We start from the raw sequence: 55873 nt of genomic DNA on the forward strand, positions 1-55873 counted from the left end.
GGGCGCGCTCGGGCCGATGCAGTTCATGCCCGCGACGTGGAGGGCGTACGGGGTGGACGGCGACCGCGACGGCAAGGCCGACATCATGAACCCCTACGACGCCATCCCCGGAGCAGCGAAATACCTGTGCGCGAACGGTGCGGGCAGGGGCGGCAAGCAGCTCTACAACGCGGTGTACCAGTACAACCACGCCCACTGGTACGTCCAGAAGGTCCTCAGCCTCGCCCGCGCGTACGCCGCGAGGTTCAGCTGATCGGAGAGCTGATTGGATAGAAGCATGACGTCGTATGACGCGTTGCTTCTGCTGTCGTTCGGCGGGCCGGAGGGGCCCGAGGACGTGATCCCGTTCCTGGAGAACGTGACTCGTGGCCGGAACATCCCACGGGAACGCCTGGAAGCGGTGGGGGAGCACTACCACCTGTTCGGCGGGGTCAGCCCCATCAATCAGCAGTGCCGCGACCTCAAGGCCGCGATCGAGGCCGATTTCGCCGCGCACGGCGTGGATCTGCCCGTCTACTGGGGCAACCGGAACTGGACCCCGTATCTGGCCGACACCGTCCGGCAGATGCGGGTGGACGGTGTGCGCCGGGCGGCCGCTTTCGTCACGTCCGCCTACAGCGGATACTCCACCAACGACCAGTACCTCAACGACATTGCGCGCGCGCGCCAAGAGGTGCCGGACGCGCCTGAGATCGACAAGCTCCCCGTCTACTGCGAAAGGCCCGGCTTCATAGAACCGTTCGTGGACGCCGCGAAAGACGCTCTGAGCCGTCTACCAGAAGACGCGCGGCTGGTCTTCACCGCGCACAGCGTGCCGCTGTCCCAGCCCAACCGGGACCTGTACGTCGAAGAGCTGGAGACCGCCGCGCGGACGGTTGCGCAGAAGGCCGCCCCTGGAACGCCGTGGGATCTCGTCTACCAGAGCCGCAGCGGCCCGCCCACGCAGCCCTGGCTGGAACCGCAGATCACCGACCATCTGGAGAAACTGCACGGCGAAGGCGTCCGCGCCGTAGCGGTCGTGCCGATCGGGTTCGTGTCCGACCACATGGAGGTCAAGTTCGACCTCGACGTCGAGGGCGCGGAACGGGCCGCCGACCTCGGCATCGCGTACGCGCGGGCCGCCACCCCCGGCACCGACCCGAGGTTCGCCGCCCTGCCCCGCCACCTGCTGGCCGCGAAATGAGCGAAGCGGACCGGGGGGTGCGGGGGGTCGTCCCCCCACGAGGAGCATGAGCGCGATGAGCCTGGCCGACGACCTCCTGGAGCTGGCCGCCGAGACCGCGCGGGAGGCGGGCCGGATGCTGGTCGACAAGCGTCCCGCGGGCGGCCCGGACGTCGTGCAGACCAAGTCGTCCCCGACCGACGTCGTCACCCGCATGGACCGCGCCGCCGAGCAGCTGGTCATCGAGCGGATCCGGGCCGCCCGCCCCGACGACGCGTTCCTCGGCGAGGAGGGCGGCGACCGGTCTGGCGGCAGCGGCGTCCGCTGGGTGGTCGACCCGATCGACGGGACCGTCAACTACCTCTACGACCTGCCCGACTGGGCGGTCAGCATCGCCGCCGAGGTGGACGGCACGGCCGTCGCCGGGGTCGTGGAGATCCCGCGCCGGGGCGAGTCGTACACGGCCGTGCGCGGCGCGGGCGCCCTCCAGCACACGGCGTCCGGCACGCGCGAACTCCGCGTGAACTCCCGGGTGCCGCTCGACAAGGCGCTGGTGGCCACGGGGTTCGGCTACGCGGCCGGACGGCGCGCCAGGCAGGCGCAGGTCCTCACGGGCGTGCTGCCGAACGTCCGCGACATCCGGCGCGCCGGCTCCTGCTGCGTCGACCTTTGCTCGCTCGCGGCCGGACGGGTCGACGCCTACTACGAGCGCGGCGTCCAGGCGTGGGACATCGCCGCCGGTGGGCTGATCGTCCGGGAGGCGGGCGGACGCGTCGAGGGCCTGCACGGCGCCGCGCCCGGCCCGGAACTGACCATCGCCGCGGGCCCGGGCACCTTCGAGGCCCTGCACGACCTCCTGGCGCCACTGGACCCGCTGGGCGACTGAGCCAGGACGTGAAACGACCGATGCGGGACGTGGAACGGGGAGCCCGGGACCGCACATGTCCCGGGCTCCCCGTGTCGCTCGCGCGTTCTCAGTCGCAGCGGGGCGGCTCTACACCGATGTCATTGTTCGCTGCGATCCGGCGCAGGTCGTTGATCTCCTCCTGGCGAATGTCCGCCAGGTAGGTGTCACCCTCTGCATGGGCGCTTCGCAGCGACGCGTACGCGTCATCGAGTCGCTGGTGGATCATTCGTGACAACTCGCCCATAGGCCTCCTCCCGGATCGTGCCCATGCCTACCCAGCCCTAGGCTGAAGGTAAACCTGAACCCTGATGCAATTTTCGCGGATTCTTGCGCCCCTGCCACCACGGCGCTGACAACGATCATCTGAACAGGTGTTTACGGGCGTCTTACGGCTCCCGTGGCATATCTGGAGGCCGGGACGGGCCTCGTCCCGGCCCACGGAGGGGGACCACGTGCGTGTTCTAGTCGTCGAGGACGAGCGGGTGCTCGCCGACGCGATCGCCACCGGCCTGCGCAGGGAGACGCTGGCGGTGGACGTGGCCTACGACGGCGCGGGCGCGCTGGAGCGGGCGGGCGTCAACGAGTACGACGTGATCGTCCTCGACCGCGACCTGCCCAAGATCCACGGCGACGACGTCTGCAAGCAGCTCGTCGCGCAGCGCTACCCGGCGCGGATCATCATGCTGACCGCGGCGGGCGAGCTGGACGACCGCGTCGAGGGCCTGTCCATCGGCGCCGACGACTACCTGGCCAAGCCGTTCGCGTTCGCCGAGCTGATCGCCCGGGTGCGGGCCCTCGGCCGCCGCGCCGCCGCGCCGCTGCCGCCCGTCCTGGAGCGCGCCGGGATCAGCCTCGACCCGGCCCGCCGCGAGGTCGCGCGGGACGGCCGCCCCGTCGAGCTGACCCGCAAGGAGTTCGCCGTCCTGGAGGTCCTGCTCAGCGCGGAGGGCGCCGTCGTCAGCTCCGAGCAGCTCCTGGAGAAGGCCTGGGACGAGCACATCGACCCGTTCACCAACGTCGTCCGCGTCACGATGATGACGCTGCGCAAGAAGCTCGGCGACCCCCCGGTGATCGAGACCGTGCCCGGCGTGGGGTACCGGCTGTGACCACCGAACCCGCACCCCGCAACGGCCCGGAGACGTCCGGCGGCGGCCCGTGGCGGCGGCCCGGCCCGCAGCAGGTCCCGCAGCCGGCCCAGGCGCCCAAGGGCATGTGGCGCGGCGACGGCGGCGGGACCGGCGGGACGTTCGGCGACATGAAGGCGCTGCCCCGGATGAGCGTCCGGCTGCGCCTCACCCTCCTGTACGGGCTGCTGTTCTTCATGGCGGGCGCGCTGCTGCTGTTCGTGATGTCGGTGCTGATGGCCGACATCCTCGGCGGCGTCAAGGTGATCGGCTTCAACATCTCCGACGAGGAGGCCGCCGCGCTGCAGCGCCAGTTCGTCGAGCAGACGATGCGGCAGCTGGTCGGACGGTCGCTGCTGGCGCTCGGCGGCGTCGGGGTCATCACGCTGGTGCTCGGCTGGTTCGTCGCCGACCGGGCGCTCAGCCCGCTGCAGCGGGTCACCACCACCGCGCGCCGCCTGTCGGAGAGCACGCTGCACGAGCGGATCGCGCTGGAGGGCCCGGACGACGAGATCAAGGAGCTGGCCGACACCTTCGACGCGATGCTCGAACGGCTCGGGATGGCGTTCGACTCGCAGCGCCGGTTCGTCGCGAACGCCTCTCACGAGCTGCGCACCCCGCTCGCGATCAACCGGACGCTGCTGGAGGTCGCGCTCGGCGACCCGGACGTGTCCGACGACCTGCGCGCCGTCGGCCGGACGCTCCTCGCCACCAACGCCAGGCACGAGCGCCTCATCGAGGGCCTGCTGCTGCTCGCCCGCAGCGAGCGGGAACTCGCGACACGCACCCCGGTCGACCTGGCCGAGGTGGCGACGACGGTGCTGGAGCACTCGGCGCGCGGCGACCACGACCTCGACGTGGCCGTCCATCCGGAGCTGACGTCCGGGACGGCGCTCGGCGACCCGGTGCTGCTGGAGCACCTGGTGTCCAACCTCGTCGAGAACGCGATCAAGCACAACGTCGAGGACGGCGGCGAGCTGTGGATCCGCACCGGCATGCTGGAGGGGTTCGCCACCATCCAGGTCGAGAACACCGGCCCGGCGGTGCCCGCCTACGAGGTGGAGCGGCTGTTCGAGCCGTTCCGGCGGCTGAACGCCGACCGCGTCGAGTCGGCCAAGGGCGCGGGGCTCGGGCTGTCGATCGTCCGGTCGGTGGTGCTCGCGCACCGGGGCGCCGTGTACGCGGCGCCGCGTCCCGGCGGCGGACTGATCGTCACGGTCCGGCTCCCGCCGGGCTGATCCTCTGAGCGCCGGGCCCTACTTGAGCGCGGCCGACGCCACGGTCGGGTCGCCGTCGTAGTCCATCTCCAGGCCGACGAACTTGCCGCCCCTGCGCACCGCGGCCGCGCCGTTGTTGACCAGGGGGATGAGGGCCATGTCGTCCAGCGCCAGCTTCTCGGCCTGCCGGAACAGGTTCGCGCGGGTGCCGGGGGGCTGCGTCCGCAGGGCGCTGGAGATCAGGTCGTCGAAGTTCCCGTTCTTCCAGCCGGACAGGTTGTAGTGGGTGTTCTCGGCGGTCGCCACCAGCGTGCCGCCGAGGAGCGGCCACAGCATGGAGTAGGCGCTCGGGTAGTCGGGCCCCCAGGAGAAGAACGCCAGGCCGGACGCGTCGTCCGCGACGAGCTCCTTGCGGAACCGCTCGAACTCGCTGAGCGGGATCACCCGCAGGTCGATCTTCCAGCCGAGGACCGACTGCAGCATGCTCCGCACGGCGTGGACCAGCTTCTCGTCGGCGGTCGAGGCACGGTGGTAGAGCCGGACCTCCGACCCCGGCCCGAGCCCCGCCCGCTCCGCGAGCGCCTTGGCCTTCGCCGGGTCCGTCCCGTCGCACGACGGGCAGGCGCCGGGTCTGCCGAAGCCGGGGATCCCCGGCGGGACGAGGCCGTGCGCCGGCTTGTAGGCGTTGCCGAACAGCGCGCCGAGCCCCTCGCGGTCGACGGCGTAGGACACCGCCTCCCTGGCCTCCCTGGACCTCATCGGCCCGCGCGCGGTGATCGGGACGAGCATCCGGGTGAACGGCGCGGGCCGCGAGATCATGTCGGCCGTGGGGGTGGTGCCGAGCTGATCGGTGCCGACGGTGTACCAGTCGACCTCGCCCGCGGCGTAGGCCGTGCGTCCGAGGACCGGTTCGGCGCTGAGGCGGACGTCCACGCCGTCGAACTTCGCCTTGCCGAACGCCCAGGCGTCGTTGCGCACCAGCGAGACCCGCCTGTTCTGCTGATACTCCTGCAGCCTGAACGGCCCATTCCCGACGGGCCGGGTGTTGTACGCGGTGTTGTCGGGCTTGCCCGCATCCTCGGGGACGGGCATGAAAGCGGGCTCGGACAGCCGTGCGGCGAAGTCGCAGTTGGGGGAGGTGAGCGTGACGTCGAGGGCGGTGCCGGACACCACCTTGACACCGGACAGCGTCGCGGTCTTCCCACCGGCGACCGCGGAGAAGCCTTCGATGTCGTTCATCAGAAAGGAGCCGCCGCCGGCGTCCGCCGCCGCGCTGCGGGACCAGCCGCGGGCGAACGCCTGCGCGTCGACGGGCCTGCCGTCGCTGAACCTCGTCCCGTCCTTGATGAGGATCTTCCACCGCCGGCAGGACGCGTCCGGCGTGATCTGCGTGGCGAGGCGGTTGCGCGCGACGCCGTCCGGGCCCAGCTCGGTCAGGCCGGTGAACAGCTGCTTGGTCAGGAACCGCTCCGTCCCGCCGTAGGCGTGCGACGGGTCGATCTCGTCGGCGCCCGTGCCGGGGGCCCTCGCCGCCATCGGGAACGTGCCGCCGGTCCGTCCGGCCGCCGTCGTCGTGGTCGGGTCGGGCCCGCCGTCACCGGCGAGCTTGACGGCGATCACCGTGCCGGCGACCACCAGGGCGACCAGCGCGGCGCCGCCCGCGCTCGCCAGCACCCCCATGCCGCGCCTGCCGCGCCTCCCCGGGGGAGGCGTGGCGCCGGACCCCGGGGACGGGGCCGCGGAGGACGGCCATGCCCCGGCGTATCCCTGCCCGTTGTGCGGCGGAGGCGGAGGCGGCCACGGCGCCGCGCTCGGCGGCGGCTGGTGGGGCGGCGGCTGGTGGGGCGGCTGCGCCGGGATGATCTGCAGCCGCGCCGACTCCGTCGCCGCGGTCGCCGCCCCCTGCGTGAGGATCACCGAGTCGTCGCCAGGGGCGTCCGGCCGGGCGGCCGGTCGCGGCAGGCTCCCCGCGAGGTCCAGCAGATGCGCCAGGACGCGCTGGGACGCGGGCCGCAGCGCCGGGTCCTTGCTGAGGCAGTCCGCCACGATCTGGCGCAGCGGCGCGTGCAGGTCGCCGAGGTCGGGCGGCAGGTTGAGGATGCGGTGCATGACCGCCGGAATGGAGTCGTGCCCGAACGCGGGACGCGCCGTCGCCGCGTGGACCATCGTGGCGCCCCACGCGAACACGTCCGCCGCGGGCCCGACCCGCGCCCCCGAGATCTGCTCGGGGGCCATGTAGGCGGGCGTGCCGACGGCCGTGCTCGACATCGTGCCGGTCGCGTCCAGCGCCCGCGCGATGCCGAAGTCGATCACCCGCGGGCCGTCCGGCGCGAGCAGCACGTTGGCGGGCTTGAAGTCGCGGTGCACGACGCCCGCCTGGTGGATGGCGGCGAGGGCCGTCATCGTCCCGATCGCCAGCCGGTCCAGGTCGGTGCCCTTCCGCGGGCCCTCCGCGGACAGCACCTGCGACAGCGGCGGGCCGTCGATGTACTCGCTGACGATGTAGGGCCGGTCGCCCTCGACGTCGGAGTCGAGGACGCGGGCCGTGCAGAACGCCGAGACCCGCTTCGCGACCGCCACCTCGGCCGCGAACCGCGCCCTCGCCTTCGGGTCGCCGCTGAACCGGGCGTGCAGCAGCTTCACGGCGACCCGGTGGCCCGGCTCGTCCTCCCCGAGGTAGACCGTCCCCTGGCCGCCCTCCCCGAGGAGGCCGGTCAGGCGGTACGCGCCGAGCCGGGACGGGTCACCCGCGCGAAGCGGCGTGACCTCGTGCGTCACTTGCTCACGGTTCCGAAGGCCTGGGCGGACGAGGCCGAGCGGGTCTGCCGCCACTCCCATCGCATGGTGGTGCCGGACCCGGACGGGATGAACGTGATGTAGCCGGACGCGCACTCCGACGGGTCCATCCCCGTGTACGGGGTCTCCCGGTACTCGATCCGCGTGCTGCTGCTGTCACCGGACAGGTGCGTGAGCCGCGTCCGGCACTCGACCTGCGAGCCGGACGGGTAGGTGTACGTCCCGATGCCGCTGGAGTAAACCAGCGTGAACCGGACGTCGAAGCTCGTGTGCCCCGAGCTGGCGCCCGGCTGGGACCCGTTGCCGCGCCACACGCCGATGAGGCCGCCGCGGGTCGTGGACGGCGTCGGGAAGTCGGTCCGCGGCGAGTAGGTCGTCGGCGGCGTGTACGGATCCGGGTCCGGGTCGTCGCTGTTGGCGGCGACGACCACGATCGCCACGATCACGATGACGACGATCAGCGCGAGCACCCCGCAGCCGATCGCGAGGATCGGCCCGGCGCCGCCGGACTGCTTCGGCTGCCCGTACCCGGGCCCGGGCGGGACCGGCTGCCCCATCGGCATCCGCGGCTGCGTCGGCGGCGGGGGCGGCATCGCCCCGCCCTGGTACATCGGCATCGGCGGCGGCGTGATCGGCTGCGGCGGCGGCGTGTTCGGGCCCTGCGGCATCCCGGCCTGATGCATCGGCATCGGCGGCGGGGTGATCTGCTGCTGCGGCGGGTGCTGCGGGCGCGGCGCGGCCGGCACCGGGGGCGGCGGCGCGAGCTGCGACGCGATCCGGGTGCCCTGGTTGAGCAGGTCGCCCTGCCCGCCCGCCTGGGAGCCCGGCGCGACGCCGACGTGCCCAAGCAGGTTCAGCAGCAGCTGCGCCGCCGGCGGGCGCAGGCCCGCGTCCTTGGACAGGCAGCGTCCGACCAGGTCGCGCAGCGGCCCGGCGGGCAGCGCGGACAGGTCGGGGTCCTCGTTGAGGATCCGGTTGATGATGACCGGCAGCGTGTCCGCCTCGAACGGCGACTGCCCGGTCGCGGCGAACACCATCGTCGCGGCCCAGGCGAAGATGTCCACGGCCGGGGTGAGCGGTGCGCCGGTGAGCTGCTCGGGCGCCAGGTAGCCGGGGGTGCCGACCACCATCCCGGTGGCGGTCACCGCGCTCTCCTGCGAATTGACCGTCCGGGCGATGCCGAAGTCGACGACGCGCGGGCCGTCGGACGCCAGCATGACGTTGTTCGGCTTGAAGTCGCGGTGGACGATCCCGGCCTCGTGGATGGCGGCGAGCGCCGTCACCGTGCCGATCGCGAGGCGCTCCAGCTCCTCGGCGCTGCGCGGGCCGTCGTGCGCGACGACGTCGTGCAGGGACGGCCCGTCGATGAACTCGCTGACGACGTACGGCTGGTCGCCGTGGACGTCGGCCTCCAGGACGCGGGCCGTGCAGAACGGCTCGACCTTCTGCGCCGCCGCCACCTCGCGCGTGAACCGGGCCCGCGCGGCCGGGTCGTTCGCCATCTGGGCGTGCAGCAGCTTGACGGCGACGTACTCGCCTCCCGGCGTCCTGCCCAGGAAGACGGCGCCCTGACCCCCGGCGCCGAGCCGTCCGACGACCTCGTACTGCCCGAGTGCCCTAGGATCGCCCGGCTCCAGCGGAGCGGCATCCGGCATCTGACCCTCCAGTGACCCGCAGTGATGTCCCGCGATAGTGCAGTGATGTCCCGCGATAGTGTGCGCCGGACCCCGTTGCGAGGGCCTTCCGCCGGCGATCGCCGGGCAGGCCCCGCAGGGGACCCGCCCCCAACCTCAAGCGGGCACGATATCGCGTTAGTTCAGACGTTTCACTGAAGAGTCTGGTTCGATGTCCGACCTGCCCGATCGGCCGTCCCGCCGCGCCGGGCAGGTCGGCGCGCACAACGCCCCCCGGACCGATATGATCCCCGACCGCCGCGCGAACCGCGGCGGGAGCCCTGGTTACGGCGCCATACCGCGACATCCGTTCGATATGTGACAGAAGACACATTTCTCGGAAGAGATGCGGGTGATGGGTGTCACTCGTGGGGACGGTCGCGCCTTGTGTGTCGCAGGTCACCAACCGTGACAGAATTTCCCGCCCGGATCGGGCACAAGAACGGTCCCCCGAGCGTTAGTTCCGCGCGACGGGGCGCATAAAGCACTGAGGGGGATGGAGATAGAAGATGGCGACCGACTACGACAGCCCACGCAAGACAGACGACGACCTCAGCGAGGACAGCCTCCAGGAGCTCCAGGCCCGGCGCGCCGACAAGGCCGCCAGCATCATCGACGAGGACCTGGACGCCGGTGAGGTCGCCGAGCTGCCCGGGGCCGACCTGTCGAACGAGGAGCTCACCTTCCGGGTGGTTCCGCGGCAGGCCGACGAGTTCACCTGCACGCGCTGCTTCCTGGTGCACCACCGCAGCCAGCTGGCCACCGAGAAGAACGGCCAGCCGATCTGCCGCGAGTGCGCCGCCTGACCGGGAGTGGCCGCAGGGTGCCGGGAGAGATCGAACGTCAGGAGGACATGGAGCCGTCCCGCCGGAACGGTTCCGCCGAACTCGGTGAGCTGGTCGGACGGCTCACCGCCGACGAGGACATGGACCGCGAGACCCGCGGGCGCCTGCTCGGCCGTCTGGCCGCACTGCTCGGCCAGAAGGCCCGCAGAGCAGGCGCCGCGGGCGTCGCGCGGGGCCGGTGGCTCGGCGACGTGCTCGTCGAGACCGCCCCGCACATCCCGATCCGCGACCTTGAGACGCTCCAGGCCCACCACCGCGGCCTGATGGGCGAGGAACTCGCCGACAGGATCGTGAAGGTGGCCGGGAACGGCACGACCGCCGTCGGCGCCGCCGGCGGCGCGCTCGCCGCCGTGGAGTTCGCCGCCCCGCCGCTGCTGCTGACCGCCCCCGCTCAGCTCGCGGCCGAGACCCTTATCGTCGCCGCCATCGAGGTCAAGATGATCGCCGAACTGCACGAGGTGTACGGGGTCACCGTCCACGGCACCGGCACGACCCGCGGCGCCGCGTTCGTCACGTCCTGGGCCCGGCAGCGCGGCATCAACCCCCTGGAGACCGGCTCGCTCACCAGCGCCCTCGGCACGGCGGCGAAGTCGGCCCTGCGCAAACGCATGCTGCGCACCTTCGGCCGCACCCTGGGCACGATGGGCCCGTTCCTCACCGGCGCCGCCGCGGGCGCCGCCCTCAACCGCTCCGCCACCAGGGCCCTGGCCGCCAAGATCCGCCATGATCTCCGCCAGTCCATGGGAGCCCCGCCCCCGCTCCCGCGCGACCACCGTCGGCTGAAGTCGGCGGACTGACCTCCGGCGCTCGCGTTCCTAGGCCTCGGTCTTGAGGTTGGACGGGAGCTGGCCGGTGCCCTTGGCCCACTGCTTCGCGGCGGCGCGGGTGGCGAGGAGGCGGGCGAGCTCCATGCCGACGCCCATCACGACGGCCCAGCCGATCGCCTCGGTCAGCGCGACCTCAGGGGACTCGGGGTTGGTCGGCGGCTCCTTCCCGGTGCTCTTCTTCCAGGCCAGCGTGATGGCCTTCTTCGCGACGAAGCCGCCCGCGAAGGCCGCGGCGCCGGCCATCACCCGCCAGCCGAGGTCGCCCTTGTCCGCCATGATCGTCCTCCAGTCGTCCGGTGGTTCCGACGCTACCGGAACCGTCCGCCGGTGATCGTCGCGTTGGCGCCGGTAATTGGCATGCGATGCGGGGCTCGGTCAATACGATTGGTCCATGACAGAGCAGCCGCGTACTCCGAGCGTCCCGCCCAAGCCCTCCCTGGACGGCCTGGAGGACAAGTGGGTACGCGGCTGGGACGAGGCCGGCGTCTACCGCTTCGACCGCACGCGGCCGCGCGGCGAGGTCTTCTCGATCGACACCCCGCCGCCCACCGTGAGCGGTTCCCTCCACGTCGGCCACGTCTTCTCCTACACCCACACCGACACCGTCGCGCGGTATCACCGCATGCGCGGTCGGGCGGTCTTCTACCCCATGGGCTGGGACGATAACGGCCTGCCCACGGAGCGGCGCGTCCAGAACCACTTCGGGGTGCGGTGCGATCCGTCCCTTCCGTACGATCCGGACTTCGAGCCGCCCGCCAAGCCCGACCCCAAGCGCCAGCTGCCCGTCTCGCGGCGCAACTTCATCGAGCTGTGCGAGCGGCTCACCGCCGTGGACGAGAAGGCGTTCGAGGAGATGTGGCGCCGCGTCGGCCTCTCGGTCGACTGGGGGCACCTCTACACGACGATCGGTGGCGTGTCCCGCAGGGCGTCCCAGCGCGCCTTCCTGCGCAACCTCGCGCGGGGCGAGGCCTACCTGTCCGAGGCGCCGACGCTCTGGGACGTCACGTTCCGCACGGCCGTCGCCCAGGCCGAGCTGGAGGACCGCGAGCAGCCCGGCGCGTTCCACCGGATCCGGTTCCACGGCGACGAGCGGCCCGTCTACATCGAGACGACGCGTCCCGAGCTGCTGCCCGCGTGCGTCGCGCTGGTCGCGCATCCGGACGACGAGCGGTACCGGGAGCTGTTCGGGACGACCGTCCGCACGCCGCTGTTCGGCGTCGAGGTCCCGGTCGTCGCGCACCGGCTGGCCGAGCCCGACAAGGGGTCCGGCATCGCGATGATCTGCACGTTCGGCGACGTCACGGACGTCACCTGGTGGCGCGAGCTGAACCTGCCCACCCGCGCGATCATCGGCTGGGACGGGCGCCTCGCCGCCGACCCGCCGGACGGCGTCCCTTCCGATCCGTACGGCGAGCTGGCCGGGAAGACGGTCTTCTCCGCGAAGGAACGGGTCGTCGAGCTGCTGCGCGAATCCGGCGACCTGGACGGCGAGCCGCGCAAGATCACCCGGCCGGTGAAGTTCTACGAGAAGGGCAGCAAGCCGCTGGAGATCGTCACGACCCGGCAGTGGTACATCCGCAACGGCGGGCGCGACGAGGGCGTCCGCGCGGAGCTCATCGCGCGCGGCCGCGAGCTGGAATGGCACCCCGGCTACATGCGCGCCCGGTACGAGAACTGGGTCGAGGGCCTGAACGGCGACTGGCTGATCTCCCGGCAGCGGTTCTTCGGCGTGCCGATCCCCGTCTGGTACCCGCTGGACGGCGAGGGCGAGCCGCGCTACGACTCGCCGATCGTGCCGTCGGAGGACGCGCTGCCGGTCGACCCGTCGTCCGACGTCCCGCCCGGGTTCGCCGAGGAGCAGCGCGGCGAGCCGGGCGGTTTCATCGGCGACCCGGACATCATGGACACCTGGGCGACGTCGTCGCTGACCCCGCAGATCGCGGGCGGCTGGGAGCGCGACGCCGACCTGTTCGGCCGGGTGTTCCCGTACGACCTGCGTCCGCAGGCGCACGACATCATCCGGACGTGGCTGTTCTCCACGGTCGTCCGCGCGCATCTGGAGCACGGCTCGCTGCCGTGGAAGGGCACGGCGCTGTCCGGCTGGATCCTGGACCCGGACCGCAAGAAGATGTCCAAGTCGAAGGGGAACGTCGTCACCCCGATCGACCTGCTGCGCGAGTACGGGTCCGACGCCGTCCGGTACTGGGCGGCGAGCGGGCGTCCGGGCACCGACACGGCGTTCGACACCGGCCAGATCAAGGTCGGGCGGCGGCTCGCCATCAAGATCCTCAACGCGTCCAAGTTCGTGCTGGGGCTGGGGGACGTGCGCGCGGACGCGGCGGTGACGGAACCGCTCGACCGGGCGATGCTGGCGGCGCTGTCCGGGGTCGTCCAGGACGCGACGGACGCGTTCGAGGGCTACGACTACGCGCGCGCCCTGGAGCGCACGGAGCGGTTCTTCTGGGAGTTCTGCGACGACTACCTGGAGCTGGTCAAGGCACGCGCCTACGGCGAAGGGCCGGAGGGCCAGTCGGCGCGGGCCGCTTTGCGCACCGCGCTGTCGGTCATGCTGCGCCTGTTCGCGCCCGTCCTGCCGTTCGTGACCGAGGAGGTCTGGTCGTGGTGGCGGCACGGGTCGGTGCACACGGCACCGTGGCCGTCGACGGCGGAGCTGCCCCCGGGCGGCGACCCGGCCGTCCTGGCGGCGACGGGGGAGGCGCTCCGGCAGGTCCGCAAGGCGAAGTCGGAGGCGAAGGCGTCGATGCGCGCGGACGTGTCCAGCGCGGTGGTGCGGGGCGCCGAGGTGATGCGGATCGCACGTCCGGATCTGGCCGCGGCCGGGCGCATCGCCGACCTGACGCTGGAGGACGCGCCCGCCGACCTGACCGTCGACGTCGTCCTCGCCCCTGTGACCTGAGCGACTCCGCCGCCCCTTGACGCGGTCCCGTCCCGCTCCCAATATTGGATGCCAAGTCCAATTGGATGGAGGGCGATGAGCGAGATCGACGAGCGGCATCCCGTCATCACTCCGCGGCGCGTGAAGTTCGACTGGACGGACACGCCGCTGCACTGGATCCCGGACGAGCCCGTCGCGACGCACTTCATCAACGTCCTGCACCTGCTCCTGCCCGCCGGTGAGCGCTGGTTCGTGCACGTCTACAAGCAGACGCTGCCCCTCGTGGAGGACGACGCGCGCCTCCACAAGGAGGTCAAGGGGTTCATGGGCCAGGAGGCCGTGCACGCCTACTCCCACCAGGGCGTCCTCGACCGGCAGATGCTCGCGCAGGGCCTCGACCCGCGTCCGCTCACCGGCCGGATCGAGTGGATGTTCACGCGGCTGCTCGGCGACCGGTGCCCGCTGCCGCTCGTGCCCAGGCGGCGGTGGCTGGACGTCCGGATCGGGATCATCGCCGGCATCGAGCACTACACCGCCGCCCTCGGCCAGTGGATCCTGGACGCCCGCGAACTCGACGACGCCGGCGCCGACCCGACGATGATGGACCTGCTGCGCTGGCACGGCGCCGAGGAGGTCGAGCACCGCTCCGTCGCGTTCGACGTGTACCAGCACGTGGCCGGACGGTACTGGACGCGGTTCATCGCGTTCTTCCTAGGCGTCCTCGCGATGCCGCTCATGGTGTACGCGGGCGCCGCGTACCTGTGCCGGGCCGACCCGGCGCTGAAGGGCGTCCGCCCCCGGATCCGGGACTACCGGCGGGCCGTGCGGCGCGGGCTGTTCCCCAGCAACCGGTTCATGGTGTCCGCCGCCCGCTCGTACCTGCGGCGCGACTACCACCCGTCCCGCGAATGCTCCACGCAGCGCGCCCTCGACTACCTGGCCGTGTCGCCCGCCGCGCGGGCCGCCGGATACAAGGCGCCCTGAGCCGCGGCGGGCCCGGACGCCGAAAGCCGCGCCACGGCGCCCGGGCCCGCCGCTCAGAAAGTGCAGGGCAGGTGTTTGATGCCGTTGATGAAATTGGAGTAGAGCATTTTGGGTTCGCCGCTCGCCCGGATGTCCGGCACGCGCGTGAACAGCTCCCGGAACATCACCGTGATCTCCTGCCGGGCCAGATTGGCGCCCAGGCAGAAATGCGGGCCGGGGCCGCCGAACCCCACATGCGGGTTGGGGGAGCGGGTGATGTCGAAGGCGTCCGGGTCGGTGAACACGTCGGCGTCGCGGTTGGCGGAGTTGTAGAACAGCAGAACCTTGTCGCCCGTCCGGTACTGCTGGCCGTTCATCTCGTAGTCGCGGGTCAGCGTTCGGCGGAACTGGATGACCGGCGTCGCCATCCGGACGATCTCCTCCACCGCGCCGGGCGCGTGCGCGTCGAAGTCCTCCATCAGCAGGGCCCGCTGCTCCGGATTGTCGGTGAACAGCTTCAGGCCGTGCGACATGGCGTTCCGCGTGGTCTCGTTCCCGGCGACGACGAGCAGGATGAAGAACGACCCGATCTCCTGGTCGGTCAGCGACTCGCCGTCCACGTTGGCGGTCACGAGCCGCGACACCAGGTCGTCGCCGGGGTACCGGCGGCGGCGCCGCGCCAGCTTCATCGCCAGGTGGTTCAGCTCGTACCCGGCCGCCATCGCCTGAAGCAGCCCGTACAGGACGCCGATCCGGGTGATGTCGCCGCGGTAGAGGTCCTTGCCGCCGGTGTACTCCGGGTCGCCGAGGCCAAGGATGGTGTTCGTCCGCTGGAACACCATGGGGCGCAGCCGTCCGGGGATGCCCATCATGTCGCAGATGACCTCCAGGGGCAGCCGGGCCGCGACGTCGGTGACGAAGTCGGCCGAGCCCTTGCCGCGCAGGTCGTCCACGATCCGCGTCGCCGTCGTCTGCAGGTCGGCGTCCAGCTTGGCGAGGACGCGGGGGGTGAACGCCCGCGACACGATCCGCCGGATCTTGGCGTGCCGCGGGTCGTCCATGTTGATCATCGAGCCGAAGTAGCGGGCCATGTACCGGGGCAGGTCGGCGATGCTGGTGGAGGACGGCTCGCTGCTGAACACCTCCGGCGTCCGGCTGGCCTCCACCACGTCGGCGTGCCTGGTCAGCGCGTAGTAGCCCCGCCCGGTCCTGATGAACGGCATCTTCAGCTCGCGGAAGAACGCGGGCCGGTCCCGCTCGCGGAGCCGCGCGAACGCCGCCAGGCGCCGGTCCGGGGGCAGGGACCAGAAGGTCAGGTCGGACAGGTCGATCTCGCCGGTGTCCCGCACTGCCGTCACCGCACACCGTCCTCACAGAGTTCAGAACGCCATTCGGTTTCCATCGAACCGACACGCCCCGACATCCGTCAAGGGGCAGCCACGACCCGCCGCCGCAGCACTTCCCGCTCCACCGCCGTCCACGCCCCCGACGCCAGCAGATACAACCCCGCAGCTACTAGATCTTGACTACCGTCACCTGTTCACCACACAACGCGCGGATGTCCTGTGGGTCGGACGTAAGGATCATGACCGGGTGCGAAGCGGCCAGGGCTGTCGCGGAAAGGATCGCGTCGATCGCGTACTTGTGGCCGTGCAGACCAGTATCACGCAGGAGAGCGGCAGCATGCCGAGCGATTGATTCGGTCACGGGCTCAACGTTCACTCGCGAAAGAGTCCACTGGAGTGCGGCCCACTTGATGCCTGGATGAGCCACTTCGACCAACGTGGCCGCACTCGTTGTGACGCGCTTGTCTCTAACCCGCGCGGCGGCCAGCCATTCAGTCATTTCACGGTCGCGCATGGTGGCTTTGGCTAGACCTTCACAGTCCAGCACCAGCGTGCCGTTCAGGACGGCAGTGGAACGAGTCATGCCACTTGGCCGGGGTGAGTGGATTCGGCTTCATCGAAGATTGCGAGCTTTGCCTCGACCCCGGCGGGGTCGACTGGGCCGTTCTCCGCTTCGCAGGCCGCGATGAGCTCGTCCAGCTTGTCTCGTTCGATCTGACGTGCGACGGCTGCCGTGACATACGCGGACAATCCGGAAGGGCCGCTTCTCGACCTGGCCTCTTCTGCGACGTCGCTGGGCATGGTCACGGAGTACTTCCGGGTAGGCTCGCTCATGCGGTAAATCCTACCTCACATGCTACCGCCAGGCTGGCGGGGTAGGATGGCCGTGCGCAAGGTCCGCTCTCGCAACGTCGTCCGCACTCGCGCCAGCGCGGCCCGGTGCCCACGTCGCGTCGCGCAGATCCGGACGGCCGCCAGAACGACCAGCCCCGCCAGGGTCGCCGTGGCCAACGCCAGCAACACCGGCTGCCCCGTCCCGGACCCCGCCCACTCGGCCACAGCGAACCCCCGCAGCACCGCGAAGACCACCAGCGACCAGATCACAGCGAACCTTCCGAATGGACGGACGAATCTCAGTCTCTCATCCGTCCACGATCCCTCGCGCGCCTGAGCTCGTCCAGCACACGTCGTTACAGGGCTAGGAGGGTGAGTGCTGAAAGTGTGGTTAGGGCGGTGGTGGTTTTGATGGCGGGCATTCGAGTCGCGATGGCGGCGTCTCTGGCGTCGTCTTGGGAGAGGTAGGTGAGGGTGGCGCTTAGGGCGCGGCCTAGGGCGAAGGCGGTGCCGGTTAGGAGGGCGGTTGTGAGGGGCTCGTGGCTTAGGAGGAGGGCCAAGGCGAGGACATAAGGGGCGGTGGACGAGACGTAGGTCCGGACGCCGGTGCCCAGTTCGAAGCCGAATTGGAGTGTGCCTCGGCGGAGGTTGGTCTGGAGGACTTCTTGCGGGATCTGGCGGGCGTTCTGTGGGAGGGGAAGGGAGAGCAGGCCGAATTCGCGGGCCGTTCCGAGGGCCGCGATTCCGAGGATCGCGGCGGTGCGGACGGACGTGGGCAGCGGTGCGGAGAAGCCCGAGAGCAGCCAGATCACCGCGGCGCTCAGGGTGCCGCCGATCAGCAGTCCGGCGGTGAAGACGGCCAGGATCTCGCCCTGCCGTACGGGAGCTCGCCAACCTGGCGAGAACAGCACGGATTCGCTGTTGCGCGTTCAAACGCTGCCGGAAAGCGAGAATCCGGCGAGGACGCCGATCGACGCCCAGCACAGGACGGCGGCGTTCAGGGCGGCGGCCGATAGCGCGAGGAGCGCGACGGCGGCGACGGGAAGGAGAGGGTCGGTCAGCCCGCGCCGCAGCCGTCCGGCGGTCAGTTCTTGCACGCCGTCGCTTTACGGCAGATGGTCTTGTACCAGTTTCCCGCGCTCGACTTCTTCCAGCCGTCGTGGCAGCGCCAGGTGATGCCCTTCTTGCAATTTCCGCAGGCTTTGGAGTAGGCCCAGAGCCATCCGTCCCAGTGACTTCCGTAGCAGTCGCTGGGGCGCAGTTTGTAGCGTCCCGGGTCCGAGACACCGGATTTGTGGAAGCCCTTGTACTTTCCGCTCGTCCGGCAGCATGAGGCGCACACCAGGCTCGGGCCGCAGCCGGGGGAGCAGTTGTGGCCGGACGCGTACGACGGGCAGCGCGGATAGATGTCGTAGTAGCCGACCAGCTCGAACCCGGAGGACAGCGCCTCCCGCGCGGGCGGGAACACGCCGAGGGCCTTCAGCCCGGCGGTCGCGCCGGCGGCGGCGAGGCCCGTGAGGACGCTGCGCCGCACCGGCCTGAACGTCGGCGCGTCCGGCGGGACGCGGCGGCGGACGCGCCGGGCCTCGGCGGGACGCGGGCCGCGCAGCGGCGGGACGTCTTCCAGTTCGATCATCGTGCCGCCTCCAAGGTGAGTGCGCGGAGGGCTTCGGGCGAGCCCACGGGTTCGGCGGTCCGGACGCGGCCGTCCGCGCCGACGATCACGGCGAACGGGGTGGCGGGGACGCGGTAGTCGGCGAACAGGCCGTCCCGCTCGCCGGACAGGACGGTCGCGCCGGACGCGGCGTCCGCGGGCGGGCCCGCGAAGATCGCGTGGAACGGCGGGCCGAGGTCGTCGGCGGCCGCGAGCACGTCCGTGCAGACGCCGCAGTCGCGGTCGAGGAAGAGCAGCAGGCCCGGCCCGAGGCGGCCGAAGGACGGCGCGGGCGTGCCGGGCGCCGGGCCGAGGCCGGTCGGGCGGGACGTGCCCTGGCCGAGCGCGTGGACCTGCCGGACGAGACCGGCGACCACCAGGGCGAGCAGCAGGATCGCCACCCACGACAGCAGCAGCGCGCTGCTCTGGAAGCTCATCCGGCAGACCTCCTCTCGATCATGGCGGACGGGAGCGTCCAGAGGAGGACCGCGAAACCCAGCCCCGCCGTGACGACGATGAACGACTCGTATGCGGACGACCCGCTCGGCAGCCCGTGGAGGGCGCCGGTCAGCGCGAGCGCGGACAGGGCGGCGGCCCGTCCCGCGACCCAGCCCGTCATCGGTGCGTCGGCGCCCGCGCAGCCGCAGGGCACGTTGTGGCGTGTGCGCGACACGTACGTCCCATATGCCGCGTAGAGGGCGAGTAGTGCGGCCGATGCTCCGAACGCCATGCGCATCGGCCCGTCCAGCCGGAGCAGGAGCGCCGCCGCGCAGCCGACGCCGGTGAGCGCCTCCGCGACGACCACGGCCGCCGCCACGGGACCCGCGAGCGCGCGCGGGACCGTGCCGTGCGCACGCAGCGCGGAGGTGAGCAGGCCGGGACGCCTGGCGTGCCCGATCAGCGACCCGAGCAGGACGAGCGGGACCGCGACCGCCGCGACGCCCGCCGCCAGCGCGGTCACGGGACCGCCTCGACCGTCAGGCCCGCGAGCCGCCGCGGGACCTCCCGCACCTCGTCCTCCTCGGGCAGGACGGTCACCAGCAGCGACTTCAGGGCCAGCATGAAATAGGTGCCCTGGCCGTCCACGCTGTCGCGGAACAGCTCGCCGCCCGCGACGGACGCGCCGCGCCACGACGGGAGCCGCCGCCGCGTCTGCCGGTTCAGCGGCCTGATCTCCAGGAGCCCGAGGCCCGGGACCTCCTTGACCAGCTCGGCGGGCGCGGGCCGGCGGGCCCGGCCGTGCGGGACGGCGATGACCCCGTCCTTGTGCTCGGTCAGCCGCACCGAGTCGAAGAACGCCACCGCGTCCGCCGGGCGCGCGTGGTAGAGGTGCGTGAACACCGCGTGGCGACGCCCCTCCCACACGGCCGCGAGGACGGTCTCGCGCACCCCGGTCCCGGTGTCGTGGTCCGCCGCGGCCCGGCCGATCCGCAGCCGCCCGTCCTGGACGCGGAACTCCTCGTCGAACCGGTCGACGCCGATGTCCTCGGCCCAGGCGAGCGCGCCCGCCCGGGTGCCGCTGGAGATCTCGTGAAGCCGCCCGCCCTCGGCGATCGCCGCGACCGACGTGCAGGGACGGCCGAGGTCATGGGGACCCGCGAGCCGTACCCTGACACCGTCCAGCGAGCGGTGGACGATCTCCTGTTCGGATGTGCCCATGAACGCCCCCTTTCCTGCGGGACGCAATTCCCGCAGAAGCACCGCGGGTAACGGAAGCGACGCTACGCGTGAATCCACGCTTTGGGGCTGAATCTTCCGGAAGTGGTCATGTCCGGGAACGGGTAAGGTCAACTGCCGGACTCGTGCGGCGGACGGCGTTTCAGCACCGGCCCGGCACCGCGCCCTCGGTAGGGTCGTGAGGTTTTCCGGCAGGTGAGCGTGAGGTGAACGCGTGGGCGAGGTCCGTGAGGTGAACGCGTGAGCAAGGTCGATGTGCTGATCCGGCGGCTCGATCCCGGGCTGCCCCTGCCGCAGTACGCCCACGCGGGCGACGCGGGCGCCGATCTCGTCGCGGCCGCGGACGTCGAACTGCCGCCCGGTGAGCGCGCCGTGGTCCCTACGGGCATGGCGATCGCGCTGCCCGACGGCTACGCGGCTTTCATTCACCCGAGGTCCGGTTTGGGCGCTAGGTTGGGGGTGACCATAGTCAACGCACCCGGTACGGTCGACGCCGGTTATCGGGGTGAGATCAAGGTGACCCTGCTGAACACCGATCTCCGCGCCACCGTCACCCTGCGGCGCGGAGACCGCATCGCGCAGCTGGTCGTGCAGCGGGTGGAGCAGGCGGTGTTCCACGAGGTCGCCGAGCTTCCCGGATCGGCGCGCGGAACCGACGGCTTCGGCTCCACCGGCGGATTCGGTCCTGCGCCCGGAGGGCCAGGGCCCGCGGGCGCGGATAATGCAGGCAATGAGCACAGTCGAGAAGGAGCGTGAGTCGTGGCTTTTGGACGTCGCCGGCAGGCCGAGGAGCCCGAGAAGGGGCCCGAGGTGACCGATGAGCCGGCGGAGGCCGCCGAGGACGCCGCCGAAGAGGCTCCCGCCGAGGCGCAGCCGGCCGAGGGCGGCCCGTGGGACTCCGAGGACTCCTTCCCCGAGCTGCAGCGGCTCGATTTCGGGTCCATCCTGGTGCCGGTCGCCCAGGGCCTCGGCTTCCAGGTGAATTTCGAGGCGACCCAGGTGGACGAGGAGGGCAACCCGCTGGACGGGCGGCCCGTCGCCGTGCTGGTGCAGTACGAGGAGAGCGCCATGCAGTTGCAGGCGTTCGCGGCGCCGAAGCGCAGCGGCATCTGGGACGACGTGCGCCGTGAGACCGCCAAGGACATCCAGGAGGAGGCGCAGGGCCAGACCCAGGAGGGCGACGGCCCGTTCGGCCCCGAACTGCTGGCGATGGTCCCCCAGCCGCTGACCGAGGAGGTCCTCGCGGAGATGCCGGAGGACTTCCGCAAGCAGATCCCGGCGGAGTTCGTCGAGCAGGGCTGGGCGCCGCAGATCATCCGTTTCCTCGGCGTGGACGGCCCCCGCTGGTTCCTGCAGGCCGTCGTGCAGGGCGCGGCGATCGAGAACGAGGAGCAGTGGCAGGTCCTGGAGGACGTCCTGCGCGGCGTGGTCGTCGTCCGCGGTGACGCCCCGATGCCTCCGCGCGACCTGCTGGAGCTGCGGATCCCGAAGGAGTTCAGCGAGGGCGGCGACGACGACGAGGAGGAGGCCGTCGAGACCTTCGACCCCTTCGAGCGCGGCCCCGAGATCACCGAGGTCCGCTGACCCGGCCGCTTGGGTCCGCCGACCCGGCCGCCGTGGTCCGCAGTCCGCTGACCGGTCGCCGTGGTCCGCTGAGCCCGGCCGCCGTCCGCTCCCGCAGAAACTTGCCCGCCGTGCCGCGCGCCATTTCGGACGTGCGGCCGGCGGGTTTTCGCTGAGCCGCGCGCCGCGGATTCCTTGCGCCGGACGCCTCCCGGGTGGTCAATCGGGACATGTCGAAGAAGACGCGCAAACGCCGGGCCCGTAAACGCAGCAAGTCCAACAAGGGCAAGCGGCCCAACGCCCGCCGCTAGCCCGCCCGCCGCTGGCCCGCCCGCCGCTGGCAGAACCGCGACCGCTGGCCGCCGCCGGCCGGGGCTACGTCTCGATCATCTCGAACGTCAGCGCGTGCTCGACGCCGACTGCGCGTCCGACCTCCTCGGCGTTGCCGGTGAGGAACGCCGCCCCGTCGAACCCGGCGCCCAGGTTCGAGAAGTACACGTGGTGCGCGAGCAGCGAGTCGATGCCGGCCTGCAAGTGGCCGGTGATGTCCACGTAGTGCGTGTTCTGCGGTGAGCCGCCGAACAGCGCGAACCGGACGCCCTGCCACGGGTCGAGGCCGAGGTCGCGGAAGACCCACCGGTTGGCCGCGTCCCTGATCGCGTCCGCGACGGCGAGCCCGAGGACGCGGTGGTCGGCCATGTTGAACCCGCCGCCGGGGAAGGTGTCCCGGAAGTTCAGCGACAGCACGACCTCGGGCCGGTACCGCCGGATCACCTCGGCGAGCGCCCGCCGCAGCGGCAGGCCGTACTCCAGCACGCCGTCCTGGAAGTCGAGGAACTCCACCGTCTCCACCCCGACGACGCGCGCGGCCTCGATCTGCTCCGCGCTGCGGATCCGGGAGACCTCCTCGGGTTCCATCGAGTCGATGCCGGCCTCCCCGCGGGTCGCCATCACCTCCGTCACCGTCTTGCCCTGGCTCGTCCACTTGGCGACCGCGGCCGACGCCCCGTACTCCAGGTCGTCGGGATGCGCGACGATCGTCAGGGCCCTGTCCCAGTCCTCAGGTACCTCGTCCATCCGTCCATCCTCTCCCATCGCCTACAGGTAGCGGAGCCAGAGGTAGGGGGTGGCCAGAGCGATCGTGACGAAGGTGACGACCAGGCCGTAGCGGGTGAACTGCCAGAAGCTGATGGGCGTGCCGTTGCGGGCGGCGATGCCGAGCACCACGACGTTGGCGCTCGCGCCGATGGCGGTGGCGTTCCCGCCGAGGTCGGCGCCGAGGGCGAGCGCCCACCACAGGACCCGGCCCTCGTCACCGGGGTACTCCTGGACGAGGTCGGACACGATCGGGCTCATCGTGGCGACGTACGGGATGTTGTCCACGATCGCCGACAGCGCGGCCGACCCCCACAGCAGCAGCATCGCGGCCGCGCCGGGATCGCCGCCGGTGGCGTCGGCGGCGGCCGCGGAGACGTCGCCGATGACGCCGGTCTCGACGAGGCCGCCGACCATCACGAACAGCCCGGCGAAGAACACCAGCGTGGGCCATTCGACCTCGCTGAGCGCGTCCTCGGTGGTCACCTTGGTGGCGGCGACGAGCAGCCCGGCGCCGAGGAGCGCGACGACGGACGGCTCGTAGTGCAGGACGGGATGCAGCACGAACGCCGCGACGACGATGGCGAGGACGGTGAGCCCCTGCGCGAGGAGCCGCCGGTCGGTGATGGCCTCCCGTTCCTCCAGCTCCATGACCTCGGCCGCGAGCTCCGGGTCGTAGTGGAACGCCGAGCGGAACAGCCAGCGGCACAGCAGGCAGAACACGACGAGCAGGACGACGACGAGCGGCGCGAGGTGCACGAGGAAGTCGTTGAACGACAGGTTCCCGCGGCTCGCGATGATGATGTTGGGCGGGTCGCCGACCAGCGTCGCGGTGCCGCCGATGTTGGACGCCAGCACCTCGGCGATCAGGTACACCTCGGCCTTCAGCGCCAGCCGCTCGCAGACGAGGAACGTGACGGGCGCGATCAGCAGGACGGTGGTGACGTTGTCCAGCAGCGCGGACGCGCCTGCCGTCAGGACGACCAGCATCACCATCAGCCGGTAGGGACGTCCCCGCGCGCGCTTGGCGGCCCAGATCGCCACGTACTCGAACACGCCCGTCTGCCTCAGCACCGAGACGATGACCATCATCCCGAGCAGCAGGAACACGACGTTCCAGTCGATCCCGGACTCTTCCGAGAAGAACGCGCCGTCCGCGTCGGTGATGTGCAGGAGCAGCATCAGGCCCGCGCCGCCGAGCGCGACCGCCGTCCGATGCACCTTCTCCGAGGCGATCAGCACGTAGGCGCAGACGAAGATGACGATCGCGGCGATGGCCGGCACGGGGCCTCCAGATCGGCATGGGGCTGTTGGGACCTGCCGACCAGACTTCCCGGCGCACCGCCAGCGACTGTAACCCGGATCGCCGGACCCGGTCGAAGGCGGGGCCGTGCGAGCCCCAGGAAATGGTGGGGTTTTGCCTACCCCGTTCGGCGTGCTGGACCCATCCTCGCGGGCCGTCGCCCTCCGTAATTTCGTTCCTGCAGGGCGCACCAGGAAGGAGCGCCGGGCTGGAGGGAAGAAAATGATCGGACGTAAGGGGCCGGGCCCGGCGGGCCAGGTGTCGGGTGAGGCGCTTCGCCTGGAGGGCGTGCGCAAGGTGTACGGCGCGGAGGGCAACCAGGTGGTCGCGCTGGACGGCGTGTCGCTGTCGCTGCCCTCCGGGTCGTTCACCGCGGTGATGGGCCCGTCCGGGTCGGGCAAGAGCACGCTGCTGCAGTGCGCGGCGGGCCTCGACCGTCCCACCGAGGGGCGCGTGTTCGTGGACGGCGCCGAGCTGACCGGAGACGGCGAGGCCGCGCTGACGAAGTTCCGCCGCCAGCGCATCGGTTTCGTCTTCCAGCAGTTCAATCTGCTGCCGACGCTGAACGTGATGCAGAACGTGGTGCTGCCGCTGAAGCTCGCCGGACGGAAGGTCGACCGGGAGGGGGCGCGGGCCGTCCTGGAGCGCGTCGGGCTGGGCGACCGGCTCGGCCACCTGCCGTCGGAGCTGTCCGGCGGGCAGCAGCAGCGGGTGGCGATAGCGCGGGCGCTGGTCACGCGGCCGCGGGTGGTGTTCGCGGACGAGCCGACCGGCGCGCTGGACACGCGGAGCGCCCGCGACGTCCTGGGCCTGCTGCAGGAGTCGGTGCACATGCACGGCCAGACCGTCGTGATGGTCACCCACGACCCGGTCGCCGCGTCGTTCGCGAACGCGGTGCTGTACCTGGCGGACGGGCGGATCGTCGGCCACCAGGCCGCGCCGACCGCCGAGGCCGTCGCGGAGCGGATGACGCACCTGGCCGAAGAGGTCGAGCGTCAGCGGACGATGGCGGGGGCGTGACGAGATGTTCCAGCTGGCGATGAGTTCACTGCGCAAGCGGACCGGCGCGTTCGTCGCGAGCTTCCTCGCGATGTTCCTCGGCTCGGCGATCATCATGGCGTTCGCGTCGATGCTGGACACGGCGGAGGCGAGCGGCGCGACCGGGACGGCCAGGGAGACGCTCGTCACGATGGCGAACGTCGTCGGCGGGTGGGGCCTGCTGCTGGTGGTCTTCGCGGTCACCTCGACGCTGACCCTGTCCGTCCGGCAGCGGGCCGCGGAGATGGCGCTGCTGAAGAGCGTCGGCGCGACCCCGGCGCAGCTCGGCCGGATGATCGTCGGCGAGGCGGCGGGGCTGGCGGTGGCGGCGGCGCTGCTCGGGATCGTCCCGGGGATGCTCCTCGGCCGCGCGCTGCTGGGCATGCTGCACGACACCGACCAGGTCCCGGCGGACGTCGGCTACACCTTCGGGCCGATCGCGGTGTCGATGGGCATCGGGATCACCGTCGTGTCCGCCGTCGGCGCCGCGCTGATCACCGCGCGCCGCACCACCCGCGTCCGGGTGACGGAGTCGCTGGCGGACGCGGCCGTCGACACCGGCGGGCTGAGCAAGAAGCGCATCGTGTTCGCGGTGATCTTCCTGCTGGTCGCCGTCCAGCAGGCGGTCATCACCGTGACCGTGATGGAGGGCGACAGCATGGCGATGGCGACGTCCGGGCAGGCCGACATCTTCGCCGCGATCGGGCTGTCGCTGCTCGCCCCGGCGATCATGCGGCGGGTCACGGCGCTGGTGGCCGGCCCGCTGCGGCTGCTCGGCGGCGCCGCCGGCGGTCTCGCGGCCGACACCATGAGCCGCCGGACGAGCGCGCTGGCCTCCGCGGTCACGCCGGTGATCCTGTTCGTCGCGACGGCGGTCGGCACGCTGTTCCTGCAGTCCACCGAGAACGCGGCGCTGGACGCGGCCGGGCTCGCCAAGACCAGCGAGCAGAAGAACATCGAGACGCTCAACTTCGTCGTCATCGGGATGGTGGTGCTGTTCACCGCGATCATGCTGGTGAACACGCTGATCGCGGCGACCGCGCACCGCCGCCGCGAGTTCGGCCAGACGCGGCTGGCGGGCGCGACGCCCGGCCAGGTGCTCGGCGGCGTGGCGGTGGAGTCGGCGGTGCTGACCGTCACCGGCGTGCTGGTCGGGACGGTCGCGTCGGTCTTCACGATCGTGCCGTTCGGCCTCGCCCGGCGCGACTCGGCCACCCCGGACGGGAGCGTGTGGACCTACCTCGCGGTGGTCGCGCTCGCCGCCGTCCTCACCGGGGCCACGGCCTACGCCGCGACCCGCAAGGCCGTCCGGGTCCCCGCGGTCGAGGCGGCGCTCAACTGACCGCCCGGGAGTCAAGCATCCGTGTTCCTCGCAAGGCCGCGTGGGGTGCTCATCCGTGAAGGGTGGGCGCCCCACGCGGCATACTGGCGCGTCCGGGGGTGATGACCGTGGACGAGCCCGACATAAAGGACGAGCGCGGCCCGTGGCGTGTCCTGATGCCGGCGGTCATCGAGGAGGCCGAGCGCGCCGAGCCGCCCGGCGAGCCGGAGACCGGGCTCGTCCCGCTCCGCGACCCCGGCGACGTCGGCGACCCGGGGACCGCCGACCGGCCCGGCTCGGAGGGCGACGAGATCGGCGGCGCCGCGCAGGCCGCGCCGCCCGGCGTCGCGCACTCCAGCGCCGTCATGGCGATCGGGACGGTCTTCTCCCGCGCCACCGGCTTCCTCCGCACGGTCGTGATCGGCGCGGCGCTCGGCACCGCGCTGCTCGGCGACGCCTACCAGGCCGCCGAGATGATCCCGTACACGGTGTACGAGCTGCTGCTCGGCGGGCTGCTCGCGAGCGTCTTCGTCCCGTTCCTGGTCAAGCGGCGGATGCGGGACGCCGACGGGGGAGCGGCGACGGAGCGGCGGCTGCTCGGCGTCGTCCTGCTGGCCCTGGCCGTGCTGACCGTCGCGGCCGTGCTCGCCGCCGACCAGCTGATCTCCCTGTACGCGGGCGGGTACGAGGGGCGGCAGCGCGAGGTGGCGGTGCTGCTCACCCGGCTGCTGCTCGTGCAGATCTTCTTCATCGGCGTCAGCGGGCTGGCGAGCACGATGCTGAACGTCCGGCGCCGGTTCGGGGCGCCGATGTGGGCGCCGGTCGTCAACAACCTGATCACGATGGCCGCGGGCCTGGTCTTCCTCTGGGTCGCCGGACGCGGCCGGACCGCCGACACCGTCACCGACGGCCAGCTCGCCCTCATCGGCGTCGGCTCGGCGGTCGGCACGATCGCGCAGAGCGCCGTCCTCGCCTGGACGCTGCGGTCCGCCGGGTTCCGCTGGCGCCCGCGCCTCGACCTGCGCGGCTCCGGCCTCGGCGAGGCGGTGCGGGCGGCGTCGTGGATGCTGCTCTACATCGTCGTCGCGCAGGTGGGCGTCCTCGTGACCGCGAACGTCGCGACGCGCGCCGCCGAGCGGGCGGCGGAGGCGGCGGGCCGCCCGGTCTCGGGGAGCGGGCTCGCCACCTACAAGTTCGCGCTGGTCGTGTTCCAGCTCCCGTACGCGATCATCGCGGTGTCGGTGATCACGGCGCTGCTGCCGAGGATGAGCGCGCACGTCGCGGACGGGCGGCGCGACCTCGTCCGGGACGACTTCTCCCGCGGCCTGCGGCTGGCCTGCGCGCTGCTCGTCCCGCTGTGGCTCGGGATGCTGGTGTTCGCGATCCCCGGCTCCGTCACGTTCTTCGCCTACGGCAGCCTCAGCGTGGACGGGGCGCGCCGCATCGGCGTCGTCCTCATGGTCTTCGCCGTGATGGTGCTGCCGTTCACCTTGCACCAGCTTCTGATGCGCATCTTCTACGCGCTGGGCGACACGCGCACGCCCGGTCTGATCGCGATTCCGGCGGGGATCGCGCAGGCGGTCACGGCGTTCGCGCTGCTGCGGTTCGTCCCGGCGCGGCAGGTCGTGCTCGGGCTGCCCGTCGCGTACGGGCTGTTCTACCTCGCCGGCGCGACGGGCGCGGCGCTCGTCCTGCGCAGGCGGCTCGGCGGGATGGACGGGCGCCGCATCCTCCTCGCGCTCGTCCGCCTGCATCTGGCCGCGCTGCCCGCCGTCGCGTTCGGGGCGGCGGCCGTCTGGGGCTTCGGGCTTCTGCCGGGCGACCGGCTCCCCGCCCTGCTCACCGTCGTCGTCGGAGGTCTCGGCGGCGGAGCCCTGTACGTGGGGACCGCCAGGCTGATGAACGTCCCCGAGATCGGCTACTTCACCGCGATGGCGGCGTCGCGCGTCCGCCGCTCCTGACGGCCCGGAGGGCCGGAAAGGGCCGGAAACGCCGAAAACGCCGCCCGGCTCGGACGGCGAGTTCGGCGGGCCGGGTCAGTGCGAGCGGGCCCGGCGGGGGAGGAGGAACGCGACCAGGAACGCGACCGCGGTGAGGGCGATCGTCAGCTCGGCGACCCGCTTGGCGGCGTCCAGCGCGGCCGCCGGGTCGAAGTGCCCGGCCGCCGGCGCGCCGATCGCGCCGAAGAACACCGTGCCGAGGATCGCGATGCCGAGCGAGGCGCCCAGCTGCTGGATCGACTCCAGCGCGGCCGACCCGGACCCGACCTCGTGGTCGGCGATGCCCGCCACGATGATGTCGAACAGCGGGACGAAGATCATCCCCATTCCGGCGCCGAAGAGCAGCAGCGGCGCGACCAGGTGCCAGCCGCCGAGGCCCGTCCCGGCCGTCTCGAACACCGCGTACAGGGCGGCCAGCCCGGCGAGCATCATGCCCAGGCCGATGTGCAGGACGTTCCGCCCGAGGCCGGCCATGGCCATGCTGCCGAACGCCGACCCGGCGAACGCGCCGATCGCCCAGGACGCCATCGCCAGGCTCGCGGCGAGCGGCGTGTAGCCGAGCCCGAGTTGCAGGAACAGCCCGACGGCCAGCGAGAACCCGGTGATCAGCCCAAAGAAGACGACGACGAACAGGACGCCGGAGCTGAAGGAGCGGTTGGCGAACACGCTCAGCCGGACGAGCGGCGTCCGGCCGCGGCGGGCGCGGCGCAGCTGGTGCAGCGCGAACACGGCGAGGACGGGCGCCGACCCGGCCAGCAGCGCCAGCGACCAGGCCGGCCAGCCCAGCTCGCGGCCCTGGACGAGCGGGTAGACGAGCATGCTCATGCCGAGCCCGCCGAGCAGCATGCCGGTGACGTCCAGCCCGCCGGAGCGGTCTGCCTGCGACCGGGCCGGGGCGGGCAGCACCCGCGCGCCGACGACCAGCGCGTAGGCCCCCACCGGGACGTTGATCAGGAAGATCGCGCGCCAGCCGGTGCCGAACAGGTCGGCGTCGACGAGCAACCCCGCGACCACCGGGCCGAGGATCGTGGCCAGCCCGATCACCGGGCCGAGCAGCGCGAACGCCTTGCCGACGTCCTTGGCGCCGAACAGGTCGCGGATCAGCCCGAAGCCCTGCGGGATCATCACCGCGGCGCACAGCCCCTGCGCGACCCGCGCGGCGATCAGGCTCTCCGGCGACCAGGCGAACGCGCAGGCCACCGAGGTCGCCAGGAACCCGGCGGCCCCCGCCAGCAGGACGGGCTTGCGGCCGAACATGTCGCCGAGCCGCCCGCCGGTGAGCAGCGCGACGGCGAGCGCGAGCGTGTACCCGGCGGCCATCCACTGCAGCGCGGAGTAGGACCCGCCGAGGTCGGCGCGGATCGCGGGCGCGGCCACGTTCACGACGGTGGAGTCGAGCAGGTTCAGCAGGGTGGCGGCCAGGACCGCGGAGAGGCCGAGCCAACGGCGCGGACTCAATGCGGTTCCGGGGGGTGTGGGGGGTCGTCCCCCCACCGGAACAGGTGCCGTGCTCTCCATGGGGGCGTCGGTGCGCGTCTCAGATGGTGAGACCGGGGTGTCGAGCGTGGCGGTCACGGCTCTTCCTTCCTGTCGGAGCGGAATGCTCTGTTCCGATAATAGCAGAACGGAATGCTTCATTCCAAGTCTTGCGAAGCGGGAACCGATCGAGGGCGCGGCAAGGGGTCCGATTCGTCCGGGGATGCCATACGCTTCGAGACATGGACGAGGTATCGGCCGAGCGCGGGAAGGGCGGACTGCGCCGCTTCCTGCGTCGCATGGCGTCGAGCAACGCCGAGCTCGAGGCCGAGGACCTGCAGAAATCCTCGGGCCACGAGGGCGCGACGCCGATCACCGAGTGCGCCGAGCGCAAGCGGCACTGCGTCGCCGGTACGCTACGTACGGTGACGCTCCGCCCGCGGGGCGGCGCCCCGGCCCTGGAGGCCGAGCTGTACGACGGCACCGACGTGATCAGCCTGGTCTGGCTCGGCCGCCGCAAGATCGCCGGCATCGACCCGGGGCGCATGCTGCGCGCCGAGGGGCTGGTGAGCACGCAGGACGGGCGCAAGGTCATGTTCAATCCGCGATACGAGCTGCGCGGCGGTTCATGAGGCCGCGGCGAGCGGCCGGGAGTGCGACGTGAGCGAAGTCGAAGCGAGCCGGGAGGACGGCGTGGACACCGAAACCGGGGACCCCGCCGCGTCCGGCGAGCCCGGGGCGACGGCCGCGACGCCCGAAGCTCCCGCCGCGCCGGAGAAGGAGAAGGCGGCGCACGACACCGTCGAGGCGGCCGTGCGCGCCCAGCTCACCAAGGCGCTCGGCGGCGTCCGCGGCATGATCGAGGCCGCCGTCCCCACCATCGCGTTCACCGGCACCTACGTCACCCTGGACGAGATCAAGCCCGCCGTCGCCGCCGGAGTCGGCGCGGCCGTGCTGCTGCTCGTCGTCCGGATCGCGCAGCGCTCCAACCCGCAGTTCGTCCTGAACAGCCTGGTCGGCATCGCGGTCGCCGCGTTCTTCGCGCTGCGCTCGGGCAAGGCCGAGGACGCGTTCCTGCCCGGCATCCTGCTCAACGCCGGCTACGCCGCCGCGATGATCTTCTCGATCGCGGTGCGGTGGCCGGTCGTCGGCTTCATCATCGGCACCGTCACCGGCGACCCGACCGAATGGCGCCGCGACCCCGGCATCGTGAAGCTGTGCTCGCGGCTCACCTGGCTGCTGGTGCTGCCGTGCGCGGCGCGGGTCGCCGTCCAGTACCCGATCTACCTCGCCGACGGCGACCAGAGCGGCCTGCTCGGCGCCGCCAAGATCGTGATGGGCTGGCCGCTGCAGGTGGCGGCGCTCGCGGCGATGGTCTGGCTCCTCGCCCGCGGCCGCACCCCCATAGAGCGCAAAGAACCCGCCTGACCGGGGTGGCCGGGCGGGTCCCTGACGCGTCTCGTCAGTGACCGCCTAGCAGCTCCGCTAGCTCGTCCTCGACGTCCTGGCTGGCGACGAACATCAGCTCGTCGCCCGGTTCGAGCGTGTCGTCGGACGTCGGCACCAGCACCCGGCCCTCGCGCAGGATCGCCACCAGCGCCGTGTCGCGCGGCCAGGCCACCGACCCGACCCGCTCCCCGCCGAGCGGCGCGTCCTCCGGCAGCGTCAGCTCCACCAGGTTCGCCTCGCCCTGCCGGAACGTCATCAGCCGGACGAGGTCGCCGACGCTGACCGCCTCCTCCACCAGCGCGGACAGCAGCCGCGGCGTCGACACCGCCACGTCCACGCCCCACGACTCGTTGAACAGCCACTCGTTGTTCGGATGGTTGATCCGGGCCACCACGCGCGGCACCCCGTACTCGGTCTTGGCGAGCAGCGACACCACCAGGTTGACCTTGTCGTCGCCGGACGAGGCCACCACCACCTGGCAGCGCTCCAGGGCGGCGTCGTCCAGGGCGGAGATCTCGCACGCGTCGGCCAGCAGCCACTCGGCGCGCGGCACCATCTCCACCTTGATGGCCTTGGGGCTCTTGTCGATCAGGAGGACCTCGTGCCCGTTCTCCAGCAGCTCCGCGGCGATGGACCGGCCCACCGCGCCCGCCCCGGCGATCGCGACCCGCATCAGGACTCCTCCCCGTCCCGCGCCGCGACGGCGAGGTTCACGCGCTCGACGTCGTCGGCGCCCGCCATGATGTGCACGATGTCTCCGTCCTGGATCACGGTGTCCCGGTCCGGGACGAGGGCCTCGCCCATCCGCGACAGGAACGCCACCCGCGTGCCCGCGTGCTCCTCCATCGCGCCGACCTTCTCGCCCACCCACAGGTGCCCGGAGTCCAGCTCGGCGAGGACGACCGCGCCGGTCGGGTCGCGCCACAGCGGCTCGGCGCCCTCGGGGAGCAGCCGCCGCAGGATCTGGTCGGCGGTCCACCGGACGGTCGCGACCGTGGGGATGCCGAGGCGCTGGTACACCTCCGCGCGGCGCGGGTCGTAGATCCGGGCGACCACGTTGTCGACGCCGAACGTCTCCCGCGCCACCCGCGCGGAGATGATGTTGGAGTTGTCGCCGCTGCTGACGGCCACGAACGCGGACGCGCGCTCGATGCCCGCCTCGGCGATCACGTCGCGGTCGAACCCGAAACCGGTGATGCGGCGGCCCCGGAACCCGCTGCGCAGGCGGCGGAACGCCTCCGGGTTCTGGTCGATGATGGCCACCGAGTGACCCTTGTCCTCCAGGATGTGGGCGAGCGTCGAGCCGACCCGCCCGCATCCCATGATCACGATATGCACGGCCGTTCCCTCTGTCCGTCCAGGGGGACGCTCCCCCTGTACCCCCCGCGCCGTGCACGGCACCCGTCGCCGACCGCCCATGCCGTGCCGCACCCGAGGAACGTTTCCTGTGAATGATCCCTACCGGGCTGCAAACCTACACATCCGCCCAGGCGAGTACTACCCGGTACGGCCCGTCCGTCCCGGCCGCGGGGGCGGGACGGCGGCGTCACGTCCACGGGCTAGAGTCTCCTCTCGTGTCAAAGGTTCCGGACCTTGCGAAGCGGCTGCTCGTCGGCCGGGCGCTGAGCAGCGCGCAGCAGCACGAGCAGCTTCTGAAGAAGCGCATCGCGCTGCCGGTCTTCGCCAGCGACGCCCTCTCGTCGGTCGCCTACGCCCCCCAGGAGATCCTTCTCGCGCTGGGCGCGGGCGGCCTGGTGATGTACCACTACACCCCGTGGGTCGCCGCGGCCGTGGTGGTGATCCTGCTGACGGTGGTCGCCTCGTACCGGCAGAACGTCCGGGCCTACCAGAGCGGCGGCGGCGACTTCGAGGTGGCCACCGAGAACCTCGGCGGCAACTGGGGCGTCGTCGTCGCGAGCGCGCTGCTGGTCGACTACGTGATGACGGTCGCGGTGTCGGTGTCGTCGGGGGTGGAGAACCTCGGGGCGCTGCTGGACTTCATGCGGCCGCACGAGGTCGCCGTTGCGATCGGCATCGTGGTGCTGCTCACCATCGGGAACCTGCGGGGCCTCAAGGAGGCCGGGGTCGCCTTCGCGATCCCGACGTACCTGTTCATGTTCGCGATGGTCAGCATGCTGCTGTGGGGGCTCGTGCGGCTGGTCGCGGGCGCCGAACTGGAGGCCGAGACGGCGGGCTACGAGGTCCGCGGCGACGAGACGGACGTCGCCGGGTTCGCGCTGGTCTTCCTGCTGCTGCGGGCGTTCTCGTCCGGCTGCGCCGCGCTGACCGGGGTCGAGGCGATCAGCAACGGCGTGCCCGCGTTCCGCAAGCCCAAGGGCGAGAACGCCGCGAAGACGCTGCTGGCGCTGGGGGTCGTCGCGATGACGCTGTTCGGCGGCGTCATCGCGTTCGCCTACATCACCGACGCCAGGTTCGCCGAACCCGACCAGGGCAGCCAGTTGATCGACCCGAAGACCGGGCAGGCGGTCGAGCACGCCGACCCGGTGGTCGCGCAGGTCGCGCACACCGTGTTCAGCAACTTCGAGCTGGGCTTCGTGCTCGTCACCACGATGACCGCGCTGATCCTGTTCCTGGCCGCCAACACCGCGTTCAACGGGTTCCCGGTGCTGGGGTCGGTGCTCGCGCAGAACCGCTTCCTCCCGCGGCAGCTGCACACCCGCGGCGACCGGCTCGCCTTCAGCAACGGCATCGTCATCCTCGCCACGATGGCCGGGCTGCTGATCTACGCCTACGACGCGTCCGTCAGCCGGCTGATCCCGCTCTACACGGTCGGCGTGTTCGTGTCGTTCACCGTCAGCCAGATCGGCATGGTCCGGCACTGGAACCGGCTGCTGGCGGCCGAGACCGACGCGGCGCAGCGCCGCCGGATGATGACCTCCCGCGGCATCAACGCGTTCGGCGCCACCCTCACCGGCATCGTCCTCGTCGTCGTGCTGATCACCAAGTTCGCGCTCGGCGCCTACATCGTCTGCATCGCGATGCCGGTGCTGTTCCTGCTGATGAAGGGGATCAGGCGGCACTACGACCGGGTCGCCGTCGAGCTGGTGCCCTCCGGCGAGGACGTCGCGCTGCCCGCCCGCATCCACGGCATCGTGCTCGTCTCCAAGATCCACAAGCCGACGCTGCGGGCGCTGGCGTACGCCCGCGCGACGCGTCCGTCCACGCTGGAGGCGGTGACGGTCGCGGTGGACGCGGCCGAGTCGCAGCGGCTCCAGGACGAGTGGGACGCGCTCGACATCCCCGTCCCGCTCAAGATCCTCGACTCGCCGTACCGGGAGATCACCCGTCCCGTCCTGTCGTATGTGAAGAGCGTCCGGCGCAAGAGCCCGCGCGACGTCGTCACCGTGTTCATCCCCGAGTACGTCGTCGGGCACTGGTGGGAGCAGCTCCTGCACAACCAGAGCGCCCTGCGGCTCAAGGGGCGGCTGCTGTTCCAGCCGGGCGTCATGGTGACGAGCGTCGCGTGGCAGCTCCAGTCGTCCGACCGGCTCAAGGGGCGGGCCGAGCCGCCCGGGCCCGGCGCGTCGCGGCGGCCGCCGCGGACCGGGTCGCGTCCCGGTACGGGTAGTGTTTCGGACCGTGACTGACCTGGAACCCGACGTCCCCGACCTGCCCGACGTCCTCGAACTGGAGGTCGGCAACGTCGCCAACGGCGGATTCTGCGTCGCCCGGCACGAGGGACGCGTGATCTTCGTCCGGCACGCGCTGCCGGGCGAGCGGGTGCGGGCGCGCGTCACCGAGCGCGCGAAGAACTTCCTCCGCGCCGACGCCGTGGAGATCATCGAGGCGTCCCCGGACCGGGTCGAGCCGCCGTGCCCGTTCGCCGGCCCCGGACGCTGCGGCGGCTGCGACTGGCAGCACGCGTCCCTGCCCGCGCAGCGCGCCCTCAAGGCCGCCGTCGTGGAGGAGCAGCTCAAGCGCCTCGCCGGGATCGACCGGGCGGTCACCGTCGAGGAGGTCCCGTACCCGGTCGACTCGGAGGTGGTGCCGCCGCCAGGTCTCGGGTGGCGCACCCGCGTCCAGTTCACCGTGTCGGACGGCGTCGTCGGGCTGCGCCGGCACCGCTCGCACGACATCGAGCCGATCGACGAATGCCTGATCGCCCACCCGGGCGTGGAGCTGATGGGCATCGAGCGCAAGCGCTGGCCGGGCGCGACCGGAGTCGAGGGCGTCGTGTCCGCGACGACCGGCGACCGGCTGGTCGTGCTGCGCGGCCGCGACCGACGCAAGATCAAGGTGCCGCGGCTGGACGTGCCGGTCCGGCTCGTCCGCGGCAAGCCCGAACCCGGCGCGAGCCTCCCGTACGTCCGCGAGGAGGTGTCCGGGCGCCTGTACCAGGTCAGCGGCAGCGGCTTCTGGCAGGTCCACCCGGGCGCCGCGCCGCTGCTCGCCGCCGCCGTCGTCGACGCGCTCGAACCGAAGCCCGGCGACATCGCCCTCGACCTGTACTGCGGCGCGGGCCTGTTCGCCGGCGTCCTCGCCGACCGGGTCGGGCGGGACGGCCTCGTCGTCGGCGTCGAGTCCGACGGGCAGGCCGTCCGGGACGCCAGGTTCAACCTGCGCGACCTGCCGAACGTGTCCATCGAGCGCGGCCCCGTCGAGGAGGTCGTCGCCGACCTGGAGTTCGGCCGCGCGTCCACCGGGTCGCAGGCGCAGAACAAGCGCGGCGCAGGCCACCACCGCGGGGAGCGGGTCCGGCGCGCCGACCTCGTCGTCCTCGACCCGCCCCGCACCGGCGCGGGACGCGGCGTCGTCGAGCAGATCACCCGCCTCGCCGGACGCAAGATCGCCTACGTGTCCTGCGACCCCGCGACCCTGGCCCGCGACCTCGCCTACTTCGGCGAGCGCGGCTGGACGCTGGAGACCCTCCGCGCCTTCGACGCCTTCCCCATGACGCACCACGTTGAGGTTCTGGCGGTCCTGGTCAGAGGTTGATCAACGCTGTGACCTCCTTGTTTGCCGGACTGCAAGGGACTGGGAGGGACACGAAAGGACCCGGGTTCCACCCTCTCGTCGCACCAGCGACGCACGATCACGGTCCCGCCAGTTGGCCGGATGGTGACAGCGGCGTCACAGAGTGAACCGGCACGGCAAGGCCGCGCGTCGTACTGCCGTCCCCCGCCGCGGACTCTGCGAGAGGAACTTCCCCATGAAGAAGATCGCGGCGCTCATCGCCCTCGGCGTCGGCCTGGCTCTGGCGGGCTGCGCCATACCGGCCGAGGAGCCCGTCGCCGTCCAGTCCGCCGAAGCAAAGGGCGCGACCGGCAAGGCGTCCAAGAAGGCCAAGCCGCCGATCGGACTGACGGCCAAGCGCACCACGGCCAAGCGGTCCATCCTGTCGGACGGCGGCGCGCTGTCCTGCGTGAAGGTCACCGTCCGGAACCAGGGCAAGAAGGTCGTGAACGTCAACCCGCTGTACTTCGCCATCACCGACACCGGCGGCACCAAGCACGACGCCGGCTCGGCGCTCGGCATGTACGAGAACCAGATCGAGACGATGGACATCGCGCCCGGCGAAAAGGCCACCGGGACCGTGTGCGCGAGCGGGAAGTTCCGGCCGAAGACCGTCAGTATGACTAACGAGCTGCTGTCCACGGCGGCGCGTGCGGCGGTGGCGTCGTGACCGCGGCGACCTGATGCGGGGGTTACTCGCGGACGTCCTGAGCCTCACAGCCTGGGCACTCGTCGCGTCCGCCGCGATCGTCGTGTCCGACCTGCTGCGCTGGTTCTGAACCCGCCCGTCGACTACGCGTCGGCGGGCGGCTTGCTGCCGGTGACGTAGACGCCCCGGCCGTCCGCGGTAACGACGAGGCCCTGCTCGACGAGGACGCCGACGGCGGCACGCACGGTCTTGTGGGACACCTCGAACTCGTCGCACAGCGCCGCCGTCGACGGGATGGCGTGGCCGGGCTGATACGTGCCGTCCTGCCTCCGGTGGTACCGCAGCGGTACAGGTGCTGACATGCGGCGCGGTTCGGGTGGATATGTTCCCCATGACCCAGCACGTGGAGTGCCTCGCCACGCTCGTCCGCGGCTGATCGGCCCCACCTGCGAAAACGGGTTGCGTCGCGCAATAGCGTGGACATGTGATCGAAATCAGGGAGATCCCGGAGGGCGACGCCGACCGCATGGTCGACCTCGCCGGCCTGGTGTTCCACCAGCGCATCCCGGAGGACGACTACGAGCGCGAATCGTGGCCGGTGCGCCGGGCCGAGCGCGTCGGCGCCTATGACGGCGGCGCCCTGATCGGGCAGCTCGCGTCCATGCCGATGCGCCTCGCCGTGCCGGGCGCGCTCCTCGACTGCTCGGCGGTCACGTTCGTCGGGGTGCTGCCCACCCATCGCCGCCGGGGCGTGCTCACGTCCATGATGGACCGGATGCACGCGGACGCGGTCGCCGCGGGCCGTCCGCTCGCCGCGCTCTGGGCGTCGCAGGGGATCATCTACGGGCGGTACGGCTTCGGTCTCGCGACCCGCGCGCTCTCGATCGACGTCGACTCGTCCCGTCCCCTGGAGCTGCGCACCACGCCCGATCCCGCCCCGCTCCGGCTGGTCGAGGCGGCGTCCGCCCCGGAGATCCTCGACCCGATCTACACGCGTGCGCTGTCCGCGCGGCCGGGCGGGCTGGTGCGCGACCCCGAATGGTGGGCGCGTTCCGTCCTGGTCGAGGTGGACCGTGAGGCGCCCGGGTACACCGCGCCGCTCGTCGTCGTCCATCCGGCCGGGTACGCCGTCTACCGCACCCACGGGGGCGGGGACCGGACGGTCAGGGTCACCGACCTTTTCGCCGAGACGCCGCAGGTCGAGGCGGCGCTCTGGCGGTACCTGGCGTCGATCGACCTCACCTCCCGCGTCCACGCGCCGGGCCGTCCGGTGGACGACCTGCTCCCGCACATGGCCGCCGACCCCGACCAGGTCGAGATCAAGGGCGACTACGGCGCGCTCTGGCTCCGGCTGATCGACGTCCCCGCGGCGTTGCGGGCGCGTTCGTGGGCCGCCGACGACGCGTTCGTCCTGGAGGTCCGCGACGCCCGCATCCCGGCGAACGAGGGACGCTGGCGGCTGAAGACCGGCCCCGCACCGGCCTGCGAACGGACGGCGGAGGCCCCCGACCTGACCTTTTCGGCCGCCGACCTGGCCGCCGTCTATCTGGGCGGCAACCGCGTGACCGCCCTGGTCCGCGTCGGCGTGGTGGACGAGCACACGCCGTCCGCCGCCGCCCGCCTGGACGCCGCGCTCGCCGTCCCCCTCGCGCCGTTCATCGCCGACGACTTCTGACACGTCCGCCGGGCGGGTGTCGGCGACGGCCTTGTCGCGGCCGCCGCGCGCCGGACGATCTTGCGATGGCAGGATCGGTGTCGGCGCGTCGACGGCGGAACGGAGCGGCTGTGAGTGATCTGGTGGAGTTCCTGCGGGCCCGGCTCTTCGAGGACGAGGACACCGCGCGATGGGCGGCCGACTACCGGTCCCGTCCGAACGGCGGGCCCGACCTGTCCGGGAACGAGCGGTGGCAGTGGGTCGAGACGCACTCCGGGGAGCGGCTCAGGCTCGGACGGCGGCCGATGGACCATCTGCAGAGGCCGGTCTCGTTGCGCAGCGTCAACGAGTACCCGTGGCAGAGCCGTCCGGGGTTCGGCCCGCACCACGTGCTGGACGTCTCGTTGGTGAAGGAGGGCGTCGCGCTGCACATGGCGCGCCATTCGCCGGCGCGGGTCGTGGCGGAGGTGCACGTGAAGCGGCGCCTGCTCGAACTGCACTCGCGGATGAACGGGACGGGCGTCTGCCAGGCGTGCGGCGAGCGCGTCCGGGAGGGCGGGTGCACGACGCTGCGGCTCCTCGCGTCGCCGTACGCCGACCACCCCGCCTACCGGGAGAACTGGCGCGTCTGACGCCGGGGAGGGGGCCGGTGGATGTTTCCTGGTGTTTCCGGCATGCTGGGCGGCATGGCCGGGGACGTGGACCGGGAGCGGGTCGCCAAGTACGCGGTGGCCAGGCGCGGGTCGCTCGGGCTGACGCAGGAGCAGCTCGCGGAGCGGGCCGGGGTGACGGTCAAGACGGTCTACAACCTGGAGGCGGGGGAGCGCTGGCCGCAGGCGCGGACCCGCGGCGCCATCGAGGACGCGCTGCGGTGGCGCGCCGGTGACCTCGCCCGCATCGCCGAGGGAATGGAGCCGCTCGGCGGCCAGGACCCGGCGGACGCGGACGAGACGCCGCGCGAACTCGCGGAGCTCAACGCCTACTTCGCCGACCTGCGGACCGACCCCGGCGAGAAGCGGCGGACGGCGCTCGCGTTCCTCCGGGCCCTCTACAGCGAACCGGGCGGACGCGCCCGCTGAGTTACCGGGTCTTTCCGGCCGACGGCTGGGGCGGCCAGGACGGCCAGGACGGCCAGGACGGCTAGGGCGGTGAGACGCCGACGCGCCACTGACCGTAGTCGCCGCTGACCGCGCGGTCGTAGTCGACGGCGACGCCGTTGATCTCGTGGTCGTTGGAGTACTGCTGGAGCTGGGCGCGGGCGTCCCACCGGCCGCCCGACCAGGCGTAGGTCTGCCAGCCGTAGGCGATCTTCTCGGCGTCGAACGCGCGCTTCATCGGCCCGTGCCCCGCGTACAGGCCGACCCGGCCGCGGCCGATGACGCTCGCGGCGCCGTCCAGGTAGGCGTTGATCTCGTCCTGCTGCCCGGGGGAGGCGTCCCAGTCGGCGGCGAAGTAGATCGGGCGGTCGTCCGGCATGCCGCACGCCTCGGCCTGCGTGGCGGCGTCGACGGCGTCGGCGGCGCCCGCGGTCCGTCCGTCCAGGGGGCGCTTCGCGGTGGTCTCCCAGACGACCACGAGCCAGATGCCCGCCTCGGACAGCTCGTCCGCCTCGGCGCGGGTCAGGTTCTTGCCGGTCGTGTCGTGCGAGAGGTAGCGGCACGCGAACTTCGCCCCGGCGCGCTTCAGCGCGGACGTGCCCGGACGGCCCCACGCGTAGTCGACGCCGAAGACAGCCATGCCAACTCCATGGGGTCGCGGTTCCGGTCCGTCCGTCCGATTGAACAACGCGCATCCGTGGTCGCGCAGCGGAATCATTCGGTTGACCCTCCGTGACGACGCTTCCGTGGAACACTGGTCACCGTCTGTGATGACACGCCGACGCGGCGCTAGGCGGCGCGGCCGGCGGTCGCTAGAACGGACGTGTCCATATGAAGGAACCGCAGGCCACGGGGGGCTCATTGTGATCCGGACATGGAAGGTGCGCGGTCTCGTCATGCTGACGGCCGCGCCGCTGCTGGCGGTCGTTCCCTCGGCGGCGGGGGCGCAGCCCGCCGGTCCGGCGCGGGCCGCGCACCCGGTGCGGCTGGACGCCTCTCCCAAGCCGCCGCCGAGGCCGAGAACGCACGCGCAACCGAAGGCGAAGGCGAAGCCGAAGGGCGCGGTGCTCCGCACGGCCGGTCCCAGGGCGGACCTGATCCCGGGACGCACCTACGAGTGGAAGTGGACGTTCCGCGCGACGGAGAAGAGGCGGCCGAAGACCGTCAAGGCGAAGCCCGGCAAGGCGAAGTCCGGGAAGCCGGCCAAGGCGAAGACGGGCAAGGCGAAGCCCGCCAAGGCCAAGCCGAGGAAGTCGAAGACCGTGGGGCTGCTGACCGGCAGGGCGAGGCCCCGCGAGGCGGTGTTCCGGATGACGATGCCGAAGTCGCTGGCGTTCGTGTCCGGTGAGAAGAACTGCGCGTCCAGCGGGTGGAAGATCGTCTGCCGTCCGGGCGCCGTGCGGCGGGGCGCCAGGGTCAGCGGCGTGATCAGGGCCACGGTCGCCGAGCGGGCGAAGCCGGGCCAGCGGATCAACCCGAGCGGGACGGTGACGTGGGCCGGGACGCGCGTCACCAGGAGGTTCCCGGCCGTGCGCGTCGCCGCCACCGCCGATCTCGCCATCACCAAGTCCGCTCCGGCGCGGGCGCGGGCCGGCGCGAAGATCCCGTACGCGATGAAGGTCCGCAACAACGGCCCGGCCACGGCCAGGAGCGTGATGGTCCTGTCCGAGGGGCCGATCAAGGTCGTCGGGCGGAACACCGCGTGCGTGCCCGCCCGCGGCGCCTACGTGTGCTCGGTGGGCGCGCTCCGGGCCGGCGAGTCCAGGACCCTGCGCCTCACGGCGGTGCCGCGCGATCGCGTCCGGGCGGGGACGGTGCTGAGGTCGTCCTGGACGGCGGTCTCCCCGACCACCGACCTCGACCGCACGAACAACGGCGCCGTCGTCCGCACCCGGATCACCAAGCGGCGCTGACCCGGTGTCACGGGCGGGGCCGCGCGGGTTGCAGGATGGGGTCATGCGACTTCGGATCTTCACCGAGCCCCAGCAAGGGGCGAGCTACGAGACACAACTGGCCGTCGCGAAGGCCGCGGAGGACCTCGGGTTCGACGCGTACTTCCGCTCGGACCACTACGTCAAGATGGGGGACGTGACGGGCGAGCCGGGCCCGACCGACTCGTGGATCACCCTGGGCGCGCTGGCCAGGGAGACCAGCCGGATCAGGCTCGGCACGCTGGTGACGGCCGCGACGTTCCGGCACCCAGGCCCGCTGGCGATCTCCGTCGCGCAGGTCGACCAGATGAGCGGGGGACGCGTCGACTTCGGTCTCGGGACGGGCTGGTTCGAGGAGGAGCACGCCGCGTACGGGATCCCGTTCCCGGGCCTGGGGGAGCGGTTCGCCCGCCTTGAGGAGCAGTTGGAGATCCTGACCGGGCTCTGGGGGACGCCGGGCGGCGAGACCTACTCGTTCAGCGGCGAGCACTACACGCTGGCGGACTCGCCCGCGCTGCCGAAGCCCGCCCAGCCGGGCGGCCCGCCGGTCATCGTCGGCGGGACCGGGGCGAAGCGGACGCCGCGGCTCGCCGTCCGCTACGCCGACGAGTACAACGTCCCGTTCAACCAGCCGGAGGACACGGGCGCCGCGTTCGACCGGGTCCGCGCGGCCTGCGCCGAGGCGGGACGGACGAAGCCGCTCGTCTACTCGGCCGCGCAGGTCGTCTGCTGCGGCCGGGACGAGGCGGAGGTGCGGCGCCGCGCCGACGCCATCGGACGCCAGGTGCCCGAGCTGCGGACGAACGGCCTGACCGGCACGCCGGGCGAGCTCGTCGACAAGATCGGCCGGTTCGGGGAGCTGGGCGCCGAGCGCGTCTACCTGCAGGTCCTGGACCTGGGGGATCTGGAGCACCTGGAGCTGCTGGCCTCGGAGGTCATGGCAAAGCTCTGACCGCGCGGAGCCGCGGCGGGACACGTCCCGCCGCGGGCTCTTCGCATCCGGTCGCATCCGGTCGCGTCCGGTCAGGCGGGTTCCTCCTCTGGACGGGCGTGCAGCGGCAGCAGGAAGGTCGCCAGGAAGGTGAGGCCGAGGAGCCCGACCTCGACCCACAGCGTGATCTTCATGGCGTCGCTGAAGCCGGTCTTGGCGGCGTGCTCGCCCGCGTCCGCGACCGCCTTCCGGACGGCTGGCGCCGACTGCGGAGCGGCGGCGATCGCGGCCCCGACGTCGTCCTGGAGCCGGTGGCAGGAGGCCGGGACGGCGGCGGCGTCCCCTTGGACGGCGGGGGCGGTGGCGCGGTCGCGGCCGCAGTCGCGCAGAGCGTCCGCGATCCGGTCCTGCTGGGCGGCGGGGACGGACGCGGCGGCGAGGTCCCGGTGCAGCCCGGCCGCGCCGCCGTCCGCCGCGCTCGTCACCTGCCCGCCGAGCAGGCCGAAGAAGATCGTCCCTAGGACGGCCGCGCCGAGCGCCGCGCCGAGCTGCTGGACGGCGGTGAGCGTGCCGCCCGCGGAGCCGGTCTCCTCCGGCTCGACGCCCGCGAGCGCGGTGTCGAAGAACGGCCCCATCAGCAGTCCCATGCCGAGCCCGGTCACGGTCAGCGCGGGGACGAGCTGCCACGGCGTGACGTCGATTCCGGCGTGCTGCAGCGTGCCGTAGAACCCGGCGATCCCGGCGGCCATGATGAGGGCGCCCGCGTGGATCACCCTGCGTCCGAAGCGCTGGACGGCCTGCACGAGGCCGAACCCGAGGACGGTGCCGACCGACCACGGGATCTGCGAGAGCCCGGCCTTGAGCGGCGAGAAGCCGAGCCCCATCTGGAAGAACAGCGACAGCACCAGGCCGAGGCCCGCCATGCCGGAGAAGAACACCAGGCCGACGATCAGGCCGCCGGTGAAGCCGCGCTTGCGGAACAGGCTCGGGACGATCAGCGGGTCGCCGCCCGAGCGCTGCTTGCGGGCCTCGTACCAGGCGAACACGCCCCAGACGGCGAGCGAGGCGGCCATCATCAGGAACGTCCAGGCGGGCCAGTCGTGCTCGCGGCCCTGGACGAGCGGGTAGATCAGCAGCCCGGCGGCGAGGGACGCGAGCGCCGCGCCCGCCAGGTCGAGCCGGGACGCGTGCTCGGAGCGCCCGGCGGGCAGGAACCTGAGCCCGGCCAGGACGGCGGCGGCGCCCACCGGCAGGTTGATCAGGAAGATCATCCGCCAGCCGGTGCCGAACAGGTCGGCGTCGATCAGCCATCCGGCCAGCACCGGGCCGCCGACCGAGGACAGGCCCATGACCGGCCCGAACAGGCTGAACGCGACGGCGATCTCCTTCGGCGCGAACATCTGCTTGATCAGCCCGATGCCCTGCGGCAGCATCAGCGCGCCGAACAGGCCCTGCGTGACGCGGGCGCCGACGAGCATCCCGGGCGAGACGGCGATGCCGCAGAGCAGCGAGGCGACCGTGAACCCGGCGGCGCCGATCAGGAACATCCGCCTGCGCCCGTACAGGTCGCCGAGGCGTCCGCCGGTGATGAGGCCGATCGCCATCGCCAGCGTGTAGCCGGCGGCGAGCCACTGGACGGTGGCGGCCGAGCCGCCGAGCTCGGCGCGGATGGTGGGCGCCGCGATGTTGGTGATCAGCGCGTCCAGCATGTCCATGATCTCGCCGGCGAGGATCACGAAGAGGGCGGCCCAGCGCCAGCGGTACGCGGCCTCCGCCGCGTGTTTCGTGGTGGACGACAACGTCTCGGCCATGACTTCTCCAGGGAACAGTGTTCGTTGGTTACGAACGCTGTTCTAAACTAGGAACAGCGTTCGCGTCAAGTACGCTGTTCGTGGCGGTACCGGACATCTTCTCTCTTGCATGGAGAAGATATATCGCGTCTCGCCAAAGTCAAGATGTATCGCGAATTTGGGAGGTCCCGCCGTGGCCGACGAGCGCCCGGACATGCCGACACCGCCCGGACGCAAGCCCCGCAAGCCCCGCAAGGCAGCCCCCGCCCGGCAGCCGCTCACCCAGGACGTGATCGTCGACACGGCGATCCGCGTCCTGGACGCCGAGGGCCTGGAGGCGGCGACCATGCGCCGCGTCGCCCAGGAGCTGGGCACCGGCGCGGCCTCGCTCTACGCCCACGTCTCGGGCAAGGAGGAGCTCCGCGAGTTGATGCTCGACCGCGTCGCCGGCGAGGTCAGGCTGCCCGTGCCCGACCCCGCGCGGTGGCAGGAGCAGCTGAAGGACCTGGCCGTGGAGATCCGCCGCGTGTTCACCTCGCACCGCGACGTCGCCCAGGTGTCGATGGGCCTGATCCCCACCGGCCCCAACCTGCTCGCGATCGCCGAGGCGCAGCTCGCGCTCATGCGGGCGGGCGGCGTCCCCCCGAGGATCGCCGCGCTCGCGGTCGACACCCTCGGCATGTTCGTGGACGCCGACGCCATCGAGGGCACGCTGTACGCGGCCAAGCTCAGCGGCGGCGCGGAGGCGATGGAGAAGTTCCACGGCTACCTGGGCGAGATCCGCGACTTCTTCAAGGCGCTGCCCGCCGACCGCTACCCGAACGTCGCCGCGATGGCGGACGCGCTGACCAGCGAGAGCGGCGAGGCGCGCTTCGAGTTCGGCCTCGACATCCTGGTCCGGGGCATCGCGTCCTACGTCGACGCGCCTGAGCCGTCCTGAACCGCGGGCGGCGCTTAGGCGAAGACGTTCTGGAACGCGGCGTGCCTGGGGCCGCCCACGGCGGTGTCCCAGACCGCGAAGACGACGTGCTCGAAACGGTCCGCGAACTCTTGGCCCGGGCGCAGCAGCTCGGCGAAGACCTCGGCCACCTCTTGCGGATCGTTGCGGAAGACGCCGCAGCCCCAGGCGCCGAGGACCAGGCGCCGGTGCCCGTTGGCCAGTGCCACGGCGAGGAGCTTGCGGGCGCGTAGCCGGAGCACGTCGCGGATCCGGTCCGCCTTGGCGGCGTCGCGGATGGCGCCTCGGTTAGGGGCCGGGGACGTCAGGAACGCGACTTCGTACGGGTCGTCCAGCAGCGTTCCCGCGTCGTTCCGGAACACCGGCACGTCCGGTGAGTAGATCATGTGGTCGCTGTAGAGCAGGTCGCCCTGCGCACGGTGGAAGTCGTAGAACTCCCTTGCCGAACGCAGTGACGTGTACAGGCCGGACGAGCGGGCCAGGCCCTCCTCCTGGGCGTGCGCTCCGTTCAGGAACCCTCCGCCGGGGTTCTTCGCAGAGGCGAAATTCAGCGCGAACGGCACGATTTCCTCGCCGCACAGACGGCGGGCGGCGGCGAGGGTGGTCTCGTCAGTGACCTCGATGCGCGTCTGGGCGCCCGGTTCCGCGGCGGGTTCGGTGGCGGGCAGGCGCTGCAGTAGCTCGTCCAGTTCGTCCGGACGGTACAGAACGGTGCCTCGGACCGCGCGGGCCAGGCCGTCGCCGATCGGGACCGTGCGGCCGGAAGGCGCGACGTAGTGGCCGCGTTCGAGGATTCTCACGGTCTCCTGCGCCGTCTCCCGGCGGGGATGTCTGCTCATAACGCTCCGGATTCTCGCGGCGCCGGAAACGTGACCGCAATCCCTTTTCCGCTGTCCAGCCGGAAAACGAGGTGGTTCGTACGGGCTGGTCCGCCAGACTTGTCGGCGTGCTTCTGACGATCACGACGACCCTGAGCCAGGCGACCGACCTGGGATTCCTCCTGCACAAGCATCCTGGAAGGGTGCAGGCGTTCGAGCAGTCCTTCGGCACGGCGCACGTCTTCTACCCCGACGCGGACGAGTCGCGCTGCACGGCGGCGCTGCTGCTGGACGTCGACCCGGTCAAGCTCGTGCGCACGCGTGGCAGGGGCACACCGGACTTCTCCCTGGGCCAGTACGTCAACGACCGTCCGTACGCGGCTTCGTCCCTGCTGGCGTCCGCGATGGCGAACGTGTTCCGCACCGCCATGCGAGGACGCTGCGATCTGCGTCCCGAACTGGCGGAGACGCCGATTCCGCTTGAAGTCGTCCTGCCGGCGCTTCCGTGCCGTGGCGGCCCTGCGCAGGCGGAGCGGTTCTTCGCGCCACTGGGCTGGGACGTGTCGGCCGTTCCGGTCCCGCTCGACCCGGAATTCGGCGAGTGGGGCGACTCCCGGTACGTGACGCTCACGCTGACCGGGACGCTACGGCTCGCCGACGCGCTCAACCAGCTCTACGTGCTGCTGCCCGTACTGGACGACGCCAAGCACTACTGGATGGCGCCGGACGAGGTGGACAAGCTCATCCGCGCCGGGGAGGGCTGGCTGGCCACGCACCCCGACCGCGGAACCATCACGCGCCGCTATCTGGCCAACCGGCGCGGTCTCGTCCGGACGGCACTGGGCCGTCTCGCCGACGCCGAGGACGCGACCGAGGAGGCGCTCGACCCCGCGCAGGTGGAGGAGGAACCGCCCGCAGCCGAGGAAGGCGAAGACCAGACGCCGCCGGACGCGCAGCCCGTTTCCCTTGCGGAACGCCGTCTCCAGTCGGTCGTGCAAGCGCTGCGCGACGAAAACGCCAGGCGCGTCATCGACCTTGGCTGCGGCTCCGGGAAACTGCTCTCGCGCCTAGCCAAGGACGATTTCTTCAGCGAGATCTCCGGGACGGACGTGTCGCACCGCGCTCTCAGCCACGCCTGGCGGCGCCTCCGCTGGGACCAGCAGCCCCGCCGCGCGAACGACCGCGTCAAAGACGTCTTCCAAGGCGCGCTCACCTACGCCGACGAACGATTCCGCGATTATGAGGCGGCCGTGCTCATGGAGGTCATCGAGCACATCGACCCGCCGCGCCTCAGCGCCGTGGAACGGGTCGTGTTCGGGCACGCCCAGCCGCGCGTCGTGGTGGTGACGACGCCGAACTCCGAGCACAACGTCCGCTACGAGGGCCTGGCGCCGGACGCGATGCGCCATCCCGACCACCGCTTCGAATGGACGCGCGCCGAGTTCCGTGAGTGGGCCGGCAGGGTCGCCGCCGTCCACGGCTACCGCGTCCGGCACGTTCCCGTGGGCGACGACGATCCCGAGGTCGGCGCGCCGACGCAGATGGGGGTGTTCACCCGATGACCGAGATCAGGGTGCCGGAGATGGGCCTCGTCGTGCTGGTCGGCGTGACCGGTTCGGGCAAGTCGTACTTCGCGCGCAAGCATTTCAAGCCGACGCAGGTGATTTCGTCCGACTACTGCCGCGGTGTCGTGTCGGACGACGAGAACGACCAGTCCGCGACCGGCGACGCGTTCGACCTGCTGCACTACATCGTCGCCAAGCGGCTGCGGCGCGGCCTGCTGACCGTGGTCGACGCCACCAACGTGCAGAGCGCGGCGCGGCAGTCGCTGCTGAAGATCGCCAAGGACCACGACGTGATGTCGGTCGCGATCGTGCTGGACGTCCCTGAGAGCGTCGCTGCCGAGCGGAACGCCGTCCGGCCGGACCGGCGCCTGCCTCCGCATGTCATCCCGCGCCAGCGGCGCGAACTGAGGCGCGGGATGCGGTCGCTGGCGCGCGAGTTCCGCCGCGTCCACGTGCTGACCGGCGTCGAGGAGGTCGACGCGGCGACCGTCGCGTACGAGAAGGCGTGGAACGACAGGCGGGAGCTGACCGGGCCGTTCGACGTCGTCGGCGACGTGCACGGCTGCCGCGCCGAGCTGGAGGACCTCCTCGCCGTCCTCGGTTACGAGATCGACCGGGACGCACAGGGGCTCGCCGTCGGCGCGACTCATCCCGGCGGGCGCACGGCCGTCTTCGTCGGCGACCTCGTCGACCGCGGACCGGATTCGCCCGGCGTGCTGCGCCTGGTGATGGGCATGGTGGCCGCCGGTGACGCGCTCTGCGTCTCGGGCAACCACGAGGCGAAACTCGTCCGTGCCCTACGCGGACGCAAGGTACGCGTAGCGCATGGGCTCGCCGAGTCGCTGGAACAGCTTTCCGCAGTACCGGACGAATTCCGCGACGAAGCACTGCGTTTCATGGACGGCCTCATCGCCCACTACGTCCTGGACGACGGCCGCCTGGTCGTGGCCCACGCCGGGCTGAAGGAGGAGTACCACGGGCGTGCGTCCGGCCGTGTCCGGTCGTTCGCGCTCTATGGCGACACCACCGGCGAGACCGACGAGTACGGCCTGCCCGTGCGTTACCCATGGGCGCGCGACTACCGGGGCAAGGCCACGGTCGTGTACGGGCACACGCCCGTCCCCGAAGCGGAATGGGTCAACAACACGATCTGCCTCGACACCGGCGTGGTGTTCGGCGGGAAATTGACTGCGCTGCGCTACCCCGAGCGTGAGCTGGTCTCCGTCCCGGCCCGGCGGGTCTGGTACGAGCCCACACGCCCCCTGGACGCGCCGTCCGGCGCTGGTGCGGGCGGCCACCGGGAGGACGAGGTCCTGAAAATCGAGGACGTGCTCGGTGCGCAAGGCGTCGAGACCCGCCTGATGGGCCGCGTCGCCGTCCGGGAGGAGAACGCGCTGGCCGCGCTGGAGGTGATGAGCCGGTTCGCGGTGGATCCGCGCTGGCTCGTCTACCTGCCGCCCACCATGGCCCCTGCCGAGACGTCGCCGCTGCCCGGATACCTGGAACACCCCGCAGAGGCACTCGCCGCCTACAGGGACAAGGGAATCGACAGAGTTGTCTGCGAAGAGAAGCACATGGGCTCGCGGGCCATCGTCGTCGTCTGCCGCGACGCGTCGATCGCCGCAGACCGCTTCGGCGTGACCGACGGGACGACCGGCGCCGTGTACACCCGCACTGGACGTTCCTTCTTTCGCGACCCGTCGCGCACGACCGAAGTACTGAACCGGCTGCGTTCCGCGATAGGCGCCGCAGGGCTCTGGGACGAACTCGACACGGGATGGCTCGTCATCGACAGCGAACTGCTGCCGTGGTCGGCCAAAGCCATGGACCTCATCCGCACGCAGTACGCCGCGACGGGTGCGGCCGCACGCGCTGCCTTGCCGATGGCGTCCGACCTCCTCGCGCGCGCAGAGGGACGTGGCCTAGACGTCGGCGGCCTCCGGGAACGCTTCGACCGCCGTGCCGCCAACGCGTCGCGCTTCCGTGACGCCTACGCGCGCTACTGCTGGACGGTCGACGGGCTCACCGGACTACGTCTCGCGCCGTTCCAGATCCTCGCCGGAGAAGGCCGCTCCTGGGCCGTCGCACGCGACCACGACTGGCACATGTCCATGGCCGGACGGCTCGCAGAGTATGACCCGAGCGGTTTCGTCCAGCGGACGGGTTCGGTGACCGTCGACCTGCACTCGCCGGAGTCGGAGGCCGCCGTCACCGAATGGTGGGAGAAGCTCACCGCCGCAGGCGGCGAAGGGATGGTCGTCAAGCCGCTGGGACCGTTCCCGGAGGACAGGCGGGTCCAGCCGGGCGTCAAATGCCGGGGCCCCGAATATCTGCGCATCATCTACGGCCCCGACTACAGCGAGCCGGAGAACCTCGACCGGCTGCGCGGCAGGTCGCTCGGCCGCAAGCGCTCGCTGGCGATGCGAGAGCACGCACTCGGCGTCGAGGCGCTCGACAGGCTCACCGGGGGCGAACCGCTGTGGCGCGTCCACCAAGCGGTTTTCGCCGTCCTGGCGTTGGAATCCGAGCCCGTCGACCCGCGCCTGTAGAGGCGCTCGGCTGAAGAGCGGGTAAATGCGCGGCCCGCCCCTAGGCGTCCCTAGGTGGCGGGCCGTGCCAAACCGTCGCCTGATCGGCTCGCGCGGAGCCGCTCAGGTGGTGAAGAGCATGTGAAAGACGCTCCCGCCGTGGGGGCGGTGGTGGCGCGCACCGTGGTGGTGATGGTGCACGGACGCCGCAGGGGTTCCCCAGCCGGGCGCCGCGGCGGGCGGAGGCGCCGCCCGGTACTGCGACTCCATCTGCGCCAGGGCCTCGAGTTCGCCGTAGTCGAGGAAGATGCCCCGACAGCTGTCACATTGCTCGATGTGGACTCCGCTGCGGGTATAGGTCCGCATCACGCCACGACACTTAGGGCAGTGCATCGCCTTGTCTTCCTTCCAGTATGGATCCCCAGGTAGAGGCTAAATGTAGGGCAGGTTTCGCGCCACGTCATGCCGCGTCCCCCGCCGCCGATATTCTGCCGCAGGCGTCGACCATCGCCTGCTCCGGCCCGTCGAGCGGCCGGTCCTCCCTTTCCGCGGATATGACGCACGTGGCGGCGATCTGGATCGCAAGACTTCGCGCGGGCACGTCCAGGGCCGTCCAGGGGTCGCCCTCCGCCGGGACGGCCGGGCCGCCCGCCTCCTGGTACGCGCCCAGGAAGCGGCCCCACTCAGACGGGTGCAGAACTCCCGCCGAATAGAGCGCGGCCGGACGCGCGAGGTCCCAGGCGGGGTCGCCTCTGCCGAGGTCTTCGATGTCGATGAGCCGCCACCGTCCGTCCTGTGCGCGGACCATCTGGCCCAGGTGCCAGTCCCCGTGGATGAGGCGCTCCGCCGTTTCAGGAGGCCCGTCGCCGTCGCCGCGTATCCAGGCGGGGAGAGTGGCGAACGCACGCCGTACTTCGTCCTGGGCAGGGCCGTGCCCCAGTTCCGAGACCCGCCGTGCCACGCGCGCAGGACGTCCCCAAGACGGCGCCTCTGCATGAACCGTCGTGGAATGGAGGGCCGCCAGAAGGCGCGCACCCTCCTCCCAGGGCAGGTTCTGCTGCGGATCCACCGGCTCGCCGTAGGGGTAGACCGTGACCGTCCGTCCGTCGACATCGAGCGGCGGGCCCAGCGGAGCGACCAGAACATCCGGAACGGTCGCCGCCAGCCTTATCCGTTCGAGGAATGGAGCCCCATGCTCACGGTCGGCCTGGTGCGCCTTCACCGCCAGATCACCGACGCGCACCACCAGCACCCCGTGCCGGTCGTACAGCGTTACCGGCTCCGCCTCTACGGAAGGCGCAGACGTGCCGTCGACCACCAAGTCACGCCCGATCGCGTGTCCGATCTCAATAAGCCTGGCGAACAACCCCGGCTGGACGGTCTCGGTGTGCACTCGCACAGTCAACCACCCGGCACGGGACGTTCTCGCCCACGCGCCTGAGTTGGCCACCAATTCGCAGCCGATGCAGGCGCTATGTAGCGCGCTATGCGGGCGAGTTGACGATCTCGTCCCGAAGCCGCCGCCGGACGACCTTCCCGAGGACGTTGCGCGGCAGTTCCGTCCGCGGACGGAACTCCGCGGGCACTTTGTAGTGCGAAAGGTAGCGTTCGCAGTGCCGCCGCAGTTCGTCCGCCGAGAAAAGGTAGGCGGGGTGCTCCACCACGTGCGCGATGATGCGTTCCCCGCGCCGGGCGTCCGGCACGCCCACCACCGCGCAGTCGTGCACCGCCGGATGGCGGCGCAGAACTCTCTCCACCTCCGTCGGGAAGACGCTGAAACCGCTGACCTTGATCATGTCGCGCTGGCGTTCCAGGATCGTGAAGAAGCCGTCCTCGTCCATCACCGCGATGTCGCCAGTGCGGAGCCACCCCTTCGACAGGGCCTGCGCGGTGGCGAGCGGCGCGTTCCAGTAGCCGGCGAACACCTGCGGCCCGCGGACGACCAGTTCGCCAGGCTCGCCCGGCGGCAGAACCCTCGTCGGCTCGTCCTGGTTGACGATGACGGCTTCGGTCAGGGGGAGCGGCAGTCCGACGCTCAGGTTCCGTGCCCCGCCGCCCAGCGGATTGGCAGTGACGGCCGGGGACGCCTCCGTCAGCCCATAACAGTTGATCAGCCCTTTGGCGCCTACCCGTTCGAGCCGGTCGATGGTGCCCTGCGTGAGGCCCATCGCCCCGGAAATGAAGACGCGCAGCGAATTCAGATCGGACGGCAGGAATCGCGGGCTGTCGAGCAACTGCTCGTACAGCGTCGGCACCCCGGGGAAGATGGTCGGACGGTACTTGCGGATCGCGCCGAGCACGCGGTCGGCGTCGAAACGCGGGAGCAGCACCACGGCCCCGGCCGTCATCACCGGAGCGACGAGGCAGCTCATCAACCCGAACGAGTGGAACTGCGGCAGGACCGCCAGCGTCACGTCCTCGCCCGGACGGCTCTCACGGTCCCACGCGTGCTGCTGGCAGGCGTTCGCGACGAGATTCCGGTGCGTGAGCATCGCGCCCTTGGGGCGCCCTTCTGTCCCGCCCGTGTACTGAATGGCCGCGAGCTGCCGCGACGGCTCGATTTCCAATTGCCGCACGATTCCCCGCGGCTCCCGCTGCATTTCCCTGAAGTGGACGACACCGGGATCGTCCGGCACGTCCGCGGTGATGGCCGCCCGCTGGCGGCGCGCCTTCGCCAGCGGCAGCCGCAGCCCGATCCGCTGGGCCGCCGGGAGGAAGTCGGCCAGCGACGTCACGATGATGTGCTCGAGCTGGAGCTCGGCGCGGACCGCGCGCACCGTCGCGTAGGAACGATCCAGCACGACGGCGGCGCGGGCGCCGGAGTCCGCGAGCTGGTGGAGCATCTCCTCCTCGGTGTACAGCGGGTTGTGCTGCACCGCGATCGCGCCGCGGCGCAGCACCCCGTAGAACGCGATGACCTGCTGCGGGCAGTTCGGCAGGATCAGCGCCACCCGGTCGCCGGGCTGGACGCCGAGCCGGTGGAGGCCGTCGGCGAACCGGTCCACGGCCGCGCGCAGTTCCCGGTAGGTGATCCGGCGGCCGAAGAAGATGAGCGCGGGCCGGCGCGGATACCGCTCCGCGGCATCGTCGAGAAGCCGCGTGACGGGAATGTCTGGAATGTTTAATTCGTCGGGAACGCCTGATTGATACCGCTGACGCCACGGGGAAGATCGTTGTGACGAGTGCCACATGGGACGAGATTCAATCATCTCGGAGGCGTCCCCGTCCCCTCGCTTCACGATCTTCACCCGCATGCCGCCCGCCGGACGCGTTCGGCTCCCCGCCCGAGACGCTAGGCCGCCGTGTACGGCATTTCGCAGCGCGCGTCATGGAGGACGGACGCCCACCAGCCCAGTTGGTCCAGGAGCGTCTTCGCGGCGGAGTCGGGGCCGTCCGCGTCGAGGAGGCTCCCGTCCGCGCCGATGAGCTCCCAGTGCTGGTCGAAGCTGATCTGGTCGCGGACCAGCACGGAATGCGTCTCGGTGAACACCTGCCGGAGGTGCTCGACCGCCCGCAGCCCGCCGCCCCTCCCGCCGTACGAGACGAATCCGACGGGTTTGGCGTGCCACTCGGACTGGTGCCAGTCGATGAGGTGCTTGATGGACGCCGGATAGCTGTGGTTGTACTCGGGCGTCACGACGACGAACGCGTCCGCGCCGTCCAGCCTCCGGGCTAGGTCCGCCATAGCGGGCGTACGGCCGTCGCCCGCCTCGAACTGCTCCGGACCGGCCGGGAGGGCCGCAGGCAGGTCCACGTCGGCGAGGTCTATGACGTCCACGTCGAACGACCCGTGCCCCCGCGCGCGCTCTGCGAACCAGTTCGCGAAATGGGGTCCGTACCGGCCCTCCCTGACGCTGGCGACGATGACGACGAGTTTGAGTGCCATTCGTGTGCTCCTTCGTGGTCGGTGCTTCCACGCTGGCCGGGCGCGCGTCCACGAGGGAGGCCGGGGTTAGACAGGCACTGACAGGGCCACGATCCGGGTGCGCGGCGCTTGGTACGTTGCGGATGTGAGCGACAACCAGCTAGGCGGTTTCCTGCGCGCGTGCCGCGAGGCCGTCACGCCCGCGCAGGTCGGGCTGCCCGAAGGGGGACGCCGCCGGACGCCGGGCCTGCGCCGCTCCGAGCTCGCCACGCTCGCCGGCCTCAGCGTCGAGTACCTGGCGCGGCTCGAGCAGGGCCGCGACCGCCACCCGTCGCCGGCCGTCCTCGGCGCCCTCGCCGACGCCCTCCGGATGGCCCCGGACGAACGCGTCCATCTGCGCGTCCTGTCCAAGTCCGACGACGGGGAGTGCTGCCCGAGGGCGCCCGCTGACTCGGTGCGCCCGACCGTCCGGATGCTGCTCGAACGCCTCGAACCGACCCCCGCCGCCGTCGTCAACATGCTCGGCGACGTGCTCGCCCGGACGGACGGCTACGCACACCTGGCCGCCCCGGTCGGACTCCTAGACGGTGCCCCGCCGAACCTAGTCCGCTACGTCTTCACTGACCCGCGGGCCAAATCCGTCTACCCCGACTGGGATCGCGTAGCCGACGAACGCGTGGCCGCCCTGCGAGCAGCGTTCCCGGCAGGCAACCCGCATCTAGCCCGGCTCGCCGACGAGCTGACCGTCACCGCGGGCGCGCCGTTCAGCGACCGCGCCAAGGCCCCGCCGCGGCTGCCGCGCCGCTCCGGCGTCGAACGGTTCGTCCACCCCGGCGTGGGCGAGCTGCGGCTGGCGTACGAGACCCTCGACCTGCCGGTCGGTGACGACCAGGTCCTCGTCACCTACCTGCCGGCGGACGACGCCACGTCCGAAGCCCTGGCCCGCCTGCGTCCCGGCACACTCCGCGCGGTGTCCGGCCTGGGCAACACGGGCCTCCGCATAGGCTGACCCACGCGGCGTGCGATTGTCAGATACGTCCCGTACCGCGGCAGACGTTGCACTTCTCGCCGCTGGCGGTGCTCGTGCCGGTCCCGTTGCAGCCGGGGCAGGCGCGCGTCGCCGGCTTGTTGTGCTTGCCCACGTCCACCACCCCCGGCTTTCATCTTAGGGGCTGGACCCGCGGCCGGGACGCGTCCGCGGGGTGAAGGCAGGGCGGAAAGGGCTCCGGGGAGGCCAGGCATGATCGACGCGGCGGACGCGGCCGCCACGCGGGTCCGGCGGATCGCGGACGGCGCGGCGCCGCGGCTCAGGCTCGCCGCCGGCTTCTACACCGGCGACCGGATCCGCTACGGCCGCGCGGAACTGAGCTTCCTCCGCTGGGAGATCGCCCGCGGCGTGCTGAACCCGCCTGCCGCCGACCCGCCGGGCAGCCCGTGGTGGCGCGCCGTCAACGACCGCCTCCTGCGCGACAAGACCGAAGCCCTGCTGCTGGCCGACGGACACCCCGGCGAGCCGTCCGCGCGCAGCGTCCGGCTGTGGGGCGAGTTCGTCAGCAGGCCGTCGCCCGCCGCCTGGTACCGCGCACACAACGCCAGCATCGTCACCGGCTACCTGCGCAACACCACGCTCGCGCTGCCGGAACTCCCCTCCGAACGCTTCATGATGAACGTCGCGCTCGTCCGCGTCCTGTACGCGCACGCGCTGGTCGCGCGCCCCCGCCTCGCCCTCGGCCCCTTCGCGCCCCTCGGCCGCCTCCTCGGCGACCCCCGCGGCGGGACGGTCGGCTTCTTCCTCGACCTCCGCCGCGCCTTCCCCGAGCTCTACCCGCTGCGCGGCCTGCGCGTCGAGGACCTCATCGCCGCCGAGGGCCGGCTCCCGCGCGCCCTCGACTACGGCATCATCGTCCCGCGCCTCGTCCCCCTGTACGAGTTCGCGGCCGGATCACT

55 protein-coding genes (2 of these 55 cut by a window edge) are annotated in these 55873 nt (G+C 71.7%); 29 read left to right on the forward strand and 26 right to left on the reverse strand.

Annotated features, from left to right (window positions below; all coding sequences use genetic code 11):
• The 3 genes in view from ACH35V_RS24680 to ACH35V_RS24690 are tightly spaced (at most 55 nt apart) and all read left to right on the forward strand, a layout consistent with a single transcriptional unit that may run on beyond the window.
• Positions 1 to 253, forward strand: the 3' end of a protein-coding gene (locus tag ACH35V_RS24680) for a lytic transglycosylase domain-containing protein (RefSeq protein ID WP_395975333.1). The gene continues 941 nt to the left of window position 1, outside the view; the window shows 253 of its 1194 coding nt (coding positions 942–1194); its start codon lies beyond the left edge, outside the window; its stop codon occupies positions 251 to 253.
• A 24-nt stretch (positions 254 to 277) separates the two neighbouring features.
• The gene (locus ACH35V_RS24685) at positions 278 to 1183 is read left to right on the forward strand and encodes a ferrochelatase (protein ID WP_395975334.1); all 906 of its coding nucleotides are present in this window, start codon (positions 278 to 280) and stop codon (positions 1181 to 1183) included.
• A 55-nt stretch (positions 1184 to 1238) separates the two neighbouring features.
• A complete protein-coding gene (locus tag ACH35V_RS24690) occupies positions 1239 to 2048 on the forward strand; it encodes an inositol monophosphatase family protein (RefSeq protein WP_395975730.1) in 810 nt (269 codons plus the stop codon).
• A gap of 88 nt (positions 2049 to 2136) precedes the next feature.
• On the opposite strand, the gene ACH35V_RS24695 is transcribed toward ACH35V_RS24690, so the two are convergent.
• Positions 2137 to 2313 carry a hypothetical protein gene (locus tag ACH35V_RS24695; RefSeq protein ID WP_395975335.1) on the reverse strand — a complete coding sequence of 59 codons (177 nt, stop codon included), beginning with the start codon at positions 2311 to 2313 and terminating at the stop codon, positions 2137 to 2139.
• 208 nt (positions 2314 to 2521) lie between these two features.
• Here ACH35V_RS24695 and ACH35V_RS24700 point away from each other — a divergent pair, with 208 nt between their 5' ends.
• Positions 2522 to 3175 (forward strand): response regulator transcription factor, encoded by a 654-nt coding sequence (locus ACH35V_RS24700; protein WP_395975336.1) that lies wholly within the window; start codon positions 2522 to 2524, stop codon positions 3173 to 3175.
• Positions 3172 to 4431: a sensor histidine kinase gene (locus tag ACH35V_RS24705; protein ID WP_395975337.1), complete on the forward strand. Its 1260-nt coding sequence runs from the start codon at positions 3172 to 3174 to the stop codon at positions 4429 to 4431. The genes ACH35V_RS24700 and ACH35V_RS24705 overlap by 4 nt, the downstream gene beginning before the upstream one ends.
• Before the next feature lie 18 nt (positions 4432 to 4449).
• Here the strand turns inward: ACH35V_RS24705 and ACH35V_RS24710 are convergent, their stop codons facing one another.
• Complete coding sequence (locus tag ACH35V_RS24710) at positions 4450 to 7188, reverse strand: ABC transporter substrate-binding protein (protein ID WP_395975338.1); 2739 nt, start codon at positions 7186 to 7188, stop codon at positions 4450 to 4452.
• Entirely contained in the window at positions 7185 to 8861 is a 1677-nt protein-coding gene (locus tag ACH35V_RS24715) for a serine/threonine-protein kinase (RefSeq protein WP_395975340.1), read from the reverse strand. The genes ACH35V_RS24710 and ACH35V_RS24715 overlap by 4 nt, the downstream gene beginning before the upstream one ends.
• Before the next feature lie 527 nt (positions 8862 to 9388).
• On the opposite strand from ACH35V_RS24715, the gene ACH35V_RS24720 reads away from it, so the two are divergent.
• Both ACH35V_RS24720 and ACH35V_RS24725 read left to right on the forward strand, forming a co-directional pair.
• Positions 9389 to 9685 carry a DUF4193 domain-containing protein gene (locus ACH35V_RS24720; RefSeq protein ID WP_067893074.1) on the forward strand — a complete coding sequence of 99 codons (297 nt, stop codon included), beginning with the start codon at positions 9389 to 9391 and terminating at the stop codon, positions 9683 to 9685.
• A 17-nt stretch (positions 9686 to 9702) separates the two neighbouring features.
• On the forward strand, positions 9703 to 10521 hold the full coding sequence (locus tag ACH35V_RS24725) for a hypothetical protein (RefSeq protein WP_395975342.1): 819 nt from the start codon (positions 9703 to 9705) through the stop codon (positions 10519 to 10521).
• 18 nt (positions 10522 to 10539) lie between these two features.
• Here the strand turns inward: ACH35V_RS24725 and ACH35V_RS24730 are convergent, their stop codons facing one another.
• A complete protein-coding gene (locus ACH35V_RS24730; protein ID WP_395975344.1) occupies positions 10540 to 10827 on the reverse strand; it encodes a DUF4235 domain-containing protein in 288 nt (95 codons plus the stop codon).
• Positions 10828 to 10942: 115 nt separating this feature from the next.
• Between ACH35V_RS24730 and valS the strand changes: the two genes are divergently transcribed.
• Together valS and ACH35V_RS24740 are read left to right on the forward strand one after the other, a co-directional pair.
• The gene (gene valS / locus ACH35V_RS24735; protein WP_395975346.1) at positions 10943 to 13468 is read left to right on the forward strand and encodes a valine--tRNA ligase; all 2526 of its coding nucleotides are present in this window, start codon (positions 10943 to 10945) and stop codon (positions 13466 to 13468) included.
• Positions 13469 to 13543: 75 nt separating this feature from the next.
• Positions 13544 to 14431 (forward strand): metal-dependent hydrolase, encoded by an 888-nt coding sequence (locus ACH35V_RS24740; RefSeq protein WP_395975348.1) that lies wholly within the window; start codon positions 13544 to 13546, stop codon positions 14429 to 14431.
• Between the two features lie 53 nt (positions 14432 to 14484).
• Here the strand turns inward: ACH35V_RS24740 and ACH35V_RS24745 are convergent, their stop codons facing one another.
• The 9 genes from ACH35V_RS24745 to ACH35V_RS24785 all read right to left on the reverse strand — a co-directional run bounded on the left by ACH35V_RS24745 (position 14485) and on the right by ACH35V_RS24785 (position 19903).
• Positions 14485 to 15768: a cytochrome P450 gene (locus tag ACH35V_RS24745; protein WP_395975350.1), complete on the reverse strand. Its 1284-nt coding sequence runs from the start codon at positions 15766 to 15768 to the stop codon at positions 14485 to 14487.
• A 157-nt stretch (positions 15769 to 15925) separates the two neighbouring features.
• Positions 15926 to 16339: a PIN domain-containing protein gene (locus ACH35V_RS24750; RefSeq protein ID WP_395975352.1), complete on the reverse strand. Its 414-nt coding sequence runs from the start codon at positions 16337 to 16339 to the stop codon at positions 15926 to 15928.
• Entirely contained in the window at positions 16336 to 16590 is a 255-nt protein-coding gene (locus ACH35V_RS24755; protein ID WP_395975354.1) for a CopG family transcriptional regulator, read from the reverse strand. The genes ACH35V_RS24750 and ACH35V_RS24755 overlap by 4 nt, the downstream gene beginning before the upstream one ends.
• A gap of 356 nt (positions 16591 to 16946) precedes the next feature.
• Positions 16947 to 17501: a hypothetical protein gene (locus ACH35V_RS24760; RefSeq protein ID WP_395975356.1), complete on the reverse strand. Its 555-nt coding sequence runs from the start codon at positions 17499 to 17501 to the stop codon at positions 16947 to 16949.
• Between the two features lie 18 nt (positions 17502 to 17519).
• Complete coding sequence (locus ACH35V_RS24765; RefSeq protein ID WP_395975358.1) at positions 17520 to 17687, reverse strand: hypothetical protein; 168 nt, start codon at positions 17685 to 17687, stop codon at positions 17520 to 17522.
• Positions 17675 to 18226: a hypothetical protein gene (locus tag ACH35V_RS24770; protein WP_395975360.1), complete on the reverse strand. Its 552-nt coding sequence runs from the start codon at positions 18224 to 18226 to the stop codon at positions 17675 to 17677. The genes ACH35V_RS24765 and ACH35V_RS24770 overlap by 13 nt, the downstream gene beginning before the upstream one ends.
• Entirely contained in the window at positions 18223 to 18681 is a 459-nt protein-coding gene (locus ACH35V_RS24775) for a hypothetical protein (RefSeq protein ID WP_395975362.1), read from the reverse strand. Before ACH35V_RS24775 ends, ACH35V_RS24770 begins: the two co-directional genes overlap by 4 nt.
• The gene (locus ACH35V_RS24780; protein ID WP_395975364.1) at positions 18678 to 19205 is read right to left on the reverse strand and encodes a MauE/DoxX family redox-associated membrane protein; all 528 of its coding nucleotides are present in this window, start codon (positions 19203 to 19205) and stop codon (positions 18678 to 18680) included. The genes ACH35V_RS24775 and ACH35V_RS24780 overlap by 4 nt, the downstream gene beginning before the upstream one ends.
• Positions 19202 to 19903, reverse strand: coding sequence for a hypothetical protein (locus tag ACH35V_RS24785; RefSeq protein WP_395975366.1), 702 nt, complete (start codon positions 19901 to 19903; stop codon positions 19202 to 19204). Before ACH35V_RS24785 ends, ACH35V_RS24780 begins: the two co-directional genes overlap by 4 nt.
• A gap of 258 nt (positions 19904 to 20161) precedes the next feature.
• Between ACH35V_RS24785 and dut the strand changes: the two genes are divergently transcribed.
• Positions 20162 to 20677 carry a dUTP diphosphatase gene (dut, locus tag ACH35V_RS24790; protein WP_395975368.1) on the forward strand — a complete coding sequence of 172 codons (516 nt, stop codon included), beginning with the start codon at positions 20162 to 20164 and terminating at the stop codon, positions 20675 to 20677.
• Positions 20678 to 20680: 3 nt separating this feature from the next.
• Positions 20681 to 21505 carry a DUF3710 domain-containing protein gene (locus ACH35V_RS24795; protein ID WP_395975370.1) on the forward strand — a complete coding sequence of 275 codons (825 nt, stop codon included), beginning with the start codon at positions 20681 to 20683 and terminating at the stop codon, positions 21503 to 21505.
• A gap of 354 nt (positions 21506 to 21859) precedes the next feature.
• Here ACH35V_RS24795 and ACH35V_RS24800 read toward each other — a convergent pair whose 3' ends face one another.
• Together ACH35V_RS24800 and ACH35V_RS24805 are read right to left on the reverse strand one after the other, a co-directional pair.
• Positions 21860 to 22561 carry a PIG-L deacetylase family protein gene (locus ACH35V_RS24800; protein WP_395975372.1) on the reverse strand — a complete coding sequence of 234 codons (702 nt, stop codon included), beginning with the start codon at positions 22559 to 22561 and terminating at the stop codon, positions 21860 to 21862.
• A 21-nt stretch (positions 22562 to 22582) separates the two neighbouring features.
• Entirely contained in the window at positions 22583 to 23863 is a 1281-nt protein-coding gene (locus ACH35V_RS24805) for an ArsB/NhaD family transporter (protein WP_395975374.1), read from the reverse strand.
• A gap of 241 nt (positions 23864 to 24104) precedes the next feature.
• Between ACH35V_RS24805 and ACH35V_RS24810 the strand changes: the two genes are divergently transcribed.
• The 3 genes from ACH35V_RS24810 to murJ all read left to right on the forward strand — a co-directional run bounded on the left by ACH35V_RS24810 (position 24105) and on the right by murJ (position 28202).
• The gene (locus tag ACH35V_RS24810; RefSeq protein ID WP_395975376.1) at positions 24105 to 24902 is read left to right on the forward strand and encodes an ABC transporter ATP-binding protein; all 798 of its coding nucleotides are present in this window, start codon (positions 24105 to 24107) and stop codon (positions 24900 to 24902) included.
• A gap of 19 nt (positions 24903 to 24921) precedes the next feature.
• Entirely contained in the window at positions 24922 to 26262 is a 1341-nt protein-coding gene (locus ACH35V_RS24815; protein WP_395975378.1) for an FtsX-like permease family protein, read from the forward strand.
• Positions 26263 to 26363: 101 nt separating this feature from the next.
• Positions 26364 to 28202, forward strand: a complete 1839-nt coding sequence (gene murJ / locus ACH35V_RS24820; protein ID WP_395975380.1) for a murein biosynthesis integral membrane protein MurJ — start codon at positions 26364 to 26366, stop codon at positions 28200 to 28202.
• A 75-nt stretch (positions 28203 to 28277) separates the two neighbouring features.
• Here the strand turns inward: murJ and ACH35V_RS24825 are convergent, their stop codons facing one another.
• Positions 28278 to 29699 (reverse strand): MFS transporter, encoded by a 1422-nt coding sequence (locus ACH35V_RS24825; RefSeq protein ID WP_395975382.1) that lies wholly within the window; start codon positions 29697 to 29699, stop codon positions 28278 to 28280.
• 260 nt (positions 29700 to 29959) lie between these two features.
• Between ACH35V_RS24825 and ACH35V_RS24830 the strand changes: the two genes are divergently transcribed.
• Together ACH35V_RS24830 and ACH35V_RS24835 are read left to right on the forward strand one after the other, a co-directional pair.
• Positions 29960 to 30349, forward strand: a complete 390-nt coding sequence (locus ACH35V_RS24830) for an OB-fold nucleic acid binding domain-containing protein (protein WP_395975384.1) — start codon at positions 29960 to 29962, stop codon at positions 30347 to 30349.
• A gap of 28 nt (positions 30350 to 30377) precedes the next feature.
• Complete coding sequence (locus ACH35V_RS24835; RefSeq protein ID WP_395975386.1) at positions 30378 to 31145, forward strand: DUF3159 domain-containing protein; 768 nt, start codon at positions 30378 to 30380, stop codon at positions 31143 to 31145.
• 34 nt (positions 31146 to 31179) lie between these two features.
• On the opposite strand, the gene ACH35V_RS24840 is transcribed toward ACH35V_RS24835, so the two are convergent.
• Together ACH35V_RS24840 and ACH35V_RS24845 are read right to left on the reverse strand one after the other, a co-directional pair.
• The gene (locus ACH35V_RS24840; RefSeq protein ID WP_395975388.1) at positions 31180 to 31839 is read right to left on the reverse strand and encodes a potassium channel family protein; all 660 of its coding nucleotides are present in this window, start codon (positions 31837 to 31839) and stop codon (positions 31180 to 31182) included.
• Entirely contained in the window at positions 31839 to 32504 is a 666-nt protein-coding gene (locus tag ACH35V_RS24845) for a potassium channel family protein (RefSeq protein ID WP_395975390.1), read from the reverse strand. The genes ACH35V_RS24840 and ACH35V_RS24845 overlap by 1 nt, the downstream gene beginning before the upstream one ends.
• Before the next feature lie 236 nt (positions 32505 to 32740).
• Between ACH35V_RS24845 and ACH35V_RS24850 the strand changes: the two genes are divergently transcribed.
• The 3 genes from ACH35V_RS24850 to ACH35V_RS24860 all read left to right on the forward strand — a co-directional run bounded on the left by ACH35V_RS24850 (position 32741) and on the right by ACH35V_RS24860 (position 36810).
• Positions 32741 to 34774, forward strand: coding sequence for an APC family permease (locus tag ACH35V_RS24850; protein ID WP_395975392.1), 2034 nt, complete (start codon positions 32741 to 32743; stop codon positions 34772 to 34774).
• A complete protein-coding gene (locus ACH35V_RS24855; protein WP_395975394.1) occupies positions 34767 to 36122 on the forward strand; it encodes a class I SAM-dependent RNA methyltransferase in 1356 nt (451 codons plus the stop codon). The genes ACH35V_RS24850 and ACH35V_RS24855 overlap by 8 nt, the downstream gene beginning before the upstream one ends.
• 214 nt (positions 36123 to 36336) lie before the next feature.
• The gene (locus ACH35V_RS24860; RefSeq protein ID WP_395975396.1) at positions 36337 to 36810 is read left to right on the forward strand and encodes a DUF4352 domain-containing protein; all 474 of its coding nucleotides are present in this window, start codon (positions 36337 to 36339) and stop codon (positions 36808 to 36810) included.
• A gap of 122 nt (positions 36811 to 36932) precedes the next feature.
• Here ACH35V_RS24860 and ACH35V_RS24865 read toward each other — a convergent pair whose 3' ends face one another.
• The gene (locus ACH35V_RS24865) at positions 36933 to 37151 is read right to left on the reverse strand and encodes a winged helix-turn-helix domain-containing protein (protein WP_395975398.1); all 219 of its coding nucleotides are present in this window, start codon (positions 37149 to 37151) and stop codon (positions 36933 to 36935) included.
• Positions 37152 to 37273: 122 nt separating this feature from the next.
• Here ACH35V_RS24865 and ACH35V_RS24870 point away from each other — a divergent pair, with 122 nt between their 5' ends.
• The 3 genes from ACH35V_RS24870 to ACH35V_RS24880 all read left to right on the forward strand — a co-directional run bounded on the left by ACH35V_RS24870 (position 37274) and on the right by ACH35V_RS24880 (position 39522).
• Positions 37274 to 38464, forward strand: coding sequence for a GNAT family N-acetyltransferase (locus ACH35V_RS24870; protein WP_395975400.1), 1191 nt, complete (start codon positions 37274 to 37276; stop codon positions 38462 to 38464).
• A gap of 110 nt (positions 38465 to 38574) precedes the next feature.
• Complete coding sequence (locus tag ACH35V_RS24875; protein WP_395975402.1) at positions 38575 to 39075, forward strand: DUF6221 family protein; 501 nt, start codon at positions 38575 to 38577, stop codon at positions 39073 to 39075.
• A 54-nt stretch (positions 39076 to 39129) separates the two neighbouring features.
• Positions 39130 to 39522 (forward strand): helix-turn-helix transcriptional regulator, encoded by a 393-nt coding sequence (locus ACH35V_RS24880; protein WP_395975404.1) that lies wholly within the window; start codon positions 39130 to 39132, stop codon positions 39520 to 39522.
• A 61-nt stretch (positions 39523 to 39583) separates the two neighbouring features.
• Here ACH35V_RS24880 and ACH35V_RS24885 read toward each other — a convergent pair whose 3' ends face one another.
• Positions 39584 to 40180, reverse strand: coding sequence for a glycoside hydrolase domain-containing protein (locus ACH35V_RS24885; protein WP_395975406.1), 597 nt, complete (start codon positions 40178 to 40180; stop codon positions 39584 to 39586).
• A 256-nt stretch (positions 40181 to 40436) separates the two neighbouring features.
• Between ACH35V_RS24885 and ACH35V_RS24890 the strand changes: the two genes are divergently transcribed.
• Together ACH35V_RS24890 and ACH35V_RS24895 are read left to right on the forward strand one after the other, a co-directional pair.
• Positions 40437 to 41453 carry a DUF11 domain-containing protein gene (locus ACH35V_RS24890; RefSeq protein WP_395975408.1) on the forward strand — a complete coding sequence of 339 codons (1017 nt, stop codon included), beginning with the start codon at positions 40437 to 40439 and terminating at the stop codon, positions 41451 to 41453.
• Positions 41454 to 41496: 43 nt separating this feature from the next.
• Positions 41497 to 42423, forward strand: coding sequence for an LLM class F420-dependent oxidoreductase (locus tag ACH35V_RS24895; RefSeq protein ID WP_395975410.1), 927 nt, complete (start codon positions 41497 to 41499; stop codon positions 42421 to 42423).
• Positions 42424 to 42494: 71 nt separating this feature from the next.
• Here ACH35V_RS24895 and ACH35V_RS24900 read toward each other — a convergent pair whose 3' ends face one another.
• On the reverse strand, positions 42495 to 44213 hold the full coding sequence (locus ACH35V_RS24900) for an MFS transporter (RefSeq protein ID WP_395975412.1): 1719 nt from the start codon (positions 44211 to 44213) through the stop codon (positions 42495 to 42497).
• A gap of 172 nt (positions 44214 to 44385) precedes the next feature.
• On the opposite strand from ACH35V_RS24900, the gene ACH35V_RS24905 reads away from it, so the two are divergent.
• Complete coding sequence (locus ACH35V_RS24905) at positions 44386 to 45132, forward strand: TetR/AcrR family transcriptional regulator C-terminal domain-containing protein (RefSeq protein ID WP_395975414.1); 747 nt, start codon at positions 44386 to 44388, stop codon at positions 45130 to 45132.
• A gap of 14 nt (positions 45133 to 45146) precedes the next feature.
• Here the strand turns inward: ACH35V_RS24905 and ACH35V_RS24910 are convergent, their stop codons facing one another.
• Positions 45147 to 45989 (reverse strand): TIGR02452 family protein, encoded by an 843-nt coding sequence (locus ACH35V_RS24910; protein WP_395975416.1) that lies wholly within the window; start codon positions 45987 to 45989, stop codon positions 45147 to 45149.
• Positions 45990 to 46096: 107 nt separating this feature from the next.
• Between ACH35V_RS24910 and ACH35V_RS24915 the strand changes: the two genes are divergently transcribed.
• Positions 46097 to 47530 (forward strand): 3' terminal RNA ribose 2'-O-methyltransferase Hen1, encoded by a 1434-nt coding sequence (locus tag ACH35V_RS24915; protein ID WP_395975418.1) that lies wholly within the window; start codon positions 46097 to 46099, stop codon positions 47528 to 47530.
• Positions 47527 to 50082: a polynucleotide kinase-phosphatase gene (locus ACH35V_RS24920; protein ID WP_395975420.1), complete on the forward strand. Its 2556-nt coding sequence runs from the start codon at positions 47527 to 47529 to the stop codon at positions 50080 to 50082. The genes ACH35V_RS24915 and ACH35V_RS24920 overlap by 4 nt, the downstream gene beginning before the upstream one ends.
• Positions 50083 to 50184: 102 nt before the next feature.
• On the opposite strand, the gene ACH35V_RS24925 is transcribed toward ACH35V_RS24920, so the two are convergent.
• From ACH35V_RS24925 to ACH35V_RS24940, 4 genes are all read right to left on the reverse strand, one after another.
• Positions 50185 to 50454, reverse strand: coding sequence for a zf-TFIIB domain-containing protein (locus tag ACH35V_RS24925; protein ID WP_395975422.1), 270 nt, complete (start codon positions 50452 to 50454; stop codon positions 50185 to 50187).
• Between the two features lie 67 nt (positions 50455 to 50521).
• On the reverse strand, positions 50522 to 51454 hold the full coding sequence (locus tag ACH35V_RS24930) for a phosphotransferase family protein (protein WP_395975424.1): 933 nt from the start codon (positions 51452 to 51454) through the stop codon (positions 50522 to 50524).
• Between the two features lie 91 nt (positions 51455 to 51545).
• A complete protein-coding gene (locus ACH35V_RS24935) occupies positions 51546 to 53252 on the reverse strand; it encodes an AMP-binding protein (protein ID WP_395975426.1) in 1707 nt (568 codons plus the stop codon).
• 101 nt (positions 53253 to 53353) lie between these two features.
• On the reverse strand, positions 53354 to 53947 hold the full coding sequence (locus ACH35V_RS24940; RefSeq protein ID WP_395975428.1) for an NADPH-dependent FMN reductase: 594 nt from the start codon (positions 53945 to 53947) through the stop codon (positions 53354 to 53356).
• A gap of 124 nt (positions 53948 to 54071) precedes the next feature.
• On the opposite strand from ACH35V_RS24940, the gene ACH35V_RS24945 reads away from it, so the two are divergent.
• A complete protein-coding gene (locus ACH35V_RS24945) occupies positions 54072 to 54935 on the forward strand; it encodes a helix-turn-helix domain-containing protein (RefSeq protein ID WP_395975430.1) in 864 nt (287 codons plus the stop codon).
• A gap of 231 nt (positions 54936 to 55166) precedes the next feature.
• Positions 55167 to 55873 carry the 5' portion of a hypothetical protein gene (locus ACH35V_RS24950; RefSeq protein WP_395975432.1) on the forward strand. Its footprint extends 142 nt past the window's final position, so the window shows 707 of its 849 coding nt (coding positions 1–707); the start codon lies at positions 55167 to 55169; its stop codon lies beyond the right edge, outside the window.

The sequence above is a fragment of the Actinomadura sp. 1N219 genome (assembly GCF_044326405.1).
In the GTDB taxonomy this organism is placed as follows: domain Bacteria; phylum Actinomycetota; class Actinomycetes; order Streptosporangiales; family Streptosporangiaceae; genus Spirillospora.

Excerpts from the sequence above, each read along its gene's own strand:
- ACH35V_RS24920 (WP_395975420.1), top strand. The coding sequence starts at position 47,527 with ATGACCGAGATCAGGGTGCCGGAGATGGGCCTCGTCGTGCTGGTCGGC.
- ACH35V_RS24730 (WP_395975344.1), bottom strand. The coding sequence starts at position 10,827 with ATGGCGGACAAGGGCGACCTCGGCTGGCGGGTGATGGCCGGCGCCGCG.
- ACH35V_RS24900 (WP_395975412.1), bottom strand. The coding sequence starts at position 44,213 with ATGGCCGAGACGTTGTCGTCCACCACGAAACACGCGGCGGAGGCCGCG.
- ACH35V_RS24690 (WP_395975730.1), top strand. The coding sequence starts at position 1,239 with ATGAGCCTGGCCGACGACCTCCTGGAGCTGGCCGCCGAGACCGCGCGG.
- ACH35V_RS24815 (WP_395975378.1), top strand. The coding sequence starts at position 24,922 with ATGAGTTCACTGCGCAAGCGGACCGGCGCGTTCGTCGCGAGCTTCCTC.
- ACH35V_RS24890 (WP_395975408.1), top strand. The coding sequence starts at position 40,437 with ATGCTGACGGCCGCGCCGCTGCTGGCGGTCGTTCCCTCGGCGGCGGGG.
- valS (WP_395975346.1), top strand. The coding sequence starts at position 10,943 with ATGACAGAGCAGCCGCGTACTCCGAGCGTCCCGCCCAAGCCCTCCCTG.
- ACH35V_RS24830 (WP_395975384.1), top strand. The coding sequence starts at position 29,960 with ATGGACGAGGTATCGGCCGAGCGCGGGAAGGGCGGACTGCGCCGCTTC.
- ACH35V_RS24840 (WP_395975388.1), bottom strand. The coding sequence starts at position 31,839 with ATGCGGGTCGCGATCGCCGGGGCGGGCGCGGTGGGCCGGTCCATCGCC.
- ACH35V_RS24755 (WP_395975354.1), bottom strand. The coding sequence starts at position 16,590 with ATGAGCGAGCCTACCCGGAAGTACTCCGTGACCATGCCCAGCGACGTC.
- ACH35V_RS24800 (WP_395975372.1), bottom strand. The coding sequence starts at position 22,561 with ATGGACGAGGTACCTGAGGACTGGGACAGGGCCCTGACGATCGTCGCG.
- ACH35V_RS24685 (WP_395975334.1), top strand. The coding sequence starts at position 278 with ATGACGTCGTATGACGCGTTGCTTCTGCTGTCGTTCGGCGGGCCGGAG.
- ACH35V_RS24925 (WP_395975422.1), bottom strand. The coding sequence starts at position 50,454 with ATGCACTGCCCTAAGTGTCGTGGCGTGATGCGGACCTATACCCGCAGC.
- ACH35V_RS24885 (WP_395975406.1), bottom strand. The coding sequence starts at position 40,180 with ATGGCTGTCTTCGGCGTCGACTACGCGTGGGGCCGTCCGGGCACGTCC.
- ACH35V_RS24775 (WP_395975362.1), bottom strand. The coding sequence starts at position 18,681 with ATGAGCTTCCAGAGCAGCGCGCTGCTGCTGTCGTGGGTGGCGATCCTG.
- ACH35V_RS24865 (WP_395975398.1), bottom strand. The coding sequence starts at position 37,151 with ATGTCAGCACCTGTACCGCTGCGGTACCACCGGAGGCAGGACGGCACG.
- ACH35V_RS24895 (WP_395975410.1), top strand. The coding sequence starts at position 41,497 with ATGCGACTTCGGATCTTCACCGAGCCCCAGCAAGGGGCGAGCTACGAG.
- ACH35V_RS24750 (WP_395975352.1), bottom strand. The coding sequence starts at position 16,339 with ATGACTCGTTCCACTGCCGTCCTGAACGGCACGCTGGTGCTGGACTGT.
- ACH35V_RS24810 (WP_395975376.1), top strand. The coding sequence starts at position 24,105 with ATGATCGGACGTAAGGGGCCGGGCCCGGCGGGCCAGGTGTCGGGTGAG.
- ACH35V_RS24770 (WP_395975360.1), bottom strand. The coding sequence starts at position 18,226 with ATGATCGAACTGGAAGACGTCCCGCCGCTGCGCGGCCCGCGTCCCGCC.
- ACH35V_RS24785 (WP_395975366.1), bottom strand. The coding sequence starts at position 19,903 with ATGGGCACATCCGAACAGGAGATCGTCCACCGCTCGCTGGACGGTGTC.
- ACH35V_RS24740 (WP_395975348.1), top strand. The coding sequence starts at position 13,544 with ATGAGCGAGATCGACGAGCGGCATCCCGTCATCACTCCGCGGCGCGTG.
- ACH35V_RS24880 (WP_395975404.1), top strand. The coding sequence starts at position 39,130 with ATGGCCGGGGACGTGGACCGGGAGCGGGTCGCCAAGTACGCGGTGGCC.
- ACH35V_RS24860 (WP_395975396.1), top strand. The coding sequence starts at position 36,337 with ATGAAGAAGATCGCGGCGCTCATCGCCCTCGGCGTCGGCCTGGCTCTG.
- ACH35V_RS24720 (WP_067893074.1), top strand. The coding sequence starts at position 9,389 with ATGGCGACCGACTACGACAGCCCACGCAAGACAGACGACGACCTCAGC.
- ACH35V_RS24910 (WP_395975416.1), bottom strand. The coding sequence starts at position 45,989 with ATGAGCAGACATCCCCGCCGGGAGACGGCGCAGGAGACCGTGAGAATC.
- ACH35V_RS24695 (WP_395975335.1), bottom strand. The coding sequence starts at position 2,313 with ATGGGCGAGTTGTCACGAATGATCCACCAGCGACTCGATGACGCGTAC.
- ACH35V_RS24940 (WP_395975428.1), bottom strand. The coding sequence starts at position 53,947 with ATGGCACTCAAACTCGTCGTCATCGTCGCCAGCGTCAGGGAGGGCCGG.
- murJ (WP_395975380.1), top strand. The coding sequence starts at position 26,364 with ATGACCGTGGACGAGCCCGACATAAAGGACGAGCGCGGCCCGTGGCGT.
- ACH35V_RS24935 (WP_395975426.1), bottom strand. The coding sequence starts at position 53,252 with ATGTGGCACTCGTCACAACGATCTTCCCCGTGGCGTCAGCGGTATCAA.
- ACH35V_RS24715 (WP_395975340.1), bottom strand. The coding sequence starts at position 8,861 with ATGCCGGATGCCGCTCCGCTGGAGCCGGGCGATCCTAGGGCACTCGGG.